Below are 54,615 nucleotides of genomic sequence, written 5' to 3' on the forward strand. Positions count from 1 at the left end.
TCCCCACGTGCGTCGCGCCCTTGCGGGCGTACCGGTTGATCCGCGCCCACCACGGGCGATGGCGCTTGTCCGGGGCCGCGGCGTAGGCGAGCAGCTTCTCCTTCGACTCCCAGTACTGGACGACCACGTAGGTGCGCGGCGAACCCGTGAGGAGGATGTGGTGCAGGAGGCCGAGAGAGCGGTCGCGATTCAGCTCCTTGATCATCATGGGCATCGCGATGAACACCGGCAGCCACCGGTGGACCGCCCAGAAGTGGTTGACGCGCATGCCGATGAGGAAGACCACCACCTCCCCCTGGGCGCCCGCTGTCATCCGTCCGGCATGCGTCTTCGTGCCCATGTCGCCCCCGATTCGGCTGTGTTGGAGAGTTCTGGGTTTTGGAGAGTGCCACTACCCAGACACCCATGCTTGGATAGTGGCACTGCCCAAGGGAGGGTGCAAGAGATGCGACTCGCAAAACTCAGCGAGCTGAGCGGGGTCTCCATCCCCACCATCAAGTACTACCTGCGGGAGCAACTCCTGCCCCCTGGGCGGCGCATCACGGCCACACAGGCCGAGTACGACGCCTCCCATCTGCGCCGGCTGCGTCTCGTACGGGCGCTGATCCAGGTCGGCCGGGTGCCGGTGGCGACCGCTCGCGAGGTGCTCGCGGCGGTGGACGACGACTCGCTGGGCCGCACGATCCGCCTGGGCGCGGCCCTGTGGGCACTGCCGCAGCCGCCGGAGGCGCCCGAGGACGACCCGGCGACGGTCGAGGCGACCTCGGCCGTCGACCGGCTCCTCGAGGAACTCGGCTGGGACACCGCGCGCGAGATCGGCAGCCTCTCCCCCTCGTACCGCACCCTCATCACGACGGTCGCCACGCTCAACCGTCTCGGCTACACCTGCGGCACGCCCGAACTCGCCCCGTACGCACGGCACATGGAGCGCGTCGCCGAGCACGACATCGACCGGCTCGACACCTTCTCCGAGGAGGTGGAGAAGGTCGAGATCGCGGTCGCGGCGGCGATTCTGTACGAGCCGGTCCTGCTCACGCTGCGCAGGCTGGCCCAGGAGGAGCAGTCGGCGCGCCGGTTCGGGCTGTGACGGTTACGCGGACTGCGGGGCCACGACGAGTGTGACCCCGCGCACGTGCACGCGCCGCCTCACGCCGACGGGTCGAACCCCGTAGCCATCCGGGCGTACGCGTGCAGCATGGCGATCACCTCGGTACGTGTGCGGCGCCCCGCGAGCACCTCCATCTGGAAGCCGTCCTCCATCGCGACGAATCCGGCGGCCAGCTGACCCGCGGGCTCGGCGAGCGTGAAGTGCCCCTGCGCCTCGCCGAGCACCAACGTGGCGTAGTACACGGCAATTTGACGCTCGGTCAGCGTGGCGTCGAGAGCGGCCGCGCGGGGGTCACGCAGGCTGCGCGGCCAGTACTCGAAGAGCAGCCGGGGCAGCAGGTCGTCGGGCCCGTCGGCGACGCCGTGCTCGACGCAGGCCCGCAGCCGGTCCCGGGCGTCCGGGAACTTCTCGGCGCTCTCCTCGCGCTCACGGCTGAAGCGCTCGATCGCCCGCTGGAACGTCTCGTACATCAGCTCGTCGAGATCGTCGTAGTAGTAGAGCACCGCGGCCGACGTGACCCCCGCCTCCTCGGCGACATCGCGCAGCCGCAGACCTTCGAGACCCCGGCTGTGCAGTGCGCGCAGCGTGGCCTGGTGCAATTGCGCCCGCCGCGCCTCCTGGTCCTTGCGCCGTCCCACGACCGCCTCCGTCCGAACAGGGTCCAACCCGATTCACTGATGCCGGGGTAAAGATACCGAACCCGCCCTTGACAGGCCTCATGGCCCGTTCGTTAAATCTCCGTTTAGCAAACGTCGCCGCCGACCAGAAGGCCGCCGTGAACCCTGATCCCGCTCAGACACTCGCCCCCACCACCACATCCCCACCGCCCTCCAAAGGCCTGCGGAGCGGATCCGTCGGGCTGCTCGCCTCCGTGGCGCTCGGCCTCTCCTCGGTCGCCCCCGCCTACAGCATCGCCGTGACCCTCGGCTTCGTGACGGTGGCCGTCGGCCACCTCGCGCCCGCCGCGCTGCTCCTCGGATTCGTGCCGATCCTGCTGACGGCGTTCGCCTTCCGCGAGCTCAACAAGGAGATGCCGGACTGCGGGACCACCTTCGTGTGGACGACGCGCGCCTTCGGCCCGTCGTCCGGCTGGCTCCTGGGCGGCTGGGTCACCCAGTTCGCCACGGTCACGGCCATGGCAGCGCTCTCCCAGGTGGGCGCCGGCTACCTCCTCGGGCTCCTCGGCCTCGACTCACTGGCCTCCGACGAGACCGCGGTCGCCGTCACCGCGGCGCTGTTGATCGGGGCCATCACCGTCATCGCGTACCGCGGCCTCCAGCTCGCCGCGGTCGTCCAGTACGTCCTGCTCGGGCTTCAGCTCGTCGCCCTCTTCGCCTTCGGCGCCGCCGCTCTCGCCCGGCACGGCGCGCTCACGCCGTCGCTCGGCTGGTTCGACCCGTTCGGCTTCGACAGCTTCGGCGCGTTCGCCAAGGCGGTCCTGCTCTGCCTCTACATCTACTGGGGCTGGGACGCGCTGCTCACCGTCAACGAGGAGACCCGCGACAGCGAGCGCACCCCCGGCAAGGCCGCACTCATCTCGACGCTCATCCTCCTGGTCACGTACCTGTTCACGGCGGTCGCCGCGATCAGCTTCGCCGGGACGGGCACTTCGGGCCTGGGGCTCGGCAACGCCGGCAACGCGGCCGACGTCCTGTCCGCCCTCGGACCGCCCGTCCTCGGCACAGCGCTCGCGAAGGGCGTCCAGCTCGCCGTCTGTGTCTCCGCGATCGCCGCGCTGCTCACCTGCGTCGTCGGCAGCTCGCGGGCCACGCTCTCGATGAGCGTCCACGGCGCGCTGCCCCGGGCGTTCGCCCGCATCCACCCGCGCCACCGCACGCCGTCCTTCGGCACCGTCTTCATGGGCACGGCTGCCGCGGTTCTCCTCGCGGCCCTGACCTGGCTCTCGCCCGCCTTCCTAGGCGACGCGATCCTCTCCATCGGCCTGCTCATTGCGCTCTATTACGGCGTGACGGGCCTTGCCTGCGCCTGGCTGTTCCGTGGCCGGCTGCGCCGCTCCTGGCGGGACGCGCTCCTCAAGGGGGTGCTGCCGCTCGCGGGCGGGCTGATGATGCTCGCCGCGTTCGTCCGCAGTGCGGTCGACATGACCGACCCCTCGTACGGCTCCACCTCACTGTTCGGCGTCGGCGGCGTACTCCTGCTGGGCCTCGGCTCCGTCCTGCTCGGCCTGGTCGTGATGCTGGCGCTGCGCCACCGCTTCCGCCCCTTCTTCCGCGACGGCCGCACCGCCGTCACCCGACTGACTGTCACCGAGGACTGATCCATGCGCACGCTCAGCATCGCCGCCGTACAGACCGCTCCCGTTCCCTTCGATCCCGAGGCCACGTGGGCGCTGTACGCCGACCGGGTCCGCGCGACCCGCGCCATGCTTCCGCACGTCCAGCTCGTCGTGGTTCCCGAGCTGATGCTGTCCGCGGAGGCGCCGCTCTTCGACGCCCGCGAGGACTGGATGGGTAAGGCCGCCGTCACCGTCCCAGGACCGCTCACCGACCGGATCTGCGACCTCGCCCGCGAGACGGGCCTGTGGCTGATACCCGGAAGCGTCTACGAGCGGGTCGCCGACGGCACCGTCTACAACACCGCCCTCGCGGTCTCCCCGCAGGGCGAGATCGCCGCCCGCTACCGCAAGGTCTTCCCCTGGCAGCCCTACGAAACGACGGCGCCCGGCAGCGAGTTCGTCGTCTTCGACATCCCGGACATCGGCAGGATCGGCCTCGCGATCTGTTACGACGGCTCGTTCCCGGAGACCGCGCGCCAGCTCGCCTGGCTGGGCGCCGAAGTGATCGTCCAGCCCACTCTCACCACCACGAGGGACCGCGACATGGAGATCGTCTGCGCCCGCGCCAACGCCTGGACGAACCAGGTGTACGTGGTGAACGTCAACGCCGCGGACCCCGCCGCCGTGGGCAGCAGCGTCATCGTCGATCCCGAGGGCACCGTCCGCCAGCAGGCGGGCCCCGGCCAGGAACTCCTCGCGGACGTCCTCGACCTGGACGCCGTCACCCGGGTCCGCGAGTTCGGCTCCTCGGGCCTCAACCGGCCCTGGGCCCAGCTGGAGCGGTACGGCTCCCGCGTGCAACTGCCGATGTACGGCGGCTCGTTCCAGCCGCGACCTCATCGGGGCTGAACGCCCCGTCCCGGGCGCGCCCTTCGCCCATCCAGCCGCCCAGGCCGACGACGGCCGCTGGAACCACCGCCACCTTGATCCAGCGCCGCGTCGCTCCTGTCCCCGTCACCGCCGAAACCGTGCGGCCCCGTGGCCTCACACGTCCCGTCGGCCCCTGCCCGGCCCGCCTGTTCGCCCCGCGACCGGGCCGAGCCGCCCCTCTCCCGGTCAGGCCGTAATCGTGCGGACCGGGCTCCCCGCCCGGAACGCCTCGATGTCCTCGACCGCGCCTTCGAAGTAACCCTCGTAGTTGCGGCGGGTGACATAGCCGAGGTGCGGCAGGCCGAGGAAGTTCGGGGCGGTGCGCAAGGGGTGGTCGGGCGGAAGCGGTTCCGTCTCGAAGACGTCGGCGCCCGCGCCCGCGATCCGGCCGTCTTGCAGGGCGCGCACCATCGCCTCCTGGTCGACGATCGCGGCGCGCGAGGTGTTGACCAGGTAGGCCGTGGGGCGCATGCGCTTGAGTTCGTCCGCGCCGATCAGGCCGCGTGTGCGGTCACTGAGCACGAGGTGGACGGAGACGAAGTCGCTGCTCTCCAGGAGCTCCTCCTTGGAGGGCGCGAGGCTGACACCGGCCGCCGCGGCGCGCTCTTCGGTGAGGTTCTCGCTCCACGCGGCCACCTCCATGCCGAAGGCCTGGCCGACGCGGGCGACCTTGGTCCCGATCTTCCCGAGCCCCAGGAGGCCGAGACGGCGTCCGTACAGGTCGGCGCCGAGTGTGCTCTGCCAGGGGCCCATGTCACGCAGGGCGGTGCTCTCGCGCACCACGCTCCGGGCGAGGCCGAGGATGATCGCCCACGTCAGTTCGACGGGCGGCTCGGAGTTGCTGGCGGTGCCGCACACCGTGACGCCGTGCCGAGCGGCTGCGGCCAGGTCGATGGACGCGTTGCGCATCCCCGAGGTGATCAGGAGACGCAGCTGCGGGAGGCGGGCGAAGAGGGGGTCCGTGAAGGGTGTGCGCTCCCTCATCGCGACCACGATCTCGCAGTCGCCGACCGCCGCGACGACGGCGTCCTCGGTCGGCAGGTGGCGTTGCAGGGAGCGGACTTCGACGTCCGTCCCGACTCTGGTCCAGTCCGCCATGGACAAGGCCACGCCTTGGTAGTCGTCGAGCACGGCGCAGCGCAGTCTGGTCAACGCAACTCCCCTGAAAGATCCGGTACCGGAAACACTAATGGCTCCTCGCGGTGGCCGTGCGACGACCACGGGCTCAGCGCACCCGTACACCTGCCGAGTCGACGCACGGACCATGCGAGTGTGGACTCAGTGCTGGACCACCCCCGGCTCACCTCTGAGGGCAATCCCTGAACCTGATGATGGAATACCGCATGGCGTCACGCACGAACGTACTCATCCATGTCCTGGTCGCCACCCTGCTGTTCCCGCTCGCCGTGGGGTGCTCGTCCGGCGGCGTGAAGAGCGAAGGCCCGGACTGGAGCCCGCCGCCCCGGCACGCGGGTTTCGACTACCAGATCGGTGGTGCCTATCCACCCGCGAAGGGCGACGGTGTCGTGAGCCGCGACCGGGCGGCTCGGCCCGCCCCCGGCCTGTACAACATCTGCTACGTCAACGCCTTCCAGGCCCAGCCCGGCGAACGGGACGAATGGCCCGCCGACTTGCTGCTGCGCGACCGGAACGGACGGGTCGTGATCGACCAGGACTGGGACGAGCCGCTGCTGGACATCGGCACGCCGAACAAGCGTGAGCGGGTGGCCGCCCGCGTCGGCCCGTGGATCGAAGGGTGCGCCGACCACGGCTTCGACGCGGTCGAGCCGGACAACTACGACAGCTACACGCGCTCGGAGGGTCTGCTGAGCGCCCGCGACGCAAAGGCGTTCCTGTCGTTGCTGGTGAGGCGCGCACACCGGGCCGGGCTCGCCGTAGGCCAGAAGAACACGGCCGAACTGGCCCCGGATGGCCACCAGGTGGGAGTCGATTTCGCCGTCGCCGAGGAATGCGGCGCCTACGACGAATGCGGTGTGTACGCCAAGGCCTTCGACGACCGGGTCGTGGTGATCGAGTACACCGACACCGGCCTGCGCAAGGCCTGTAGCGCATTCGGACAGCGGTTGGACATCGTGCGCAGGGACCACGACGTGACGATTCCCGGCAGCAACGGCTATGTGCGGCACACCTGTTGAGGGGTGTGCGGGTACGCGTCGGGCAGGACCCGCATGACGGGGAGCACGGTGTCACGCAGGGCCACCGCCGCGGCGTGCGTGCCGCGCTGCGGCCCGAGGTCGAGTGAGCGCAGGGACCAGCCGGAAGGGTGGACGGCTCCGTGGCGTGGACGGTCACCCACGTAGTCCGCGTCCAGTGCACGCCCCAGGCCGACGCCGACACCCTTGAGGTACGCCTCCTTGCGGGTCCACACCCGGCAGAAGGCCGCGGCGCGCGACCCGGCAGGGAGCGAGGCGAGATCGGCGCGTTCCGCCGGGTGCAGCTCCTTCAGCAGGTCGTCCACGGCCCCGGGGCCCGGCACCCGCTCGGCATCCACGCCGACCGGGCTTCCCGCCACGCACATCAGGACGAGCCCCTCGCAGTGCGAGAGGGAGAAGTGCAGCGGGGGGCGGGGGCCGGGCAGCACCGGGCGCCCGTGCGGGCCGCCGCACTGCGGACACGGCTCGCGGGTGAACCGGACACTCCCCGGCGAGGTCCCCAGACACGCACCGAGGAGCCGACGCAGGGAGATGTGTGCGGCCAGGTACAGGTCGCGGTCCGAGCTCCGTACGAAGGCGGCAGCCCGGGCGCGCTCGTCGGCGTCGAGAGCGGAGTCGTCCAGCAGGGGGTACGGCTCTCCACGGTCCGGGGTCCTGAGCAGCCACAGGGACGGGCGACCGTCCCAGGGACCCGGAGTCACCGGGACGGCGGGGTCGGGGGCGAGGTCCGGCTCGGAGACAAGGTCCGGCTCACGCGCGACGTCCGGTTCCGGGGTCACGCGGAGACCGCCCTCATCACGCCGCCCGCCGGCCCCGGCAGCCCGCCCGGCTCACTCCGCGGCACCCGCGCCCGTACGGCATTCCGGGTGGCCCCAGCCCTTCGGGTTCTTGGCGATGGGCTCACCGGCCGCGTAGGACCGGCCGCAGACGCAGCGGCCCGGGAACTTGGCGTTGAGCGTGCGCGACGAGGCCGTCTTCGAGCGGGCCGTGCCCGCCTTGGGCTTCCTCTTCGAGGGGCCGGGGACCGTGTCGGGTGACGGCGGGGGCTCCGGGGACCCGTAGTCGGTGCCCGCAGGTTCCTGGACGACGGCGGCCTGGCTCGCGGCCCGGTCGGCGAAGTCGTTCAGCCGGTCGCCGTCCACCTGGTGCGCGGGAACGTACCGGAACTCGACGGCGCGCCCTTCGAGCAGCGCGTCGATACGGGCGACGAGCTCCTGGTTGGCGACCGGCTTGCCCGCCGAGGTCTTCCAGCCGTTGCGCTTCCAGCCGGGCAGCCACGTCGTCACCGCCTTCATCGCGTACTGGGAGTCCATCCGGACCTCGAGCCGCTCGCCCGGGTCCGTGGCGGCGAGGAGGCGCTCCAGCGCGGTGAGCTCCGCGACGTTGTTCGTCGCCGTGCCCAGCGCGCCCGCCTCCCAGCGAACCGGGGTCTCCCCGCCGTCGGCGATGACCCAGGCCCAGCCGGCGGGCCCTGGATTTCCTTTCGACGCCCCGTCACACGCGGCGATTACGCGATCTGCCATGACACCGATCATGCCAGTGCCGGCGAGCGGCGGACGCCGCACCCCGTCGCCCGGCCCCGGCACGCACAAGGCCGCGCCCGCACCGGCGGTCAGGCCGGCGCCACCAGCCGCTCGGCAGCCGAGCGCGCGGAGGCGAGCACCGCGGACCGCTCCGCACCCCGCTGGCCGGTCACGATGCGCGTGCTCAACCCGTCGAGCAGGGCGAGGAGTTGGGAGGCGCGCTCGGCGGTGTCGAGGGGGGCGAACCGCCCCTGCTTGACCCCCCGGTCCAGAAGGGTCTCGAGGTCCTCCTGCCAGCCCCGGTCCAGCTCGTCCTGGGCCTGGCGCAGGGCCTCGTCGGTGGAGGTGCGGGCCCAGAGCTCGATCCACAGCGTCCAGCGCGGGTCGCGCGGGCCGCGCGGCAGGTACAGCTCGACGAACTGGTCGAGCTTGCGCTCGGCGGTGACGCGCCGGGACAGCAGCGCCCTGCGTTCGTCGGCGAGGCCGCTCTCGCTCCAGCGCAGGGCTTCGAGGAGGAGACGGTCCTTGCTGCCGAAGTAGTACAGGATGTGGCCGCCGCTGGTGCCGAGGCGCTTGCCGAGCGCCGACATCGTGAGCGAGGCCAGGCCGTCCTCGGCGATGGCCGTCATCGCCTCCTCGAGCATGCGTTCCTGGGCGACCTGCCCGTCGCGCCGTCGCGCAGTAGCCGCCACCGCCGCGCCTCCCTCTCCGTGGTCCCGACACCCATGACCCTATCCGGCGATTTCGCGAGGGGTCTTGACGTACGGGACGACGAGGCGCATCTTGAATGCCGTTCAAGTAGTTTGAATGATATTCAAGAACAACGTTCAAGGGCGGCGGGATGACACAGCAGCACACCGAGGAGGCGGGTCCCGCGGATGCCGGACCCGCGCAGGCCGGACCCGCGGTCGCCTTCACCGGTGACGAGGTCTTCCAGGTCGAGACCCACGGGATCGACCCCATCCCCGACGAGGAGCGGCACGGCGGCGCGAAGGACGTCTTCTGGCTCTGGTTCGGCTCGAACCTCACCTTCACGTACGTCATCAACGGCGCGCTCGCCGCGTCCTTCGGGCTCTCGTTCTGGCAGGCGACCGCGGCCGTCGTCATCGGAGGCCTGGCGTTCTTCGCGATCAGCGCCGCCGGACTGAGCGGGATCCGCACCGGCACCGCGACCCTGGTGATCTCCCGCGCGCCCTTCGGCGTCCGCGGGAACTGGCCCGCCGGCCTGCTCAACTGGATCGTCTCGATCGGCTACACGATCGTGAACACCGTGGTCGGCGTGCTCGCCCTCGAAGCGTTCTGCGCGGACCTCGGCTGGCACGGCTCTACCGCCCGCGCCTTCGCGCTGGCCGTCACGATGGTGCTCACCTTCGCCGTCGCCCTGTGGGGCCACGCCACCGTGCAGTTCGCCGAGCGCTGGATGGCGTACATCCTCGCCGTGGGCTTCGCCGCACTCCTCGTCTTCCTGATCCCCGGCGCCGACACCGGCGCGTCGACCGGCGGCGTCCCCGGCGCCTCGGGCTGGAGCCTCGCGTTCGTCGTGATGCTGGCGGGACCGTTCTCGTACGTCCCGATGCCCGCCGACTACACCCGCTACCTGCCGCGCACCACCTCGCTGCGGTCGATCACCTGGAGCGGCGCGCTCGGCGGACTCATCTCCTCGGTGGCTCTCGGTGTCGCGGGCGTCGCCGCCGCCACGCAGGCCGACATGTCGGACGCGGTGGCCGGTACCGAGGGGCTGCTGCCGGGCTGGTTCCAGCCGCTCTTCCTGGCCCTGGTGCTCGGCGGGTCGGTCACCAACTCGATCATCACGCTGTACTCGTCGAGCCTGAACCTCCAGGTCCTCGGCATCCCGTGGAGCCGGTCCAAGGCGATCCTCATCAGTGCGGGCGTCACCGTGGTCGGCTCGCTCTACGCCCTGTTCCTCACGGACTTCACCGACTCGCTGCTGTCGTTCCTGTCCCTGCTGATCATCGTGTTCGCGCCGTGGGGCGGCGTGTTCCTCGCCGACATGGTGATGCGCCGCTGCCGGTACGACGCCCCGGCCCTGCACGCCGGCCGCGACGGCGCCTACTGGTACCGGGGCGGCTACCACCCGGCCGGGGTCGCCGCGCTGCTCGCCGGCATCGTCTTCGCCTCGCTGACCTGCGAATCCGAGCTCTGGACCGGCCCGCTGGTCGCCCCGCTCGGCGGCGCCGACCTGACGCTGCTCGGCTCGGTCGTCTCCGCCCTCGTGTACTGGGCGCTCGCCCGGCGGTCCGTCGCCCCCGCCGCGTAGACCTTCTCCCGAACCACCGGTACCACCACAGGAGTTGCCCCTCATGTCCCACTCCCCCGCCCCCGCCGACCTCGTCCTGCGCGACGCACGCGTCCACACCGTCGACCCCGCGCTGCCCGAGGCGCAGGCGCTCGCCGTGCGCGACGGAAAGATCGTCTGGCTCGGGGCCGACGCGGACGCCGAGGCCTGGACGGGGCCCGGCACCGAGGTCATCGACGCCGGCGGGAAACTGGTCCTGCCCGGCTTCATCGACGCGCACAACCACGTACGGCTCGGCTCCGACGACGCCTGCGTCCAGCTGGCCGGCGCGGACACGCTCGACGAGATCCACGACCGGATCCGCACGTGGCGGGCGGCGCACCCCGGCGCCGCCTGGATCGAGGCGGAGGCGTTCGACTACTCCGCGATACCCGGCGGCCGGATGCCCACCGCCGCCGACCTCGACCCGGTGACCGGCGACACCCCCGCGTTCGTCCTCAGCTACGACGTGCACACCGCCTGGCTGAACACGGCCGCGCTGCGCCGCCTCGGCATCGACAAGAACCGTACGAGCCTGCCGTTCGGCGAGGCCGCGACCGACCCCGAGACCGGTGAACCCACCGGATTCGTCAAGGACTTCGCGGTGAAGGGCCTGTCCCGCGAGGGGCACCGCGCGCTCAAGGAGCTCGGCGTGCCGTGGGCCTCGGCCGACCGCCAGTACGGGCGCCTCGCCAAGTCCCTCGACGACGCGATCCGCTTCGGCATCACGACCGTCATCGAACCGCAGAACTCCATCGACGACCTCGCCCTGTTCGAGCGCGCCCGCTCCGAAGGCCGGCTCCGCTCGCGGATCGTGGCCGCGCTCTTCCACCCGCGCGGCACCACCGACGCCGACCTCGACGACTTCGCCGCCGCCGCGGCCCGCCACGCGGACGACCGGCTGCGCGTCGGACCGTTGAAGCTCTACATCGACGACGTCGTCGAGCCGCGCACCGCCGCGCTCCTGGAGCCGTACACGGGGTGCGGCCACCACCGCGGCGAGACCTTCTACCCGCCGGAGGAGTTCGCGGACCTCCTCGCCAAGCTCGACGCGCGCGGCTTCCAGTGCTTCGTCCACGCGACCGGTGACCGCGGCATCCGCACGGTCCTCGACTCCGTCGAGCACGCCCGTACGGTCAACGGTGAGCGGGACGCCCGCCATCAGGTCGTGCACGTCGAGTGCCTCGACCCGGCCGACACCGCGCGCTTCGCGGCGCTGGGCGTGGTCGCCTGCATGCAGCCCAGGCACTGCGCCCCCGAGGTCGCCGGGCCGGGCAAGGACTGGGCGGAGAACGTCGGCACGGACCGCTGGCACAAGGCCTGGCCGATGCGCAGCCTCCACGAGTCGGGCGCGGTCCTTGCCTTCTCCAGCGACTGGAACGTGGCCGAGATGGACCCCATGGTCGGCATCTACACCGCTGTCACGCGACGCCCGCTGGACGGCGGCGAGCCCTGGATGCCGGGCGAGACGGTGGACGTGGAGACCGCGGTGTACGGGTACACGATGGGTTCCGCGCACGCCAACTTCCTTGAGAACGAACGGGGTTCGCTGAGCGTGGGCAAGGCAGCGGACTTCGTGGTCCTGTCCCGCGACATCCTGAGCGCCGCACCCGAGGACATCCCCGGCACCGTGGCCGAAACGGTCGTCGTGGGCGGCAGGATCGAGCACAGCGCCTGAGAACCCGCGAACAAAACGGTCAATTGGGAGCGATAAAGTAGCGCGTCAGCCTTCGTCCGCCCGAGCCGCCTCAGGAGAACCGCGTGACCTCAGCGACCGCCCCGACAGAATCCACCGCAGCAGACGTCGCGCCCGAAGGGTCCGTCCCGGCGCAGGCCGGGCCCGCCGAGGCCGAGGCGAACATCTGGGTGCCGGGCGGGGAGAGCGTGCCGGGCGGTGAGAGCGCGCCGGACGAGGAGACGCCGGACGACGCCGCGCCGGTCTCGGACCTGGTCGCCGAGGACGCGCGGGCCTTCGGCGTCTACGCCCGGACCGGCGGCTGGGCGTTCGCCCTCATGGTGGCGCGCAGCGTGCGACCCGGCGGGCAGGCCGCGGGCGAGACGCCCAAGATCTCGGCCCGCCGGTTCAGCGAGCTGGCGGGCTGCTCGGCGGAGCGTGTCATGCGCTACTACAAGGCCTGGGACAAGGCGGCCGACGACGGTCTCGTGCCGCACTTCGAGGCGCTCGCCCCGGGCCAGGACATCGAACTCCCGGACTCCGACGCCTGGTTGACGTACTACGCGTCGCGCTCCATCGCCGTGTCCCCGCGCGGCCACGCGATCTCGGCGGCCGCCGAGGCCGAGGGCATCCGCCCGACCAAGGCCTTGGAGGTCGCCGAGAACCCGACCGCGCTGCGCGCCGCGATCCTCGCCGACCCCGGCACCGCCGAGGCGGCCAGGAAGGCCCTCATGGACCGTCTGGAAGAGGACCCCGCCCTGCGCACGGAGCTGGTCAGGGACATCGTGCGCACCGACGACCTGAAGAAGGCCGTGGCCGCCGAGGCGAAGGCCGGCGACCGGGTCGAGTACGTGCGTCAGATCGCGGAGAACGGCCAGGTCAAGACAGCGGCGGGACAGAAGATCGAGGCACCGCGCGAGCTGCGCGAGGAGGCCGAGCGCCACCTCTCCCTGATCGACGAGCTGGACGACGACGAAGAGGCCGGCGAGTGGGCGCGTGAGGCGTACGACAGCGTCCGCGAGCTCGTCACCAAGACCGTCGAGAGCGACCCCGACCTCCGGGTGAAGGAGCGCAGGGCGAAGTTCTACAACAGCCTGCAGAAGGCGACGAAGGTATTCGAGGAGCTCACCCTCGACGACGCCGAGGACGACGTCTACGAGGACGACATGCTCAAGCGCCTGGAGGACCTCCAGCAGGCCATCGCCTCGTGCATCTCGGCAATCCAGGCAAAGGTCCAGTAGAAAACAGCCCGACCGGAGCCCCACAGGCGATCGGCAGCGTACGAGACATGGCCAAGGACAGCGAAGTCCCACCAGGGGTCAGCCGCGTACGAGACGGGAGGGGACGCGGGGGCATGTGCGCGCGCAGCCACCAGCACCACGTACAGGCAATCAGCTCGCCGACATGCACCCGTAGAACAGTGAGCACGTACATGCCACCGCGGCCCCGCACCCGAAAACGCACCTGCCGATCCCGCACCGAGCCCGCGCCAGGGAGCGCGCATCAGCAGAACGAGCACCCCGAGCCCGCGCCGGGGAGCACACCTCAGCAGAACGACCACCCCGAGCCCGCACCGGAAAGAAACGCATTGCCGCCGCGCGCCCGCATGAACTAGGGTCTCGCCCCGTGACTGCCGGGTCGGCCTTGGGCCATCAACGAGTAGGGCACCCGGCCTCCGAGTGAGGCCGGGGCGGGCGCGAGGCCCGCCGTCTTCTTTTGCTTCCGCGATCCAGATTTCGTAAGTCCCGGAGACGAAAGAAGAGAATGCCCAACGATTTCAATCAGCACGTCATCGAAGAGTTCCGAGCTCATCGCGGCCGGCTCTCAGGCCCCTTCGAAGGTGGCCGGATCCTCCTCCTCACCACCACGGGAGCCCGTTCGGGCGCCGCACACACCACGCCGGTCGGCTACCTCCCCGACGGCGGCGAGCGCGTCCTCGTGATCGCCTCGGCGGGCGGCGCGCCCGGCAACCCGGACTGGTTCCACAATCTGCTGGCCACCCCGCGCGTCTCGGTCGAGGACGGCGTGTTCACCTACGAGGCGGAGGCCGAGGTCCTGACGGGAGCCGAGCGCGACGCCGCGTTCGCCCGGGCGGTCGAGCGCGATGCCGGCTGGGCGGAGTACCAGGCGAAGACCTCCCGCGTGATCCCCGTGGTCGCCCTGCGGGCCGTCGGGAGCGGCCCGCCGAAGGTGACGGGCGCGACGTCATGGGGCGACGGCCTCAAGGCCGTCCACGACGGGATCCGGCGTGAACTGGGCCTGATCCGCAAGGAGATGGCCGAGTCGGGCCCGGGAATCGGTCTGGGAGCCCAGCTCCGGGTCAACTGCCTCACCCTCTGCAAGGGACTGCACAATCATCACGCCGGAGAGGACGCCGCCCTGTTCCCGTTCATCGGCTCGCGCCACCCCGAGCTCGGCGCGGCCCTGGAGCTGATGCGCGAGGAGCACGAGCGGATCGCCGCGCTCCTCGCCCGTCTGCAGGAGACGGTCTCCAGCGACGCCGCCGACCCCGGCCTGGTGCTCCCCGAGGTGGAACGGCTCACGGACGAACTGGAGAGGCACCTGCTGCACGAGGAGGAAGAACTCATCCCGCTGCTGGACGCGGCGACGTAAGGCCGCCTCGCGGAAACCAGTCCCGGCCGCGCCCCACACCGGTCACGCACCGCTCACACACCGGTCACGCAGCCTCGGTGACCTTGGCCGCGAAGGCGTCCAGGTTGCCCATGGCGCGGGTGATCCGCTCATCGAGCGAGAGCGACTCCTCGTAGCGCCCGGCCCGCAGCTTGGGCTGCCGCTTGCCGCGCAGATAGAGCGAGCAGGCGAGGTCCGCGCAGAGATAGATGCCGACGGTGTTGCCCTCCCGCCCGCGCGCCCCGGCCAGGGGCGCCGCGAGGAGGGCGACGCCGGAGGAGGCGTGTCCGGTCAGGCACACCTGGCACATGCTGGACTTCACGGCGCTGGTCCGGCCCACCGAGGGAACCCGCAGGGTGATGCCGAGGGGCCCGTCGGGGCCGGGTCGCACCAGGTGGGCCAGCAGGGGAGCTCCCGGGTCGACCCAGCCGAGGAAGTCGAGGTCCTCCCAGGGGAGCTCGGCGAAGTCGAGGGGGAGCTTCATCCGGGCGGCCTCACCCTTCGTGCAGTTCACGAAGGACGCCCGGATCTGTTTCTCGTTCAGTGGTTCCACGTGCGGCGACGATACCCACCGCCGCGCGCACAAGCATCCGCATTTTCCCGCGGGCGCGGCCGGCACGGGTTCGGTCGACGGGGCGCGAACAAGCCGCGCCGCACCCGAGGACACCCCATCGGCTCCGGCCGTGCGGCACATGCCCCGTCTGCCCCGCCGGCCCGGCGGCACGCCCCGACCAGACAGAACACACCCCTGGCAGAATCGGAACAACAGGGTTCGGCCAGATGTCCCTGCCGGGCGGACTGGCCGATCTTCGAGTGGCCGACTGGATGCCCAAGGCATCTAATAAAGATCACCGAGGAAGACTCACCGCCTGCGAGGTCACCATGACCGTGACACCCCCCACGCCGGACACCGTCGCCTTCCCCCAGGACCGCACGTGTCCCTACCACCCGCCGGCCTCCTACGATCCGCTGCGCTCGGCGCGGCCCCTCTCCCGTGTCTCGCTCTTCGACGGGCGGACCGTGTGGGTGGTCACCGGCCAGTCGACCGCGCGCGACCTGCTCGTCGACCCGCGCCTGTCCACCGACCGGGAGAACCGCGCCTTCCCGATGCCCACGGAGCGGCTCGCCCTGTCCGGCAAACGCCGGGTCGCCCTCCTCGGAGTCGACGACCCCGAACACAACACCCAGCGCCGCCTGCTGATCCCGAGCTTCACCCTCAAGCGGATCACGGCGCTGCGGCCCCGCATCCAGGAGACGGTCGACCGGCTCCTCGACGCGATGGTCGAGCAGGGCCCGACGGCCGACCTGGTGAGCGCGTTCGCGCTGCCCGTGCCGTCCATGGTGATCTGCTCGCTGCTCGGCGTGCCCTACGCCGATCACGACTTCTTCGAGGAGCAGTCACGGCGGCTGCTGCGCGGGCCGAACGTGTCGGACATAGAGGCCGCGCGCGAGCAACTCGACACATACTTGGGCTCGTTGATCGACCGCAAGAGGCGCGAGCCGGGCGAAGGACTGCTCGACGAGCTCATCCACCGCGGGCCGGACGAGAAGGAGATCGACCGCGAGGAGCTGATCAGCCTCGCCACGATCCTGCTGATCGCGGGGCACGAGACGACGGCGAACATGATCTCGCTCGGCACGTTCACCCTGCTCCGGCATCCGGAACTCCTGGAGGAGCTGCGCTCCGCCGACTCACTGCTGCCGGCCGCGGTCGAGGAACTGCTGCGCTTCCTGTCCATCGCCGACGGCATCCTGCGCGTCGCCACTGAGGACATCGAGGTCGCCGGTGAGACCATCCGGGCGGACGACGGAGTCATCTTCTCCACGTCGCTCATCAACCGCGACGACGACAGCTTCACGGCCCCCGACTCCCTCGACTGGCACCGCCCCACGCGCCACCACCTCGCGTTCGGCTACGGAGTCCACCAGTGCCTGGGGCAGAACCTGGCCAGGGCCGAGATGGAGATCGCGCTGGGGTCGCTGTTCTCGAGGCTGCCCGGACTGCGCCTCGCGGCGCCCGCCGAGGAGATCCCGTTCAAGCCGGGAGACACGATCCAGGGCATGCTCGAACTCCCGGTCACGTGGTGACCGCCCGAGCCGCAAGAAAGGCGCAGACCGTGCGGATCCGGATCGACAAGGACAGCTGTGTGGGCGCGGGTATGTGCGCGCTGACGGCGCCGAACGTGTTCACGCAGGACGACGACGGTTTCAGCGAGGTGCTGGAGGGCCGCGAAGACGGCGCCGGTGACCCGCTGGTACGGGAGGCGGCCCGCGCCTGTCCGGTGCGGGCCATCACCGTCGCCGACGACTGAGGACGGGCCCTAGGCGGGCGGTACGACGGCCACCGGGCAGGGCGCGTGGTGCATCACGGCATGCGCGACGGACCCGATCCGGGATCCGACGGCCGAGCGTCGGGCGCGGCGGCCCACGACCACCAGCTGGGCCCCCGCGGCCGACGCGAGAAGGACCTGGCCGGCGCTGCCGATCTCGACGTGCTCCACCACCGGCACGTCGGGATACCGCGTGCGCAGCGATTCGAGCGCCTCGCCGAGCGCCTTCTTCTCGTACGGCTCCATGCCGCCGGCCTCGTCGAGCAGCTTCAGCGAGGCGGGGCTGTACGCGTACAGGGGTGGCAGTGTCCACGCACGGACGACCCTCAGCGTCGCGCCGCGGGCGGAGGCGGTGGCGAAGGCGAAGTCGAGGACCGCGCGGCTGTCCTCGGGCGCGCCCTCCTGGCCGACGACGATCTCGCGTCCCGCCGCCTCCGGTTCGGCGCGGTCGTCGGCCCTGACCAGGACGACGGGCCGCGCCGCCTCGGCGATGACCCGCTGCCCGACCGACCCGACCAGGAAGCCGACGAGCGCGCCGTGTCCGCGGGAGCCGAGGACGAGGAACTCGGCGTCGGCCGCGGCGCCGAGGAGCGCGGGAACGGCTTCATCGGACGGTGACTCGACCGACAGCGCCAGCTGGGGGTGGCGGCCGGCCACGGCGCGCCCGGCCTCGTCGGCCACGCTTCTGGCCCACTCGGCCTGCGCCTCGAGATCGGGCGCGGACGCCGCCACGTCCGGCAGCGGGGACCAGGCGTGCAGCAGGCGCAGCCCGTATCCACGGCGCACCGCTTCGCGCGCGGCCCACGCAGCCGCGGCCGAGCTCTCCGGCGATCCGTCCACTCCCGCGGCGATCCAGCGGTCCATGCTCCTGCCTCTCCGTCGCTGATCAGGTCCCGCCCAGTGTGCGTCAGCGAGGCGGACAACACGTCAGAACCGTCTAGGTGCCGCTGCGTGCGGCGCCGGTGGGTGCCGTGACGGCGTCGCCGAGGTACCGCGACCAGCCACCCGCGGGCGCCTCTCCGACCTCCAGTGAGCGGAGCCGGTCGAGCACGTTCGGGTCCTGGGCGTCCAGCCAGTCGACGAGCTGCCGGAAGGAGACGAGGCGTACGTCCTTCTTTCCGGCGATCTCCTTGAGCGCGGCCTCGACGGCGTCCATGTAGATCCCGCCGTTCCAGTCCTCGAAGTGGTTGCCGACGAAGAAGGGTGCCCGGTTCGTCTCGTACGCCCTCTTGAAGCCCACGAGGTACGACTCGGTGGCCTGCTGGCGCCAGGCCGCGTAGTTGTAGGACGGTGCTCGCGTGGAGTTCTTCGACTGGTTGGCCAGGATGTTGTAGTCCATCGAGAGCACCTCGAAGGTGTGGCCGGGGAACGGGATGGCCTGGAGCGGCAGGTCCCACAGGCCCTGCCGCTTCTCGGGCCAGCGCTGGACGCCGCCGGGGGACGAGGCGTCGTAGCGCCAGCCGAGCTCGCGAGCGATGGGCAGCAGGTTGTCCCGGCCGAGCAGGCAGGGCGTGCGGCCGCCGATGAGTTCCTTGTCGTAGTCGAACGGCAGGGGGTCGTGGTCGTGCCAACCCGTGTTCGTACGCCAGGTCTTGACGAACGAGCCGGCCTGCTCGATCTCGCTGTACCACTGGGCGGGCGTCCAGTTGGCCACGGAACCGGAGCCGGCGCAGAAGTGGCCGTTGAAGTGCGTGCCGATCTCGTGGCCGTCGAGCCACGCCTGCCGGGTGTACTTGAGCGTCTCCTTGAGGTGCGCGTCGGTGAGGTACCCGACGTCGGAGGCGCCCACGGGGTTGTTGGGCGGGTCGTAGAGCCGCTTCTTCGACTCGGGCAGGAGGTACAAGCCCGACAGGAAGAACGTCATGTGCGCGCCGTGGGTCTCGGCCAGTTCGAGAAAGCGCGGGAAGAGGCCCTTGCCGACCTCGCCCGCACCGTCCCAGGAAAAGATCACGAACTGCGGTGGCGTCTGGCCGGGTTCGAGGGGGACGGGCGACTCGGGCTGGTTCGGCTGCTCGCCGGTGTACGCCGTCGAGCCGTCACCGATCAGCCGTGGAGCGGCCTTCCTGCCTGAGTGGGGGGCCCGGTCGGGACGGCGGCCGGGGCCCGCGGGCGGGCGAGCCGTGTCGTTGCCCATCCCGCATCCGGCGAGGCCCGCGGCAGCGGCGCCCAGGCCGATCCCGAGTCCCAGACCCACGGCTCCTCTGCGGCTGATCTCACTCATCGGCATCCCAACCCGCGTCCGCGAGGGACACGTTGCGCAGCCCCCTGACTACACACGCACCGTAAGTCGGATAAGCACACAATTAGTTCATTTAGGTCGGCGCGGCGGGCAAAGCGCCGTCCAAAGGGTCAGCTCTGGCCGGGGTCGCCGACGATCTTCCCCGGGTTGAACAGGTCCAGCGGGTCAAGGGTGTTCTTCACCGCGCGCTGCACCGCGCAGACCTCGGGACCGAGTTCCCGCCGCATGCCGCCCCGCTTGAGCAGGCCGACGCCGTGCTCACCGGTGACGGTGCCGCCCGCGGCGACCGCGGCACCGAGCAGTTCCTCGAACGCGGCCTGCGCCGCGCGGCGCGCCTCGGCGTCCCCGGGCGGGGTGATCAGGAGCGGGTGGAGGTTGCCGTCCCCGGCGTGCGCGATGGTCGCGATCCGCACCCCGTGCCGCTGCCCGATCTCCTCGACGGTGGCGAGCATGGCGGGCACGGCCGAGCGCGGTACGCAGATGTCCTCGGTGAGCACGGGTCCGAGGCGTTCGAGGGCCGGGTAGGCGAGCCTGCGGACGTCGAACAGGGCTTCGGCCTCGACGGCGTCGGTGGACTGTTCGGCCCAGAGTGCTCCGGCGTCCGCGAACGCCTCGGCGACTGCGGCCGCCTCGGCCGCCCCCGCGTCGCCCGGCGCGTCGATCCGCGCGAGGAGCAGGGCGGCGGCGCCGGGTTCGATCCCGAGGTGCTTCCAGTCCTCGACGGCCTGCATGCAGTGCCGGTCGAGGAGTTCCAGGGCGGCGGGCTGCAGGCCGCGCCGGGTGGTGAGCGCGACGGCGGCGCCCGCCGCGACCAGGCTGTCGAAGGCGCCGACGACGGTGCGGGGTTCAGCGGTGGGCGCGGGACGAAGGCGCAGCGTGATCTCGGTGATCACTCCGAAGGTGCCCTCCGAGCCGACGAACAGGCCGGTCAGGTCGTAGCCGCTGACACCCTTCGTGGTGCGCCGGCCGAACCGGACGCGAGTGCCGTACTCGCCCGCGGGCCCGCCCATCACGGCTTCGAGGCCGAGGACGTAGTCACGGGTGACGCCGTACTTGAGGCAGCACAGGCCGCCGGCGTTGGTGGAGACATTGCCGCCGATGGTCGACCAGGGTGCGCTGGCGGGGTCCGGCGGGTACCAGAGGCCGTGCTCGGCGACGGCCGCCTTGAGGTCGTTGTTGACGACGCCTGGCTGTACGACGGCGAGCAGGTTCTCGGTGTCGATCTCCAGGATGCGGTTCATCCGCGAGAGGTCGAGGACCAGGCAGCCGTCGGTGGCGTTGGCGCCGCCCGAGAGCCCGGTGCCGGCGCCGCGGGTCACGACGGGTACGGACAGCGCGGCGCAGGCGCGCACCACCTGCTGTACTTCGCCGGCGTCCGTCACCCGGACCGCCGCGAGCGCTCGGCCCACCGGCGCCCATTCCGCGTCGTCGTGACTGAGCCCGGACAGTACGTCGCCGTCCTCGATCAGCGTGAGGCCGGGCAGCGCCTTGGCCAGGTCGTTCAGGAGCTCGCGGCCGGGTGCCGTATCGATGTCGCCGTCTCCTCGCGCGAGAACCGTTCGATTACGGTCGCAGTCTAAAGACGGCCTTGATCCACTTCCCGACCGGTACCCGCTCCACGATGACCTCGGCGGCGAGCGCGTGGACGATCTCGAGACCGTGCCCGCCGATGCGCCCGGGGTCCGTGACGAAGAGACGGGGCACGGCGACGCTGCTGTCGTAGACGGTGACGGCCACCTCGTCCTTCGATCCCTCGAGATCGAGAACGTACGGTCCGTGGCTGTGGCGGTCGGCGTTGGTGACGAGCTCGCTGACCAGGAGCAGCAGATCGCCGCGGGACCTGGCGTCGATCAGGGCGCACCACTCCGACCGCAGCTGCTCGAGGAACACCTCGGCGAAGGCGCGCGCGTCGGCGATGCAGCCCGGCTCTCCGGTGTACTGCGTCGCCCGGCGCAGCGGCTCGACGGGGTCGGCAGCACCGGTCGGCATCAAGGCTCCGTCCAGGTACTCGGTCATGCGGTTCTCTCAATGGGATCGGTCGGCACAGTAACTCCCCTGCAGACCTCCTGATACCCAGTGGCGCGTGCGGCAGTCATAACCGGCCGGAACGGGCGGCTCGGCACGCCGTCCGTTCCGGTCCCGCGGTGCGCGAGGTCAGCAGCTCATTTTCCACGTGTGGGAGTCGCCGCTGTCATTGCCCCAGCTGTTGGAGGCGATCTCCTGGCCCGGGCCGAGGCAGACGGTACCGAGACCGACGAGGCCCGGGTTCTCGTAGACCTGTACGTGGTCCTTGATGCCGGGGCCCGAAATGCCATGGTTCGCCCAGGAGGAGTCCTGGTCCTGGATGGGGTCCTCCCAGTCGTGGTCGTCGCCCGACCAGTTGGTGCGCTGACCGCCGAAGTCCGCGTCCGTCCAGGCGCAGAACTGGCCGCTGGGGCACGAGGCGCCGAAGGCGGCGGACGAGGTGGCGACGGTGCCGCCGAGGGCGAGGGCCGCGGCCGCGAGGAGCGCGGCGGAGTTCTTGATGATCACTGTGTCTCTTTCTGTTGCTACGAGGTCCGTGGCCGCTTCTGTTGCTACGGGGTCCGTGGCCGCTCGGTGAGGAGGTGGGTCGCGCGGGTCAGGGCGTGCGCCCGCAGGCGCTGCCAGTCGGCGACTTCGGTGCGGTGTCGGGCCCGGACCGAGGCGAGGCTGGTCTTGCGGTACGCCGCTTCGGGCTTGAGGTTGTTGACGACGGTCGAGACCTGGAACCAGCGGCGCTGGTCGCCGTAGAGGGCGCGCTGCGCCGAGGCCAGGCAGCCGTCGGTGTGGGCGCGCACGGAGTATCCGGTCGGCAGTCTCAGGGAGAGTTCCGTGTGTCCGGCGCCGAAGAGGGCGTCGGCCAGGTGTTCCTCCTGGGCCTTCGTGCCGGGCCGTCTGCCGGGGCGCGGCGGGGTGAGTCCCCGCGCGGTGAGGCAGCGGTCGGTCAGGAGCTGGGTGGCGGCCTTGACGGTGTCGTCCGGGGAGAGCGCGGGCCCGGGATCCTTGGCCGCACAGCCGGTGACGAGCAGTCCGGCCAGGGACAGTGGGCCGAGCGCGGTGAGCGCCAGGAGCGGCCGTACCCAGGGGCGCGGTCGGTGGGTCATCGGCGGATCAGCCCGCTTCGCATCCCATCTTGTTGTCGCTGACGCCGTCGAACTTGGTGGCCCACGCCTCCCAGTTCTCGTCGTAGTCGTCCTTGCGGATCTCGCGGTAGAGGCAGCTGTTCCCCGGTCCGTAGCTGATCGCGTAGACCGTGCCGTCGACGCGGGAGTCGAAGGAGTAGGCGTGGCGCTGGGTGCCGTTCTCCGCCTCGGCATAGCCGGGTGGCGCGTAGCACCAGGCCTGGCCGTGCTGGCCCGCCTCGGTCCAGAAGCAGACCTGTCCGGGGCCTGCGGCGCGTACGGAACCGGTCGGCGCGGTCGCGACGGCGGTCGGTGCGGCGAGGGTCAGCGCGGCGGCGACGCCGGTGAGAGCGGTGGTGAGCAAGGTGGTGCTGCGGCGCATTCGAGCGACTCCGAAAGTGTGGTGACGACGCTGTGCATGACCACAGTCCCCCGGCATTTACGCAGGTAAGCGCGGCGCCACCCGTACCGGCTACTAGTCATATCGGCGCCGCGCCGATCATGCGTGCGGCACGAGCGCGGCCCTGGACGCGCGCGTGCGCTGCATCCGCAGGGCATCGATCGACTCGGCGAGGAACTCGTATTCCGTGGTGTCGTCGCGAGTGATCAGCCGGACGAGTTTTCCGCCGGCGAGTTCCTCGGCCACTTGTTCCTGCCGCTCGATATCACCGCACCAGTCGCGCAGCGCTCCGGGGACATCGGGGACGGTGTCGGCGACCGGGGCAATGGCGCGTTCGGGGAAATGCGGATTGCCGGGGCGCGGATCGAGTCGTTCGGCAATCCAGGAGGCACGGTCGCGCAGCCACCACATCGCGAGCGGCAGAGTGGGCGCGCGATACGTGCCGAGCGGTACGCCGACGCGCTGACCGCCGCAGATTCCGTACGCGGTGACATGGCACAGGAATTCCTCGTGCACGCTCTCCCCCGTCGCTCGTTCGCCGCCCTGCGGGCCTCACTTTCATTCCGTGCGATGTGCGTGGTCCGTGCGGGTGCGCCGGTTCGGGACCGGCGAAATGATCTATTGGCCGGGCACCATTCAACTTCCTCAGAAGACGAGTATCGACACTTCCGACGCGCTGTCACCACGCCTTTCTGGCCAGTCTCCTGGCATATTCCGGGCCCCGAATGGCCGGAATGGAACGGGTGCGCGGGTGTGAAATCGCCGCCATCGAGGAAGCAGCACGTCATGCACTCCAAGGACGTTCTCACCGACGCGTTCGGACGGATCCACGAAACGGTTCACTCGGCGGTGGAAGATCTTTCCGCCGAGGAACTCAACACCCGGCTCAATGACGACTCGAACTCGATCGCGTGGCTGATCTGGCACCTGTCACGCGTGCAGGACGATCACATTTCCGACGCCTTCCAGACCGATCAGGTCTGGCTCGCCGACGGCTGGGTCGACCGCCTCGATCTCGCCCTGCCACCCTCCGACACGGGGTACGGCCACAGCGACAAACAGGTCGCCAAAGTGCACGTCCCGTCGGCCGACCTGCTGCTCGGCTACTTCGACGCGGTGCACGAGCGCACCCTCGCCCACGTGGCAGAACTGAGCGACGCGGATCTGGACCAGGTGATCGACGACACCTGGTCGCCGCCGGTCACGCTCGGCGTGCGCCTGGTGAGCGTCATCTCGGACGATCTCCAGCACGCCGGGCAGGCCGCCTATGTGCGCGGGATTCTCGAACGCCTCTGAAACCCGGTGCGCACCCCGTGTGAATCGGGCACACCCAGTCCCTGTGTTCGCACGCTTCCAGCCATCGGAACGACGCAGTCCACTACGAGAGGAACCCGCACAGGATTGACGGCTCCTGCGCGGAGGGGCCGCCGGCCACTCCCTACCCACGCCCAGGCCGGCGGCCCCGTATCTGCGCTCCCCGGAGTCAGCTCTCCAGTCGCTCCTCGATCCGGATCGTGACGCGCTCCCCCGCCTCCTCCAACGGGCGTCCGTCGACCGGCGCACACCCCGGCAACGGTTGAGGTCTTGACAACTCGATTGGTCTGGACCAGCTTTGGGCCCTACAGCGGTGGCCACCGTTCACTCCCGCCCCCTTCACTCCCCACCGGAGGCAGTAAGTGGACCGTGCACGCAGATCGATCAAGGGTGCCCTGGCCGTCACCGCGGCCGCGGCGCTCGGCGTCACCGCTCTGGCGACCACGGCGCAGGCCGCCGACATCAACGTCGCCAAGAACGCCGGGTTCGAATCGGATCTGAGCAACTGGACGTGCTCCGCCGGCACCGGTTCCGTGGTCGGCGCCCCCGTGCACGGCGGCGCCAAGGCGCTCAAAGGCACACCGACCGCACAGGACACCGCCCAGTGTTCCCAGGCCGTCGCGGTCAAGCCCAACTCGACGTACACGCTGAGCTCCTGGGTCCAGGGCAGTTACGTGTACCTGGGCGCGAGCGGCACGGGCACCACCGATGTGTCGACGTGGACACCGGGGTCCTCCGGCTGGCAGCAGCTGAGTACCACCTTCACGACCGGCGCGAACACGACGTCCGTGACGGTCTACACGCACGGCTGGTACGCGCAGAGCGCGTACTACGCCGACGATGTGAGCGTGCTCGGTCCCGATGGCGGGGGTGGCGGTGGCGATCCCGTCGTCATTCCGGCAGTCCCCGCCGGACTCGCGGCCGGCACCGCGACCTCCTCCTCGGTCGACCTCTCCTGGAACCCGGTCTCCGGCGCCACCGGCTACAACGTGTACCGCGACGGCTCCAAGATCGCCTCCGTCAGCGGCGCGTCCGCCACCGCCACCGGGCTCGCCGCCGACACCTCGTACAGCTTCCAGGTCAGCGCGACCAACTCGGCCGGTGAGTCCGCGAAGTCGACGGCCGTCACCGCCAGGACCGCGACCTCCGGCGGCGGTGGCGGCGGCACCGTGCCCAAGCACGCGGTGACCGGCTACTGGCAGAACTTCGACAACGGCGCCACCGTGCAGAAGCTGCGTGACGTTCCCTCGCAGTACGACATCATCGCGGTGTCCTTCGCCGACGCGACCAGCACGCCCGGGCAGATCTCGTTCACCCTCGACCCGGCCGTCGGATACACGTCAGCCGCCGACTTCAAGGCCGACATCGCCGCGAAGCAGGCCGCGGGCAAGTCCGTGATCCTCTCGGTCGGCGGCGAGAAGGGCAGCGTGTCCGTGAACAGCGACGCGTCGGCCACCGCGTTCGCCGACAGCGCCTACTCCCTGATGCAGCAGTACGGATTCGACGGCGTCGACATCGACCTCGAGAACGGCCTCAACTCCACCTATATGTCGAAGGCCCTGCACCAGCTCTCCGCGAAGGCCGGCGCGAAGCTGGTCCTCACGATGGCGCCGCAGACCATCGACATGCAGTCCACCTCAGGTGAGTACTTCAAGACGGCGCTGAACGTGAAGGACATCCTCACCGTCGTCAACATGCAGTACTACAACAGCGGTTCGATGCTCGGCTGCGACGGCAAGGTCTACAGCCAGGGCTCGGTCGACTTCCTGACCGCGCTCGCCTGCATCCAGCTGGAGGGCGGCCTCGACCCGTCCCAGGTCGGCCTCGGCGTTCCCGCGTCGACGCGTGGAGCAGGCAGTGGCTACGTGGACCCGTCGGTCGTCAACAACGCGCTCGACTGCCTGACGCGCGGCACCGGCTGCGGCTCCTTCAAGCCCGCGAGGACGTATCCGGGCCTGCGGGGCGCGATGACCTGGTCCACGAACTGGGACGCGACGGCGGGCAACGCCTGGTCGAACTCCGTCGGCCCCAAGGTGCATTCACTCCCGTAAGACCCTGCGGCGCTTACGGCGGCACTCAGTTCAGCAGCTGCCACAGATGGGCGCAGGCGGCGTCCTCCGTGGGATGCCGCGCGATCACCTCGTGGGTGCCGCGCTCGTACGCCCCGGTCTCCCAGCCCCCGCCGGGGTCCTCGCGCAGATAGAGGAAGTCGGTGGGGGTGGGGGACGGTTCGTGGACGCCCTCGATCCAGTAGTGGGTCGGGGGCACGGCTGCCTGCCGCAGGGCGCGCTCCAGCGCGTGCCGGTCCACGAGCCGTCCTCCTGTCTCGATCGCGCCTACGCGGGCTCGAGGTAGTCGTGTTCCAGGAGCCACTTCACGTCGAGGCGCCGGCCCTCACCGGGGTTGAGGAACACCTGGTCGAGTTTGATCTGCCGGCCGCCGCCGGGCTGCTCGAACCAGGGAGCGATCGGGCCCTGCCACACGAAGAACGGCTTGGCGACCTCGTAGACGTGATAGTCGCACGCGTAGGCGGGCTCACGGGTGTTGAGGTTCTGCGGGGGCAGCGCGCGCTTCTCGTAGGCGTCCCCGGCGGGGGCCAGATAGGAGCCGTACTCCGACCCGAAGCGGTCGAGGGTCTGCCCGGGCCGCAGCTCGGTGGGGCGGCGGTCGACCTGGCCGTTGGTCTCGGTGAATCCGTCGTTCGGCGGGTACTTCCAGCTCCCGGAGTCCGCCGGCCCCTCCCAGTACTTCTTCAGGAACGCCTTCGGGCTCAGGGAGCCCGTGCGGTGGTAGGCCTTCAGGAGCGGGCCGACCGGGGCCTGCCGCGTCGTGGGCAGGTACTTCGGGCCGAGCCGGGCGTCACCCTGGAACTCGCCCGTGCAGGGCTCGTGCGCGGCGGCCACGGGCTCCGCTGCCGCTGCGGACGGCGGCGCGGTGAGCGCCACCACCGCTCCCAGGGCGGCCAGGACCAGACGTAGGGACTTCACGCGGTCGTCTCCTCGATGCTTCGACGGATCGTCAGGTACGCATGCGCACAGTGATCATGCGGACACTCAGGGAGACTACGGCGATCTTCGGCTGCGGCGGCGACATCCGGCCACCGCGCCGTTCACCCCCCTTCGAAGACGAGCCGGCCTGCCACGAAGACGCGTCAGCCCGCCATGAAGACGAGCGTGCCGTCCGGGAGCCGGGCCTCGATCCGGGCGCCGTGTTCCACGGTCCGGCTGACGGTGCAGTACTTCTCGTGGGTCAGGCGCACGCCGCGTGCGAACGCGTCGGCGGCACGCTCGTCGCCCTCGGGCAGCTCCACTTCGTAGCTGACGCGCACCGCTCCGACGCGGCCGTCGTCCTCGGGCCGCGACACGGACTCCACGACGATGCGCAGTCCGTCGTGTTCGACGGTGCGGGCCGTGCGGTCGGTGACGAGGCCGCCGCAGCCGCCGAGTGCGGCGAGGAGCAGCTCGACCGGGGTGAACGACGGCTGCACGTCGGGGTCTTCGGCGGCTCCGATGCGGACCTCGGCGCCGCGGTCGTTGCGTGCGGTCCAGTCGCGGAAGCCGTTGCGGACGGTCTCGATGCGGTAGTCGGCCATGTCGGGTGGTTCTCCCTCGCTGCGGTCGCCCGGTCCTGCTCCTCCCCGGCACCGTACGGGCGAGGGGGCGCGGGGCGGCGCAGGCCGGACCGTCGGGCGGGCACGAACGCCCGCTCGGTCGCGTCAGGCAGTGGGGAGGCGTCCGCCGCACCGTGCGCAGTAGGCCGCCGTCGCATCGTCGGAGACCCGGTCGCAGGCGGGGCAGATCCGACTGAGCAGGCAGGCCGGTTCGCCGACCTCGCGGGCCGGGGTCCGCGCGATGGTCAGGCCGGGGCGTCTGCGGTGGGCGGTGAGGTACGCGAGACCGTCGGGGCCGGCCGTCACGGAGCGCCGTTCGCCGCGCGCTATGAACACGAGGGCGCCTGGCGCGAGTTGCTCCTCCTGGTCGGCGTACCGGAGCGATCCGTCACCTTCGAGGACGACGAGCAGGACGTCGAGGTCCGGCTCGACGTGCTCGGCCACGACGGTGCCGGGCCGCAGCCGGACGAGGTTCGCGTCGAGCTGCCGCGCCGCGCCGTCGAGCTTCCAGAGGGCGCCCGCCCGTGACGCGTCCGCCGTACGCAGCACGTCCGCAAGCAGCACTCGGGCCGACGGCATGGCTCTCCTCATTCAGCGGTGGATACGTCGTGCACTCCGCAGCCTACGGCGTGCCCGGGGGCACCTTCAGCAACTGTCAACTACCGGTTGACACTCTCACGCTGTCAACCTACGGTTGTCACATGACGGAATCTGCGGAGCCAGTAGGCATGACCACACCCGTTCGCCTCGACGACCTGATCGACGCCATCAAGAAGGTCCACACCGACGCACTCGACCAGCTCTCCGACGCCGTGATCGCCGCGGATCATCTCGGCGACGTCGCGGACCATCTGATCGGCCACTTCGTGGACCAGGCGCGCCGCTCCGGGGCGTCCTGGACCGACATCGGCAGGAGCATGGGCGTCACGCGACAGGCCGCCCAGAAGCGGTTCGTGCCGAAGGCCTCGAGCGAGGCGGGCGAACTCGATCCCAGCGCGGGTTTCGGCCGCTACACCCCGCGGGCGCGCAATGTCGTGATGTCCGCGCAGAACGAGGCCCAGGCCGCCGGCAACGACGAGATCCGGCCCGAACACCTCGTGCTCGGCCTGCTCACGGAGCCCGAGGGTCTCGCCGCGCAGGCCATCCGGGCCCAGGGCGTGCTCCTGGACACCGTGCGGCAGAACGCGACGGCCACGCTGCCGCCGGCCGTCTCCGACGTGCCCGGCCTCGTCAAGTTCGACGCGAACGCGAAGAAAGCCCTGGAACTGACCTTCCGCGAGGCGCTGCGCCTGGGCCACAACTACATCGGTACGGAGCACATCCTGCTGGCCCTCCTGGAGCAGGAGAACGGCACGGGCACCCTCGCCGAGTCCGGTATCGACAAGGCCGCCTCCGAGGCCCACATCGCAAGGACGCTGGCCGCGATCGTCAAGGAGAGGTCGAAGGGGGAGTCCTGACGGCCCGTCGACCGCCCGGTGTCCCGGAGCGTATGTGGCGCTCCGGGACACCCGTGCGGTCATGCGTCGCCCGGGGCCCGGATGGGAGACTGCCCCCATGACTGAGCGCGCAGGAACCCAGGCCAGGCCGGAGGATCTCGTCGACGTCGGCGAACTCGTCGACGCGTACTTCACCAAGGTCCCCGATATGGACCGCCCCGAGCAGCGCGTCGTCTTCGGCACGAGCGGGCACCGGGGCTCCAGCCTGGACGGCGCGTTCAACGAACGGCACATCGCGGCGATCACGCAGGCCATCGTCGAGTACCGCACGGCCGAAGGCATCACGGGCCCGCTGTTCATCGGGCCCGACACCCACGCCCTCTCGCGCCCGGCGCTGGACACGGCCCTCGGCGTCCTCGCGGCGAACGGCGTACGTGTCTTCGCCGACGTCCACGACAGCTATGTGCCGACCCCGGCGCTCAGCCACGCCATTCTGCGCTGGAACAGCACCACGACCGACGAGCTCGGGCAGGCGGACGGCATCGTCATCACGCCGAGCCACAACCCGCCGCGCGACGGCGGCTTCAAGTACAACCCGCCGCACGGCGGCCCCGCAGACTCCACGGCGACGTCCTGGATCGCGCGCCGCGCCAACGAGCTGCTCGCCGACGGCAATCGTGGCGTGCGCACCACGAAGGACGTGGCTCCGGAGACGTACGACTTCCGTGAGCGGTACGTCGAGGAGCTGAGCACCGTCATCGACACCGACGCCATCCGGGCGTCGGGGCTGCGCATCGGCGCGGACCCGCTGGGCGGGGCGAGTGTGCACTACTGGGCGCGGATCGCCGAGGTGTACGGGCTCGACCTGACGGTGGTCAATCCCGAGGTGGATCCGGCCTGGCGGTTCATGACGCTCGACTGGGACGGCAAGATCCGGATGGATCCCTCGTCGGCCCCCGCGATGGCGTCCGTCCTCGCGAAGCGGCACGACTACGACCTGCTGACGGGGAACGACGCGGACGCCGACCGGCACGGCATCGTCACGCCCGACGCCGGTCTCATGAACCCGAACCACTATCTCGCCGTCGCGATCCACTACTTGGCCACGCACCGCACCGGCTGGCGGTCCGATGCCGCGATCGGCAAGACGCTGGTGTCGAGCGCCGTCATCGACCGGATCGTCGCGTCGCTCGGTCGCGAGCTGCTCGAAGTCCCGGTCGGGTTCAAGTGGTTCGTGCCGGGGCTCGTCGACGGGTCGGTCGCCTTCGGCGGCGAGGAGAGCGCGGGCGCGAGCTTCGTGCGCAAGGACGGCGGCGTCTGGACGACCGACAAGGACGGCATTCTTCTCGCGCTGCTCGCGGCCGAGATCACCGCGGTGACCGGCAAGACCCCGTCGCAGTACTACGCCGGACTCGCCGCGGAGCACGGGTCGTCCTCGTACGCGCGCGTGGACGCGAAGGCGACCAAGCGGCAGAAGGTACGTCTCGCCGAGCTCAGCGGCGACGCGATCACCGCGGACACCCTCGCGGGCGAGCCCATCACCGGGAGGCTCAGCCACGCGCCGGGCAACGGCGCCGCGATCGGCGGCGTGAAGGTCACCACGGAGAACGCCTGGTTCGCCGCACGGCCGAGCGGCACGGAGGACGTGTACAAGATCTACGCCGAATCCTTCCGCGGCCCCGACCACCTGGCCCAGGTGCAGACGGAGGCGCAGTCGATCGTGGACGCGGCGCTCGCGGAGGACTGACGGAACGTGGGCGGCAGTGCGCGGTGCTTCTGCCCGAGCACTGCTGCCCACGTCATCCGGTGTACGACTACTCCGCGGCCGTCGCCTCCGCCAGGCCCGGCACCTCGGCGACGCTGTCCAGCACGTAGGTGTGCGGGTGCAGTTCGAGCTCCGTGCGCGGGAGCCGGCCGGTGAGGACGCCGACGACGACGCCCGCGCCCGCGTGGTGCCCCGCCTGCAGGTCGACCGCGGTGTCACCCGCGACGAGCACCTTGCGGACGTCCACGACGCCGGTCTTCTCCATCGCCCGGTGGATCATGTACGGGGCGGGGCGGCCGCGGACGACCTCGTCGGCGGTGACGACCGCGTCGAGGTTGCCGCCCTCGCCCGTGGACCAGCCGAGCGACGCGAGCAGCGGCAGGGCGACGTCGTCGCTGAATCCGGTGGTCAGGGCGACCTTGATACCCCGGGCGCGCAGTTCTGCGAGGGCCTTGTCGGCCTGGGCTATGGGCTGCGGCGGGACCTCCGCGTAGCGCTGCTTCAGGAACAGGCGGAAGACCGCGTACTGCCGCTCGACGAGCTCCGCGTCGGGGGTGCCGCCGCCGAGGCGGACCAGGGCGTCGATGGCCTCGCGCTTGTCGGTGCCCATCCAGGTCTGGAGGTCCTGCGCGTCGACGCTCACGCCGGTCGCTTCGACGGCGTGGCGCAGCGCCTCGTACACCGCGCCGTGTTCCTCGATCGTGGTGCCTGCCATGTCGAAGACGGCGAGTTCAATCACTGGGGTTCTCCTCGTCAGTGCGGTACCGGCCGACGACGGTGCGTCCCTCGGCGGTGTTCTCGATGGTGAAGTTGGCGAGTGCGGGCAGATAGCGGTCGTCGGCGTCCTCCAGGGGTACGCCGTCCCGCGAGAACGCCAGCCGCCTTACGCGCAGCAGCGGTTCGCGCGGCTCGATGCCGAGGAGCGACGCGTCCTGCGTGTCGGCGGCGATGGCGTCGATCGTGTGGCGGGCGTGGTGCAGGTCGACATCGCGCGCGCACAGCGCCTCGTAGATCGAGCCCGCGTCGGGGTCCATGTCGAACAGGTGCCGGCCGACGTGGAGGACGAACGTGGAGCGCTCGACCATGACCGGCACCCCGTCCAGGTGACGCAGCCGGACCAGGTCGACCACGGGTTCGCCCTCGTCGAGGCCGAGCCGTGCGGCGGCCTCCGGGGAGGCCCGGCGGCGGGCGACCTCGACGGTCAGCTGTCCCGGTTCGCGGCCGATGGATCTGGCCCACTGCGTGAACGACATGAGCGACGCGAAAGGCTGCGACGGAGCTGCTCTGCGGGCGACGGGCGGCTTGCCCCGGCCGCCGACGAGATGCCCGTCGGACCGCAGTATCGACAAGGCCTGCCTGACCGGCCCGCGGGACGTCCCGAACTCTTCGCAGAGCTGGGATTCGCTCGGTACCGGCTCGCCCTCCGGCCACTCACCGGACTCGATACGCCGCAGGAACTCGGCGCCGAGCTTCTCGTGGAGCGGCACACCCTTACTTGTCTTCACAAGATGACTATGACAGCTCGACCTGCCTCCCCTCAAGGCCCGCACGTGGCCAGTGCGGGGCCTTCGAGTGACGCTTCAGGGCCGTTCGCCCCCGCCCCGGGGCACGGAAGGTAAACAGACGGAAAACTTGTACACACAAGTCTTGCCCCATCCGCCCGAGGCCTCGCACGCTGCAATCCATGAGCATCACGACAGCGTCCCCCTCCACCCCTTCGCCCGCCGCCGAGCTGCCCAGCGGCCGCAGCGACCTGGTCATCGTCGGCGCCGGGGTCGTCGGCCTCGCCCACGCCTTCGAAGCCGTCCGGCGCGGGCTGACCGTCACGGTCATCGAGCGGGACTGGCAGCCCGTAGGGGCTTCGGTACGCAACTTCGGGCACTGCTGCATCACGGCACAGCGCGGCGACCTGCTGGAACTCGCCTACCGCTCGCGGGCCGGATGGCTGGAGGCCGCGAAGAGCTCGGGCCTGTGGGCCAAGGAGGCCGGCGCGCTCGTGGTGGCGAGGTCGCAGGCGGAACTGGCGGTCCTGGAGGAGCTGCGCGAGGAGCGCGGAGCGGACACCGTCCGGCTGCGGACCCGCCAGGAGGTCTCGGGCGAACTCGGCCGGGGCGCCGACGCCGGCGACATCGTGGGCGGCGCCTTCCTCCCCGACGACCTGCGCGTCAACCCCCGCGAGGCCGCACCGGACCTGGCGGCATGGCTGTCCATACAGCCCAACGTCACCGTGGTGTGGGGCACGAACGTGAACGGCGTCGAGGAGGGCACCGTCCACACCGGCCGCGGCCCGGTCCACGGCGACCGGATCCTCGTCTGCGTGGGGCACGACCTGGACCGCCTGTACCCCACGGCGGCGGAGGAGCACGGCATCGAGCGCTGCCGCCTCACCATGGCGCGCGTCGCGGCGCCCGACGCCTTCCGCACGGACGCGGCGATCCTGACCGCCACGTCCATGCTGCGCTACGACGCCTTCACGGCCATGCCGTCGGGGCCGAGGCTGCGTGAGGAGGTCATCGGCCACAGCCCGGAGCTGCTCGACGTCGTCGCGAACGTCATGTTCACCCGGCTGCCCGACGGCACCGTCCTGGTCGGTGACTCCCACGCCTACGGGCGGACCGCGATCCCCTTCGAGGACGAGCCGACGGCACAGCTGCTGCTCGACTCGGCGGCCAAGGTCCTCGGCACGGGCGGTCTCCAGGTGAGGGAGCGCTGGCAGGGCGTCTACGCGAGCAGCGGCAGCGGCCCCCTCCTGGTCCGCGACATGGCACCCGGCGTACGGGCCATCTCGGTCACCTCGGGCATCGGCATGACGCTCTCCTTCGGCCTCGCCGCAGCCACGTTCGACGAGTCCCTGGCCGCGACGGCCTGACCGACCACCCGGCACAGAGGGCGGCCCGCGCCGCGAGCACGTCTCGCGGCGCGGGGCCCGGCACCACGCAGCACTGCGGCACGTCACCCCCCGCACTCATCGCTCACCAGGCACCGAGGAAGAGGAGACCACCATGCCCGACGGCACCCGGCCAGGGCTCGCGCCCGACCCGCTCCGGTCCCCCGCCGCCGACCCCGGATCCGTCCGGCGGTCGCGGCGCTGGCGGTGGCAGATCTTCACCGTCACCTGGATCGCGTACGCGGGCTTCTACTTCGTCCGGCAGGCGTTCTCGGTCGCCAAGCTCGGCATTCTGGACGACCCCGCGGTCAACCACACGCTCACGTCCCACACGCTCGGTGTGATCGACGCCGTGTATCTCGCGGCGTACGCGGTGGGGCAGTTCGCATGGGGCTCGTGGGCGGACCGGTTCGGGCCGCGGGTCGTCCTGATCGGCGGGATGGCGGGCGCGGTGGTCGCCTCGGCGGTCATCGGCCTGAGCAGCTCGCTCGTGGTGTTCGGCGTCGCGATGGCCGTGCAGGGGCTCGCGCAGTCGACGGGCTGGGCCCCGCTGTGCAAGAACGTGACCAGTTTCGTGCCGGTGAAGGAGCGGGGCCGGATCCTCGGCCTGTGGTGCACGAACTACGCGTTCGGCGGCCTCGCGGCGCCGCCGTTCCTCGGCTGGTGGGCGTACTCGGTCTTCGACAGCTGGCACGCTGCGTTCCTGGCGGGGTCCGCGACACTGGCCGTCGTCCTGGTGCTGTTCGTCGTCTTCCAGCGCAACGAGCCCGCCGACGTGGGTCTCCCCCGGCCCGACGCCCCGGAGACGACGGCCGAGGCGGCCGCCGCGCCCGAGCCGGCCGAGGCGCCGCCCGCCTCGCGCGAGATCTACCGCGAGATCCTGCGCAACCGCATGGTGCTGACGCTCAGCGCCGCGTACTTCCTGCTCAAGCCCGCCCGGTACGCGCTCCTGCTGTGGGGCCCGGTGATCGTCAGTGAACGGCTGCCCGAGGTGGGCAAGCTGGAGGCCACGCTGATCCCGGTGGCGTTCGGTGTGGCCGGCGTGCTGGCGCCGATGACGGTCGGCTGGATCTCCGACCGCCTGTTCTCGTCCCGGCGCGTCCCGCCGTGCGTCCTCTCGCTCGGTCTGCTGACGGTGATGCTCGCGGCGTTCGTGCCGCTCACCGCGACCGGCAGCACCTGGACGATGGTCGCCGTCCTGGCCGTGATCGGCTTCGGTCTCTACGCCGCGGACGCCCTGATCGCGGGCGTCGCGGCCGTCGACTCGGGAGGCCTGGCCGGGGCGGGCACCGCGACCGGTTTCGTCAACGGCTGCGGCTCCGTCGGCGCGATCCTCGGCGGCCTGCTCCCGGGGTTCCTCCCGACCACCGTGCTCTTCTACGGCTTCGCGGCCGCGGCGGCGCTCGCGGGAGCGGTCATGCTGCCGCACTGGAACCGGACGGCCGTGACGGCCTGAGGACCGCGGGGTCCGGCCCGGGGTTGATCAAGACTTTGCCCTTGGCCGGATCCCGCCCGCCCGGCCCGCCCGCATTCCGGCCATGACCGGCGCGCCGCCGCGATTTGCGATGGGGACCGTTCCACCCTGTCAAGCAAAGAGCGGCCGAAACCGTCGGGTCACCGGCCTCCACCGCGTTACCGGCGCGTTGACCGTACGCAGCGCCATGTCACACGCTCGACATATAGGTGCTGGATACAACTGGTTCGGCGCCAGAACGGCATGCAGGAGGAACGTATGTGTGGCATCACCGGCTGGGTCTCCTTCGATCGCGACCTGCGCGCTTCGGCCGACACATTGGATGCGATGACGCAGACGATGGAGTGCCGCGGCCCGGACGACCGCGGCACGTGGGCCGAGGGGCCCGCGGCGCTCGGCCACCGCAGGCTCGCGATCATCGACCTGCCGGGCGGGCGTCAGCCGATGACCGCCGAGACGCCGGGCGGCACCGTCGCACTCGTGTACTCCGGCGAGACGTACAACTACACGGAACTCCGCCGCGAACTGACCGGACAGGGCCACAGGTTCACCACCGACTCCGACACCGAGGTCGTGCTGCGCGGCTACCTGGAGTGGGGCGAGGCGCTGGCCGAGCGCCTCAACGGCATGTACGCGTTCGCCGTGTGGGACGGCCGCGAGAACAAGCTCGTGATGATCAGGGACCGCATGGGCATCAAGCCGCTTTATTTCTACGAGACTCCGGACGGCGTCCTGTTCGGGTCCGAGCCCAAGGCGATCCTCGCCAATCCGCTCGCGAAGCCGCGCGTGACCTTGGACGGCCTGCGGGAGCTGTTCACCTTCGTGAAGACGCCGGGCCACGCGGTCTGGGACGGGATGCACGAGGTGGAACCGGGCACCGTCGCGACCGTCGACCGGAGCGGACTGCGGCAGCGGGCGTACTGGAGGCTGGAGACCCGCCCGCACACCGACGACCGCGAGACGACGATCGCGACCGTGCGCTCGCTCCTCGACGACATCGTGCGCCGCCAGCTCGTCTCCGACGTGCCGCGCTGCACGCTGCTGTCCGGCGGCCTCGACTCGTCCGCCATGACGGCGATCGCGGCGCGGCAGCTCGGTGAACACGGCGAGACCGTACGCAGCTTCGCCGTGGACTTCGTGGGCCAGACGGAGAACTTCGTCGCCGACGAGATGCGCGGCACACCCGACACTCCGTACGTGCACGATGTGGCGAAGGCCTCCGGCACCGACCACCGCGACATCGTCCTCGACTCGAACGAGCTGGCCGACCCCGAGGTGCGCGCCCGGGTGATCCGGGCCCGTGACATCCCCGCTGGCTTCGGGGACATGGACGCGTCGCTCTATCTGCTGTTCCGGGCGATCAGGGAGCACTCGACGGTCGCCCTGTCGGGCGAGTCCGCCGACGAGGTGTTCGGCGGCTACCTCCAGTTCTTCGACGAGGAGGCGCGCACTGCCGACACGTTCCCCTGGCTGGTGCGCATGTCCCAGCACTTCGGCGACGACTCCGACGTACTGCGCGCCGACCTGGCCGCCGCCCTCGACCTGGACGGATACGTCCGCAACAGCTACACGGGCGCCGTGCGCGGCATCCGACGCCTGGACGGCGAGAGCGACTTCGAGTACCGGATGCGCCGGATGTCGTATCTGCACCTGACCCGTTTTGTGCGGGTCCTGCTCGACCGCAAGGACCGCGCGAGCATGGCCGTCGGCCTGGAAGTGCGCGTCCCGTTCTGCGACCACCGGCTCGTCGAGTACGTGTACAACACGCCCTGGTCGCTGAAGTCGTTCGACGGCCGGGAGAAGAGCCTGCTGCGCGAGGCGACCGCGGACGTGCTGCCGAAGTCGGTGTACGACCGGGTGAAGAGCCCGTATCCGTCGACGCAGGACCCGAAGTACGCCGTGGCACTCCAGAACCAGGCGAAGGATCTGCTCGCCCGGCCCTCGCACCGGGTGTTCGACCTGGTCGACCGGGAGCGGGTGGCGCGGGCCGCGCACCGTGACGCACCGCAGACCGAGCAGGCGTCGCGGCGCGGGCTCGAACGCACGCTGGACCTCGCGCTCTGGCTCGACATGTACAGCCCTGAACTGGTTCTTTCCTGAGCCCGGTCCCGCCCCGGCGGCAGCGTGCGGCGTCGGCCGGACGCTGCCGCCGGGTGCGGATCCGTCTCCGCGGAGTCCTCAGCCCGCGTAGACGTCCTCCACGTAGCGTCCGTCCGCGACCAGACCGGCGAGCCAGCGCTCGGCCGCGTCGTCGTCGGCTCCCGGTGTGCGGTCCCGGAAAAGGGCGCGGAACGCGTCGCGCACACCGGGCGCCATCCGGGCCCCGTCGCCGCAGACGTAGACGCGCGCCCCGGCCCCGAGCAGCGCCCACAGTTCGTCTGCCTCGGCGGCCACCCGGTGCTGGACGAAGGCGTGGCCCGCCTCGGGCGCCTCGCTGAAGACGGGGCGCAGGGAGACGGCGCCCGCGGCCTCGGCGGCGCGCAGTTCGTCGGCGTGCAGGAAGTCACCTCGGGGGTGGTCGCAGCCGAAGTAGCACAGGGCGGGCGCGAGCGGGGTGCCGGCGGCCAGCAGCGCGCCGCGGTCGGCGATGGCGCCGCGGAACGGGGCGAGGCCCGTCCCCGCGGCGATCATGACGACCGGGGACTGCGCGTCGTTCGGGACGCGGAAGACCTCGCGGCACGGCTGGACGCGCGCGAGCACCGTGTCACCGGGCCGCAGCCCGGCCAGGTACGCCGATCCGGTGCCGCGGAACCGGCCGCGCCCCGAGCGGGCCGGGACGTCGAGGACGGACACCATGAGGTCGGCGTGCGTGGGGCTCTGCTCGGCGCTCGACGAGATCGAGTAGTGCCGGGGCTTCAGCGGCGGGAGCAGGTCGAGGAATTGGGGCCAGGTCAGCGCGCCGCGCAGGGCGGAGTGGTCCTCCACGAGTTCGACGAGCGTGCACGGGTCGTCGGCGAGGGCCGCGAGGGCCGCCTTCTCGGGAGGGCAGGGGTTCGCCTCGGCGAGCAGCGCCACCTGGGCCGGGGTGGGTACCTGCCCCAACTCGACGTGGAATGTGAGGAGTTCACGGACGGTCAGCGGGCGGTCGAGCGCGAGCCCGTCGCGGCGCGGGCGGCGGGTCCTGATGTCGAGGACCGTGTCCAGGCCGACACCGAAGGCGGCGGCCGTCCGCTCGACGAGCGCGGGATCCTGGGCGGGCAGCACCGCGAGATGGTCCCCCGTGCGGTACGTGACGCCGTCGGGCAGCGCGAGGCGCACGAAGCGCTTGGTGCGCGGATGGTCGGGCGCGGTGAGGGAGCTTGCCTCGGTGACGGTGAACGGGACGAGCCCGTGCCGGGCGGCCGCGGCGTCGAGCGGCCCGCCGCCGATCTCCCGGATCTCGTACGCGCCCTCGGGCTCCGCGGCATCGGCCGGAGCCGCGTCGGGGTCCCCGTACTGCGTGAGGAGCGCGGCGCGCAGCCCGGTCGTGAACGTGCGGACGGTGGCATTGAGGTCGCCGGAGGCGTCGGCCGCGGCGCGCTCGCACAGGCGGGTGCCGCCGAGCGCGTCGAGCCGTTCGTCGATGCGGGTCGGTACGTGCTGGTAGGTGGCGGCCCAGTTACGGTCGCCCACGCCGAGGACCGCGTAGGTGACGTCGTCCGCGGCGCCGCCTTGCGCACCGTCGAGCCAGGCGGCGAACTCGGCCGCGTCATCGGTGGGCCGGCCGTTGTAGGAGGCCGCGACCACGACGACGGGGCGGTCGGTGGGCAGCGCTCCCGCGTGGGTGTCGAGCGGTGCGACGGCCGTGTCGCAGCCCAGCGCGGCGACGTCGTCGGCGAGCTGCTCGGCGAGGCCGCGGCAGGTCCCGTAATTGCTGCCGTGCAGGAACAGGACCCCGGTGCCGGGCCGCACCCGTGCGGGCAGCGTGTCCGGCGCTGGCGTCCGCTCCTCGACGGGCGCGTGGCCGGGCAGGGCCGGGTGGTTCCGGTCGGCGGACGTGCGCGGGACGAGCGTGAGGGTGAAGCCCTCGGGCTTGAGCGTCAGCGTCTCCTTGACCGTGAGCTCGTAGTCGGCGTGGTCGACGAGCCGGTAGCGGTGCACCAGGAGAGCGAGCAGCATCGTCGCCTCGTGGAGCGCGAACTGCCGCCCGATGCAAGCGCGTTCACCGGTTCCGAACGGCTTGAAGGCGTGCGGCGAGCGCGCGGCCTCCGCCTCGGGCGTGAACCGGGAGGGGTCGAACAGCTCGGGGTTGTCGCCCCACACGGGCTGCCGGTGCAGCATCGGCGCGAGGACGGTGACCGCCTGCCCGGCGCGCAGCGGGATGCGTCCGCCGAGGAGCGTGTCCTCGCGCGCGTGGCGGCTGAACGCGGCCGCGGTCGGCCACAGCCGCAGCGCCTCGTTCAGTACCTGCCGCGTGTACGTGAGCCGGCCGACCTCGTCGAAGGCGGGCTCGGGGTCGGCCGCGTCCCCGAACAGGGCGTCGGCCTCACGGCGTACGAGGTCGAGCACGGCGGGGTGCTTGGCGAGGTAGTACAAGGCGAACGACATCGCGCCGGAGGTGGTCTCGTGGCCCGCGATGAGGAAGGTGATGACCTGGTTGCGGATGTTCGCCGTGTCGAGCGCGCTGCCGTCGGGGTGGCGGGCGGTGAGCATCAGGCCGAGCAGGTCGTCGCCTTCGGGCGCGTCGGTGCGCGCCGCGATGACGTCGTCGACCACCTGCGCCAGATAGTCCGCGTCGGCCTTGAACGCGGCGTCGGCGGCCGAGTGGTCGGCTCCGGGCGTGCGGGCGAGCCGCTTCATCGACCATTCGAGGCAGCGGACCATGGCCTCCACGAAGGGGTGCGGCTCGGAGCCCTCGAAGGACCCGAAGTCGTAGCCGAAGCCCGCGAGTCCGATGGTGTCGAGGGTCATCCGCGTCATGTCGCCCGGCACGTCCACGGGGCTGCCCGAGCGCGCGGCGCGGTCCCAGGACTCGATGAGGCGGCGGGACACCTGGTACATCACGGGGTGGTAGGTCCGCATGGAGCCCAGGGCGAACGCGGGCATGAGGATGTCGTGGGCGCGGGCCCAGTTCGGTTCGTCGTTGTACGCGGTGAAGAGGCCGTCGGCCGTGAAGTTGCGGACGTTCTCCAGGGCAGGGCCGACGTGCTTGGCGAAGCGGGTCTCGTCGGCGAGTTCGGTGACGAGGTCGAGGTCGCTGACAAAGAGGGCGTCGCGGCCGTGCAGCCTGCGCACGAGTGCGGGGCCGTGGCGGCGCGTCAGCTCCATGGCCTGCTGGAGCGGCGCGGGTCCCGGACCCGTGGCGGAGATGTCGATGAGCGGAAGGCCGTCGGTGGGGGCCGGCGGGAGCAGCGCGGAGTCGGGCATGGGGGCGGCAACTGCCTTTCGCGGTACGGAGTTCGGTGCCTGTCCAGCTTGGTCCCGCGGCCCCGCCGGGCCGGGCCTGCGCACTACATGATTGTGTAGTGACCTGCGGCGATCCGTGCTTGCGCCCGCGGGGCGGACGTGCCATGGGTCCGGACGCGACAGGGCGCCGGACCAGACACGGGTCCGGACGTGACGGTCGGGGCACCGGACGTGACGGGAAAGGGGTGCGCGATGGACGGCGTGCTGTGGCGCAATCGCGCGATGCTGCTCTTCGACCGGATCCCGATGCCCGTCGCGGTGTGCGGACCGCGCGGGTCGATCATGCTGGCGAACGCGGCGATGGCCGCGGAGTGCGACACCACTCCCGGCCGCCTGAAGGGCCGGGACATCCTGCACCTGTTCCGCCCGCGGGACGAGTCGCAGCTCCACCGGATCGCCGAGGCGCTCCGGCTGCGGCGGCGCTCCCGCTACCAGGTCTCGGTCACCTGGGAGACGCCGGACGGGGCGCTGCGGGAGGGCGAGCTGACGGTGGATCCGGTCAGCGACACCGCCGAGCGGACGCCGGATCTGCTCGTCATGCTGCGGGTCGTCGGCGAACGCCCGGCCGCGCTGCCGGACCGGCCGCGGGCGACGGCGGGCGCGGCCGAGTCACGTGTCCTGGAGCTGCTCGCGGCCGGCGCGACCACGGCACAGGCGGCCCGCGAAACGGGCCTGACCACGGACGGCGTCAACTACCACCTGCGGCGCCTGACCCGCCGGTGGGGCGCGACGAACCGTACGGAACTGGTCGCGCGCGCCTACGCGTCGGGCGTGCTGATGCCAGGGGTGTGGCCGCCGCGGGCCGCGGCACCGGACGGCTGACCGGGGTCGGCTGACGGCTGGCGGCTTTCCGTTGAGGACGGGGCTATGCCTCGTCCATGCCCGGGACCGGCGCCCCCGAAGGCAGTCCGGCCTCGACGTAGGCGTCGTAGTGGGTCTTCCACGGGGCGAGCGTCCCCGCGTGCGGGCCGTCGAAGCTCTCGCCGCGGTCGGCCGCGTCCAGGGCGGTGAGGCAGACCTCCCAGCCCGCGGCGTTGCGGGCCGCGGTGTCGGCGGCCTCCAGGACATTGGTCAGGGTGAAGCGGGTGCGGCCGGCGTCGAGCGCCTCCAGGTCGAAGCGGAGTTCGTCGCCGCCCCAGCTGAAGGAGAGGTGGCGCGGGGCGTCCACGGCGAGGACGCGGCCGGTCGACTCCGGCATGTTCGGATCACCGTGGAAACGGATCACGCCGCCCGCGCGCAGCTCGATCTCGACCTGGGAGGGGAACCAATGTGCGAGCTCGGCGGGATCGGTGACGTATCGCCAGACCCGCTCGATCGCGTGGTCGTACGTGCGGGTGAAGCGGACGGCGGGGCGGCCGTCGTCGAGCGGGGCGTAGCTGCCGGTCGGTCCGGGGTGCGGGGTGGTCATGGCCTTCAGTCCTTCGCTGGTTCGTCGTCCTCGGGGGCGTGGGCGTCGAGGCGGCGCCCGAGTGCGTCGAGGCGGTCGTTCCACAGGCGCCGGTATGGCGCGAGCCAGGCGTCGAGCTCGGCGACCGGTCCTGGCTGGAGCCGGTAGACGCGTCGCTGGGCTTCCTGCTCGACGTCGACCATGCCCGCCTCGCGCAGTACCCGCAGGTGCTTCGAGGTGCTGGGCTGGCTCAGGCCGCACGCCTCGACGATCTCACCGACGGGCCGCGGACGCTCGAGCAGCAGCGCGACGATGGCGCGGCGGTGCGGGTCGGCGAGCGCGGTCCAGACGGCGGGTGCGGGCATGACTCCAATATGCCCTATCGGTTATATGCCGGTCAAGGAATGTAAGACGCTGCCGCGGTCATACGGCTGCGCCCGACGGCCGCCTCGGCCGCGGCGGGTCCCGGATAGTGTTCGAAGGTTGAAGCAGCACAGCTCGCGCCACCCGGACCCGGAGCCGCCATGTCCCAGCCGTCACTGTCGTCCCGCCCGTCCCGTCCGTACGTCCTGCTGTCCGCCGCCGTCTCGCTCGACGGCTGCCTGGACGACGCGGGGACCGAGCGCCTGCTCCTGTCCAACGCCGAGGACTTCGACCGGGTCGACGCGGTGCGCGCGTCGTGCGACGCGATCCTCGTGGGGGCGGGCACGCTGCGGGCCGACCGGCCGCGGCTCCTGGTCAGGTCGGCGCAGCGGCGCGCCGACCGGGTGGCCGGCGGGATGCCCGCGTATCCGCTGAAGGTGGCGGTGACCGCGTCGGGCGAACTGGACGCGGCAGACCCGTTCTGGACGACGGGCGGCGACAAGGTCGTGTACACCACCGACGCCGGGGCGCTCCTGGCACGGGAGCGGCTCGGCGCGCTCGCCGAGGTGATCGCCCTCGGGGCCACCGTCGACTGGGCGAGGCTGCTCGACGACCTGGCCTCGGCGCACGGTGTGCGGCGCCTGATGGTGGAGGGGGGCGCCCGGGTCCACACCCAGCTGCTCCAGAGCGGTCTGGCCGACGAGGTGCAGCTGGCGGTGGCGCCGCTCGTCGTGGGCGAACCGGACGCCCCCCGGCTCTTCGGCCCCGGCGCGTACCCGGGCGGCAGCCGGCACCGGATGCGGCTCCTGGAGACCCGCCCGGTCGGCGACGTGGTCCTGATGCGGTACGCGCCCTGCGCGCCCGGCACCGACGACTCCCCCACCGCGGCCGACCGGCACTGGCTCGCCCTCGCCTGTGCCCTCGCCGCCGACTGCCCGCCCTCGGAAACGGCGTTCAGCGTCGGCGCGGTGATCGTCGCGGGTGACGGCACGGAGCTGGCGCGCGGGCACTCACGCGAGGGCGGCGACCCGGTCGTGCACGCCGAGGAGGCGGCGCTCGCCAAGATCGACCCGGCGGACCCCCGGCTGGGGAGCGCCACCGTCTACAGCAGCCTCGAACCGTGCGCCCGGCGCGCGTCACGGCCCAAGCCCTGCGCCCGGCTCATCCTCGACGCGGGCGCGCGGCGCGTGGTGACGGCCTGGCGCGAGCCCGACACCTTCGTGGTGCGCGCCGACGGCATCGGGATCCTGGAGGGCGCGGGCGTGACCGTGGCGGAGATCCAGGACCTCGCTGAGGCGGCGATTCGTCCCAATAGGCACCTCATTCACGCCCCGAGTACACATAAGGAATGAATAAGCGCAGAATGAGGAGTGCGTGGCAGTCCGCCGCGCTACGCGGTCAGACTTCGCAAACCTAAGGAGTCGATTCTCATGGCCGACGTTCACCACAGGCCTGACCTCGCCAGTCACCCTGATGTCTCGGAAATGCGGGACCGGTACGCACGCGTACTCGGTGGCCGCGATGTCGCGCTCATGGACGCACCGGTCTTCCTGATCGGTCTCTACTGCGCCATCTCTCCCTGGGTGGTCCACTACAGCGCCAACCAGCCCCAGCTCGCGACCCATAACCTGATCATGGGCATCGCGATCGGAGTCCTGGCCGTCGGGTTCGCCGTCACCCCGACCCGTATGTACGGCCTCAGCTGGGCCATGTGCGCCATGGGCGCCTGGATGATCATCGCGCCATGGATCGTGGGCTCCAGCCCCGACGTGGGAGTCATCCTCAACAACGTGATCATCGGTGGTCTCATCGTCCTGCTCGGGCTCCTGTGCGCGGGCCTGTCGATGAAGAGCAGCCGGGCGACGTAGCAGGCAACGCCGCCCCACAAGAGTCGGCAGATCCAACGGAATAGGGAGTCAGTGACGGCCCGGGAGCGCTCACACCGCTCCCGGGCCGTCGCCGCGCCAGGGTGACGAAGGCGATGCCCGCGCAGACAGCGGCGAGCAGCGCCGCCCCGGTGGCTCCCGGAGCGGACGCCGTGCCGAGGATCCAGTTGCGCGACGTCCCGTGCGCGTCAACTCCGCGTACCGTCTCCGTGGTTCGGGATCCAGGGTTTCTCGTGGATACTCTCGCTTCCCCTGAGTCGTCGTCACCGGTCCGTCGAACGGGCTGTTCGTATAGGGATGCGCATAGGGATTCACATAGGGAAGGGACCGCTGATGACCGAATCCGATTCCGGGCCCCCGTCCGAGTCGGGCGCCGGGGTCCCCTGGGAAGCAGGCGCCCCCGGCGTTCTGCTCCTGCCGTCCGGACGGACGATTCGCGGGCGCGGTCTGCGCCGCCCGCTCCCGCCCGGCCCCTCGCCCTCTTACGCGGTGCATCTCCTCGGCCGTCGGCCGCCCGGCGTCCCGTGGGAGTCGCGCTGGCTGCGGTGGCCCGACTTCTGGCTGCCGAGCAGCCGCGACGAGGCATGGGAGGTGTTCGCGGACGCGTGGGAGCGGGCCGCCGGGGAGCGGGTCGAGTTCGCGTGCGGCGGTGGCCGCGGCCGGACCGGGACGGCACTGGCCTGCCTGGCCGTCCTGGACGGCGTACCGGCCGACCGCGCAGTGGAGTTCGTGCGCCGGAACTACGACGCGCACGCGGTGGAGACGCCCTGGCAGAAGCGGTACGTGCGGCACTTCGCCGGCTGACCCCGCCCGCGAGAGACGGCGGGGCACCGCGAGCGCCGGGCCGCGGAAAATGAGTTGCGCGGGCCTGCCGGTAGCCCCGCATCATGGTCGGGCCACGCCCCCGACAGCCCTGGAGCACGGAATGCGTCATTCCTTCGAAGCAGTTCAGCGCCCTGACCGGACGAACTCTTTCGAGGACTCGACCTTCCATGCCTTCCCAGCCCACGCGGCACACCCTGAACATCGGCATTCTCGCCCACGTCGACGCCGGTAAGACCAGCCTCACCGAGCGCCTCCTCTTCGACACCGGCGCGATCGCCCGCCTCGGCAGCGTCGACGCGGGCGACACCCGCACCGACACCGGCGAGATCGAGCGGCAGCGCGGCATCACGATCCGCTCGGCCGTCGCCGCGTTCACCGTCGGCGACGTCCAGATCAACCTGATCGACACCCCTGGGCACTCCGACTTCATCGCCGAGGTCGAGCGCGCCCTCGAAGTCCTCGACGGCGCCGTGCTCCTGCTGTCCGCCGTGGAGGGCGTCCAGGCCCAGACGCGGGTCCTCCTCAAGACCCTGCGCCGACTGCGGCTGCCCACCCTCGTCTTCGTCAACAAGATCGACCGGGCGGGCGCGCGGGACGAGGCGCTGCTCGACGAGGTCCGCCGCCGTCTGACCCCGCACGTCGTCCCGCTCGCGAAGGTCCACGACGCGGGCGGCCCGCAGGCCCGGACTGTCCCGCGAAGCCTCGACGACCCGGCTGTACGGGCCCCTGTGGCGGAAGCGCTCGCCGAGGTCGACGACTCGGTGCTCGCAGGTCTGGTCGACGGCCCCGAACCGACCGCCGCCGAACTGCGCCGGGTCCTCGCGGCACGCACCGCGGACGGCTCCGTGCACCCCGTCCTGTTCGGCTCGGCCCTCGGCGGCCAGGGCGTCGCCCAACTCATCGAGGAGATCCCCCGGTTGATTCCTCCCCGTCCCGCCGCACGGACCCCCGGGGCCGCACCGCGTGGCACCGTCTTCGCCGTCCGACGCGGCCCGGCCGGCGAACGTTTGGCCTATCTCCGCCTGTACGAGGGAGAAGTGACAGAGCGTCAGCGTGTGACGTTCCTCCGGGATGCGTCCGACGGCTCTGTCACCGAGATCCCCGGACGCGCCACCGGCCTCGACGTGGCCGGGCGACCAAGCCACACGCTCACGGCCGGGAACATCGGTGAGCTGCGGGGCGTGCCGGACGTCCAGGTCGGCGACCGGCTCGGCCCGCGCGACGGCCTCGACCGGGCGCCGGGCTTCGCGCCGCCCACGCTGGAGACCCTCGTACACGCCGTGCGGCCCGGCCGCTCGGCGGCGCTTCGGACCGCGCTCCTCGACATCGCGGGGCAGGACCCGCTCATCGTCGCGCAGGCCGCGCCCGACGGGAGCACGGCCGTGCTGCTCTACGGCGAGGTGCAGAAGGAGGTCCTGGCCGCGACCCTCGTCCAGGACTACGGCATCGAGGCCGTCTTCGAGCCGAGCCGCATCCGCTGCGTCGAGCGCCCCGCAGGCACCGCCGAGGTGTACGAGGACATCACGAACAACCGCGAGACGGGATTCTGCGCGACCGTCGGGCTGCGCGTGGAGCCGGGACCCCGGGGCTCCGGGCGGGTCTTCGCGTACGAGACGGAGCTGGGCGCGCTGCCCCGCGCCTTCCACCAGGCCATCGAGGACACGGTCCACGCGACGCTCGGCGAGGGGCCGCGCGGTTGGCCCGTGACGGACTGCCGGGTCACGCTCGTCCGCTCCGGGTTCTCGTCACCGGTCACTGTCGCCGGGGACTTCCGGGGGCTGACCCGGCTCGTACTGCGGCGCGCGCTGGACCGGGCAGGGACGACGGTGCACGAGCCTGTGCACGCGTTCGAGGCGGAGATCCCGCTGGAAGCGCTCGCCGCCGTGACGGCCCGGCTCTCCGCAGCGGAGGCCGAGTTCGGCAGCACGACGGGCGGCACCACGTCGTGGGTGGTCACGGGCACGCTCCCGGCCCGCAAGGTGCGGGAGGCCGAGCTCGCTCTGCCGGGTCTGACGCGCGGGGAGGGCGTGTGGTGGTCCCGGGTGTCCGGCGACCGGCTCGTCCGTACGCCGGAGCATGCGGCGTAGGCAACAGACACTCCCCTGCGTGGCTCCGCCTCCCCGGGCTCGCGTGTCGCGGCGCACGCGGGGCTGAGCCACGCTGGAGGGAAGCGGTACGCGACGCGGGAGCCGGAGGTGGCGAAGGGCATGGCCATGGAACCCGTCGAGGCGCTGGAACGGGTCGCCTTTCTCCTGGAGCGCACGCTGGCGCCCCCGTATCGCGCCGGAGCCTTCCGTACCGCCGCCCAGGTACTCGGCGCGCTGCCCGAGGGGGAAGTGGCCGAGCGCGCCGCGGCCGGGACGCTCGAATCGCTGAAGGGGGTCGGGCCCAAGACGGCGCAGGTGGTGCGGGAGGCTCTGGCAGGCGAGGTGCCGGCTTATCTGGAGCGGCTGGAGAGCGAGGGCGCGGCGGCGCCGCTCGCCGAGGGCGGTGAGCGGCTGCGCGCCCTGCTGCGCGGCGACTGCCATCTGCACTCCGACTGGTCTGACGGCGGCAGCCCCATCGAGGAGATGGGCCGAGCGGCGATCGCCCTCGGCCACGAGTGGGCGGTGCTGACCGACCACTCTCCGCGCCTGACGGTGGCACGCGGCCTGTCGCCGGAGCGGTTACGTGAACAGCTTGACGCAGTGGCGGAGTTGAACGAGCGCTGGGCGCCCTTCCGGCTGCTCACCGGCATCGAGTGCGACATCCTCGCCGACGGGACCCTCGACCAGGAACCCGAACTCCTCGACCGGCTCGACCTGGTCGTCGTGTCGGTCCACTCCAAGCTGCGCATGGACGCGCCCGCGATGACGCGCCGGATGGTGGCCGCCGTGACGAACCCGCTCGCCGATGTGCTCGGACACTGCACGGGACGGCTCGTGACGGGGCGGAACAAGGCCGGACGGGGCCGCCCCGAGTCGCAGTTCGACGCGGAGGCCGTGTTCGCGGCGTGCGCGGAGTCCGGCACCGCGGTCGAGATCAACAGCCGTCCCGAACGCCTCGACCCACCGCGCCGGCTCCTGCGCGAGGCTGTGGCGGCGGGCACGCTGTTCTCCGTCGACACGGACGCGCACGCACCGGGCCAGCTCGACTGGCAGCACCTCGGCTGCGCCCGCGCCGAGGAGTGCGAGGTACCGGCCGACCGCGTGGTGAACACCTGGCCGGCCGACGAACTCCTCGAGTGGACACGCACGCGCCGGGTTCCGAGCCGGGCGGGGTAGGTACGGGACGCGGAGTGCCGCGCACGCTTGCTACGCCTCCCCCGCCGCGCCCAGCTTCGAGCCGATGACCACGGTGGCGTACAGGTCGTCGTCCGTCACGACCCGGGCCGACAGACCGCTGCGGATGACCGCCGCGACGGCCTCGGCGGCCTGCTGTTCGCTGGTCTCCACGAAGAGGTGCCCGCCCGGGGCGAGCCACTGAGGCGCCCCGGCCGCGACGCGGCGCATGATGTCGAGCCCGTCGGCGCCTCCGTCGAGCGCCATGCGCCGCTCGTGGTCGCGGGCCTCGGGCGGGAGCAGGGCGACGTCGCCGGTGGGAACGTACGGGCCGTTGGCGGCCAGGATGTCGACGCGGCCCCTGAGCCCTGGGGGCAGGGGCGCGTACAGGTCGCCCTCGTGGACCTCGCCGCCGAACGGCGACACGTTCCGGTGGGCGCAGCGCACGGCCGCCGGGTCCAGATCGGCGGCGTGGAGTTCGGCGGGGTCGGCGTGGGTGGCGAGTGCCGCGGCCACCGCCCCGCTTCCGCAGCACAGATCGAGGACGACGGCCCCGGCGGGCGCGAGGGCGGCCGCCTGGCGGGCGAGGAACTCGGTGCGGCGCCGCGGGACGAAGACACCGGGTTCGAGCGTGATGCGCAGACCGCAGAACTCGGCCCAGCCGACGACGTGTTCGAGGGGCAGGCCCTCCACGCGGCGCTCGACCATCGCGGCGAGTTCCTCCGGCGTACGAGCCGTCAGGAGAAGGATGTCCGCCTCTTCCTCGGCGAAGACACAGCCCGCTGCGCGCAGCCTGGCGACGGCGGCGGGGTGGTCGTGGTGTGACGGGGGTGACGGGTGAACCGACATGTATGAAGCGTGACCTTTCGGGATGCCGATGGGGCTCCCGATGACCTGCGGCCACCTACGTCCGGCGGACCGCGGGGGTCTGCGAAGGGAGCACCCGACCTGACACAGCGGTAATGGGGCTCACCTCCTCGGCCGAAGCGCTGCTGGGAGCGGTAACACTACCGCAGCCGTCGCCCTGGCCCGGCCGGGAGTTGGGGCCGGGGCGAGTGGCTCGCGGGCCGCCGGACGGGCCCGTTCGCCGCGCATCGCGGGGCCGGACATGGTCACACCCTGTGACCGGTCACTACCCTTCACCCATTTGAACATTTCGGGCATATCGTGGATTAGGCGCACCAACGTGCTCACGCACACCGTCGCCGGCTTCCGTATCCCGAGCCGGCCTCCGCACATCGAACTGGACGACTCGGAAGACAGGGGGTCGCCATGCTGGCGGAACTGCTCACGGCCGTCGCCGCGGCCGCCTCGTTCGGCGCTGTCTACGCCGCCGCGGCGGCGCGTGTGGTCAAGCAGTACGAGCGAGGCGTGGTCTTCCGCCTGGGCCGGCTGCACGGCGCGGTGCGTGGGCCGGGGTTCACCACCGTCGTCCCCGGTATCGACCGCCTGCACAAGGTCAACATGCAGATAGTGACCATGCCGGTGCCCGCCCAGGACGGCATCACCCGCGACAACGTCACCGTCCGGGTCGACGCCGTCATCTACTTCAAGGTCGTCGACGCCGCCAGCGCGATCGTGCAGGTCGAGGACTACCGGTTCGCCGTCTCCCAGATGGCCCAGACCTCGCTGCGCTCGATCATCGGCAAGAGCGACCTGGACGACCTGCTCTCCAACCGCGAAAAGCTCAACCAGGGCCTTGAGCTGATGATCGACAGCCCGGCCATCGGCTGGGGTGTACAGATCGACCGCGTCGAGATCAAGGACGTATCGCTGCCCGAGACCATGAAACGGTCCATGGCGCGGCAGGCCGAGGCCGACCGTGAGCGGCGCGCCCGCGTCATCAACGCGGACGCCGAACTCCAGGCCTCCAAGAAGCTCGCCGAGGCCGCCGCGCAGATGTCCGAACAGCCCGCGGCGCTCCAACTCCGGCTCCTGCAGACCGTGGTGGCCGTCGCCGCCGAGAAGAACTCGACCCTCGTACTGCCCTTCCCGGTGGAGCTGCTGCGCTTCCTGGAACGGGCCCAGAACGCTCCCGCACCGCCCGCCGTGGAGCAGGGCGACCACGAGAAGCCGGCGAGCGCCGAGGAATGACGGCTCCAAGGTGGCGCGTTCGTACCGGCATGGACACAGCTGACGCGGCACGGCGGTTCGTCGAGACCTGGGAGCGGGGATGGGCGCGGCACGACGTCCCGGCGCTCCTCGCGCTCTACACGGAGGACTGCGTGCACCGTTCGATGCCGTTCAGGGCGCCGCACCGGGGCCGGGCGGCGCTCGCCGGCTATCTGCGCTGGTCGTTCGAGGGTGAGCGCCCGCTCGACGTGCGGTTCGGGCCTCCGGTGGTCGGGCCCGGCGGACTGGCCGTGGCCGAGTTCCGGGTGGTGGCCGAGGAGGGCGGCGAGGTCTCGACGCTGGCGGGCTGCGTGTTCGTACGGTTTCGCGGTGACGGGCTCGCAGTTGAGACACGGGACTACTGGCACCAGACCAGTGGTCGGCAGGAATCCGAGGGGGCCGCCTTGTTCCTCGGAGCCGAGCGCCACAGAACGCTCTGAGGGGTGGGGTGCCGGCCCATCCAACCCGGGACATCTGATGTCCGATGCCTTGGTAGCGTAGAAACGGCCCGGGCGGCGGGTCCCGGTTCATCCAGAGGTGGGGAGACCGCTCATGCCCGGTACCAGGCCGGTCCGGCCGCTGCTCCGGCAGGAAGTCGCCGACGGCATCAAGCGGTACATCCTCGAGAACAGGCTGCACCCCGGCGATCCGCTGCCCACGGAGACGGAGCTGTGCGAGGCGCTCGGCGCGAGCCGGTCCAGCGTCCGCGAGGCGGTCAAGATCCTGCACGCGCTCGACATCGTCGAGGTCAGGCACGGCCACGGCACGTACGTGGGACACCTGAGTCTGTCCGCCCTGGTCGAGAGCCTGACGTTCCGCGGGCTGCTGAGCCCCGACGACGACATGCAGGTGCTCGCCGACCTCGTCGACGTGCGTGAGCTGTTCGAGCGCGGCATGGCCGAGCGGATCGTCGCGTCGCTCAGCGGCGAGCAACTCGACGCGCTGGAACGCCTGGTGACCCGGATGAGCGACGCCGGCGTCGGTGGCGACGGCCGGAGCCTCATCGAGGCCGACCGCGCGTTCCACGCCCTGCTCGTCGCGCCGCTCGGCAATGACCTGATGGGCCAGCTGTCGATGGCCTTCTGGGATGTGTACGCCATTGTGGCCCCGCAGATCGACGGCTTCACGCACACCGAGCAGGCGGAGACCGTCGCCGCGCACCACAGCATCGTGACGGCGGCCCGCGCGGGCGACCCGGTGGCGTTCGTCCAGGCCATCGGTGAGCACTACGCGCCGGTCCGTCGGCGCATCTCCGAGGCCCGCACGCGCTCCTGACAGCCCTCTGCGGCGCCTCTTGGGTCCCGCGACGAAACAGGACACCTGACGTCCGCTGCCCTCCTTTCTGTCCGGACATCTGACATCGGATGCGCTCGCAGAACCTCCGCAGGGGTGACGCTTGCGTGACCACACCCTCCCTTGCGGCGACCGGGTGACCGTCGCGGGAATGTGGCCTCTACCCCTTGACCACCCCCGCCGGGTGCGACTTAAGGTGGCACAGGACGTAGGACGTCTTATGTCTGACGCCCTATCCCCTCTGAACCGAAGAGAACCCGGAGCACCGCCATGCCCCTGACCGCACCCCTGCGCGGAGTCGTCCCGCCCGTCTGCACCCCCCTCGACGAGGCGGGCCAGGTGGACACCGCCTCCCTCGCCCGTCTCGTCGAGCACCTCGTCGCGGGCGGCGTGCACGGACTGTTCGCCCTCGGCTCGACCAGCGAGGTCGCCTATCTGACCGACGAGCAGCGTGCCGTCACCCTGCGGACCGTCGTGGAGGCGGCGGCGGGCCGGGTCCCCGTGCTCGCCGGTGTCATCGACACGACGACCGCGCGTGTCATCGCCCACGCGCGCGTGGCCGCCGCGCTCGGCGCCGACGCCCTGGTGGCCACCGCGCCCTTCTACACGCGCACCCACCCCAAGGAGATCGCGGGCCACTTCCGCACCCTGCGCGCGAGCGTGGACCTGCCGCTGTTCGCGTACGACATCCCGGTCGCCGTCCACAGCAAGCTCTCCGCGTCACTGGTGCGGGAGCTCGCCGAGGACGGCACGCTCGCCGGCCTGAAGGACAGCAGCGGCGACGAGGGCGGGATGCGCCGGCTGCTGGTCGAGCTCGGCGGGCGCGAGGGCCGCGCGGACGGTCCCGCCTCGCACTTCGCCGTACTCACCGGATCCGAACTCACCGTGGACGCCGCCCTGTTGGCGGGCGTGGACGGCGTCGTGCCCGGCATCGGCAACGTCGATCCCGCCGGATACGTGCGCCTCTACGACGCCGCGCTGGCCGGTGACTGGGCGCTCGCCGCCAAGGAACAGGAGCGTCTCGTCGCGCTGTTCGGCATGGTCGACGTCGGCCCCGAGGCCGACATGGGGCGCAGCTCGTCCGCGCTCGGCTCGTTCAAGGCGGCGCTGCGGCTGCTCGGGGTCATCGAGTGCGGCAACACGGCGTTCCCGCAGATCCAGCTCGGCGAGGAGTCCGTCGCCGAGGTCGCACGGCACCTGCGTGCTGCCGGGCTCGCGCCGGTCCGATGACGGTCACGGGTCCCGCGACCGGCCTCGACGTCGGCGGCGCGAAGATCGCCGCCGCGCTCGTGGCCCTGGACGGCACGGTCCTGGCCCGGCACACCCGGCCCACGCCCGCCGCCGACGGACCCGACGCCGTGCTCGACGCGAGGAGCCTGCCGTGCGCGCCATCGTGACGGGCGCGGCCGCCGCGGGCCGGGTCCTGGGCGGTCTCGCGAACGCGCTCGGGCCGGACCGGGTCGTCGTCGGCGGCGGAGTGCCCTCACCGGCCCGGACGGCACCGTCGACCACCTCGCCGAAGCGGTGCCGGAAACCGCGTTGTCACCGTCCGACGGGCAGGTCCCCGCGGTGTCCCGCTGACACACCGGCCCCGCCACGGTCACCGTCTGTCCAGGGGCTGAGCTTCTCCGGATTGCGTACCGCCCAGATGTGAGTGATCCGGTCACCGGCGACGCGGGACGCGAACACGGTGACCGTGACGCCGTCCTGCTGGGCGACCAGGCCGGGCCGGCCGTTGACCGTACGCACCAGCAGTGTCTGGTCGGTGGTGAGGCGGGCGACGTTGAGACAGGCGTGGGCGACCCGTTCGCGACCCGTGACCGGCCGCCGCAGGGCCCCGACCAGGCCTCCGCCGGCGGCGATCACGGTGGCGTCGGGTCGAGCAGGCCCACGAGGGCGCTCACGTCCTTCGCCGCCCAGGCCCGCTTGAACTCCCGGACGATGCCGGCCTGCGCGGTCGTCGGCCCGGCCGGAGCCCGGGAAGCGCGGATGCGGCGGCGGGCCGAGGAGGCCAGCTGGCGGCAGGCCGCCGGTGTGCGGCCGACGATCTCGGCCACCTCGGCGAACGCGTAGCGGAAGACGTCGTGAAGGATGAAGGCGACGCGTTCGGCCGGCGTCATGGATTCCAGTACGACGAGGAAGGCCATGTCGACCGACTCGTCGAGGGTGATCCGGTCCGCCGGGTCCGCCGCGACGCCGTCGGTCCACTCCCGGCGTTCGGGCAGCGGCTCCGGGATCCACTCGCCCACGCAGCGCTCCCTGCGCGCACGGGCGGAACCGAGCAGATTGAGGCAGATGCGGCCGGCGACCGTGGTCAGCCAGGCGCCGGGGGCTTCGATGGCGTCGCGTTGCGGCCGGTCCATGGCATACCAGCGGACGAACGTCTCCTGCGCGACGTCCTCGGCGTCGGCCGGCGAGCCGAGGAGCCGGTACGCCAGATCGATCAGCCGGCGCCGCTCGCTCGTGATCGCGTCCAGGCCCGGATCGGGCCGGTGACCGTGTGCCGTCTCGGATCGGTCGGCCATGGTGTCGCGCACTCCCTTGCCTCGGCCTCGTACATGCCCTCCGTCTCTTTGACGGGACAGCCCTCCGGAATGTGACGTCGTTCCCGTCGCCTCACATTCCGGAGGGCTGCGTGGTCGTAACAGGCATACGGAACGGAGGAAGCCGATGACCGACTTTCAGGCGATTGCCGACCGCGTGGAGATCGAGGCGCTGCGCGGCGAGTTCACCGACGCGGCGATGATGCGCGACCGCGCCCGCCTCGCGTCCCTGTTCACACAGGACGGCGTGCTGCGGATGCCCGACGTCCCCATCGAGATGACCGGCCGGGAGGAGATCCGCACCGGGGGCGAGCGGCTCCAGGCCCAGTGGGACTTCTTCGTGCAGAACACGCATCCGGGCGTGATCCGGATCGACGGCGACACCGCGAC

The 54,615-nt window shown here is 71.5% G+C and carries 55 protein-coding genes and 1 pseudogene (2 of these 56 cut by a window edge); 30 read left to right on the top strand and 26 right to left on the bottom strand.

The genetic code is table 11. The annotated features are described in order from the left end of the window. Positions 1-340: the 5' portion of a DUF4188 domain-containing protein gene (locus tag ACWIGU_RS15610; RefSeq protein ID WP_454401122.1), read on the bottom strand. Its footprint begins 140 nt before the window's first position; 340 of the gene's 480 nt are visible here — the first part of the coding sequence; it begins with the start codon at positions 338-340; its stop codon lies off the left edge, out of view. Between the two features lie 105 nt (positions 341-445). On the opposite strand from ACWIGU_RS15610, the gene ACWIGU_RS15615 reads away from it, so the two are divergent. Further along, positions 446-1,087 carry a MerR family transcriptional regulator gene (locus tag ACWIGU_RS15615; RefSeq protein WP_454401124.1) on the top strand — a complete coding sequence of 214 codons (642 nt, stop codon included), beginning with the start codon at positions 446-448 and terminating at the stop codon, positions 1,085-1,087. 59 nt (positions 1,088-1,146) lie between these two features. On the opposite strand, the gene ACWIGU_RS15620 is transcribed toward ACWIGU_RS15615, so the two are convergent. Next, positions 1,147-1,746: a TetR/AcrR family transcriptional regulator gene (locus ACWIGU_RS15620; protein ID WP_454401126.1), complete on the bottom strand. Its 600-nt coding sequence runs from the start codon at positions 1,744-1,746 to the stop codon at positions 1,147-1,149. Between the two features lie 137 nt (positions 1,747-1,883). Here ACWIGU_RS15620 and ACWIGU_RS15625 point away from each other — a divergent pair, with 137 nt between their 5' ends. Together ACWIGU_RS15625 and ACWIGU_RS15630 are read left to right on the top strand one after the other, a co-directional pair. Continuing rightward, complete coding sequence (locus tag ACWIGU_RS15625; protein WP_454401127.1) at positions 1,884-3,386, top strand: APC family permease; 1,503 nt, start codon at positions 1,884-1,886, stop codon at positions 3,384-3,386. 3 nt (positions 3,387-3,389) lie between these two features. Continuing rightward, positions 3,390-4,253, top strand: a complete 864-nt coding sequence (locus ACWIGU_RS15630) for a carbon-nitrogen hydrolase family protein (RefSeq protein ID WP_454401129.1) — start codon at positions 3,390-3,392, stop codon at positions 4,251-4,253. Positions 4,254-4,460: 207 nt separating this feature from the next. On the opposite strand, the gene ACWIGU_RS15635 is transcribed toward ACWIGU_RS15630, so the two are convergent. Further along, complete coding sequence (locus ACWIGU_RS15635; protein ID WP_454401597.1) at positions 4,461-5,372, bottom strand: D-2-hydroxyacid dehydrogenase family protein; 912 nt, start codon at positions 5,370-5,372, stop codon at positions 4,461-4,463. 245 nt (positions 5,373-5,617) lie between these two features. On the opposite strand from ACWIGU_RS15635, the gene ACWIGU_RS15640 reads away from it, so the two are divergent. Continuing rightward, positions 5,618-6,430: an endo alpha-1,4 polygalactosaminidase gene (locus ACWIGU_RS15640; protein ID WP_454401131.1), complete on the top strand. Its 813-nt coding sequence runs from the start codon at positions 5,618-5,620 to the stop codon at positions 6,428-6,430. Here the strand turns inward: ACWIGU_RS15640 and ACWIGU_RS15645 are convergent. The 3 genes from ACWIGU_RS15645 to ACWIGU_RS15655 all read right to left on the bottom strand — a co-directional run bounded on the left by ACWIGU_RS15645 (position 6,409) and on the right by ACWIGU_RS15655 (position 8,663). Continuing rightward, the gene (locus ACWIGU_RS15645) at positions 6,409-7,227 is read right to left on the bottom strand and encodes a 4'-phosphopantetheinyl transferase family protein (protein ID WP_454401133.1); all 819 of its coding nucleotides are present in this window, start codon (positions 7,225-7,227) and stop codon (positions 6,409-6,411) included. The two genes, ACWIGU_RS15640 and ACWIGU_RS15645, sit on opposite strands and share 22 nt — an antisense overlap. A 51-nt stretch (positions 7,228-7,278) precedes the next feature. Next, the gene (locus ACWIGU_RS15650; protein ID WP_454401135.1) at positions 7,279-7,983 is read right to left on the bottom strand and encodes a ribonuclease H family protein; all 705 of its coding nucleotides are present in this window, start codon (positions 7,981-7,983) and stop codon (positions 7,279-7,281) included. A gap of 77 nt (positions 7,984-8,060) precedes the next feature. Beyond that, positions 8,061-8,663, bottom strand: coding sequence for a TetR/AcrR family transcriptional regulator (locus ACWIGU_RS15655; protein WP_454401137.1), 603 nt, complete (start codon positions 8,661-8,663; stop codon positions 8,061-8,063). A gap of 149 nt (positions 8,664-8,812) precedes the next feature. Here ACWIGU_RS15655 and ACWIGU_RS15660 point away from each other — a divergent pair, with 149 nt between their 5' ends. The 4 genes from ACWIGU_RS15660 (at position 8,813) to ACWIGU_RS15675 (ending at position 14,555) form a co-directional block, all read left to right on the top strand. Further along, on the top strand, positions 8,813-10,249 hold the full coding sequence (locus tag ACWIGU_RS15660) for a purine-cytosine permease family protein (RefSeq protein ID WP_454401139.1): 1,437 nt from the start codon (positions 8,813-8,815) through the stop codon (positions 10,247-10,249). A gap of 43 nt (positions 10,250-10,292) precedes the next feature. Further along, complete coding sequence (locus ACWIGU_RS15665) at positions 10,293-11,945, top strand: amidohydrolase (RefSeq protein WP_454401140.1); 1,653 nt, start codon at positions 10,293-10,295, stop codon at positions 11,943-11,945. A gap of 206 nt (positions 11,946-12,151) precedes the next feature. Beyond that, on the top strand, positions 12,152-13,183 hold the full coding sequence (locus tag ACWIGU_RS15670; protein WP_454401599.1) for a hypothetical protein: 1,032 nt from the start codon (positions 12,152-12,154) through the stop codon (positions 13,181-13,183). 523 nt (positions 13,184-13,706) lie between these two features. Continuing rightward, positions 13,707-14,555 (top strand): nitroreductase/quinone reductase family protein, encoded by an 849-nt coding sequence (locus ACWIGU_RS15675; protein ID WP_454401142.1) that lies wholly within the window; start codon positions 13,707-13,709, stop codon positions 14,553-14,555. A gap of 64 nt (positions 14,556-14,619) precedes the next feature. Here ACWIGU_RS15675 and ACWIGU_RS15680 read toward each other — a convergent pair whose 3' ends face one another. Continuing rightward, on the bottom strand, positions 14,620-15,126 hold the full coding sequence (locus ACWIGU_RS15680) for an FBP domain-containing protein (protein WP_454401144.1): 507 nt from the start codon (positions 15,124-15,126) through the stop codon (positions 14,620-14,622). A 329-nt stretch (positions 15,127-15,455) separates the two neighbouring features. Here ACWIGU_RS15680 and ACWIGU_RS15685 point away from each other — a divergent pair, with 329 nt between their 5' ends. Together ACWIGU_RS15685 and ACWIGU_RS15690 are read left to right on the top strand one after the other, a co-directional pair. After that, positions 15,456-16,661 (top strand): cytochrome P450, encoded by a 1,206-nt coding sequence (locus ACWIGU_RS15685; RefSeq protein ID WP_454401146.1) that lies wholly within the window; start codon positions 15,456-15,458, stop codon positions 16,659-16,661. 29 nt (positions 16,662-16,690) lie between these two features. Beyond that, positions 16,691-16,885: a ferredoxin gene (locus tag ACWIGU_RS15690; RefSeq protein ID WP_356278193.1), complete on the top strand. Its 195-nt coding sequence runs from the start codon at positions 16,691-16,693 to the stop codon at positions 16,883-16,885. A 9-nt stretch (positions 16,886-16,894) separates the two neighbouring features. Here the strand turns inward: ACWIGU_RS15690 and ACWIGU_RS15695 are convergent, their stop codons facing one another. The 3 genes from ACWIGU_RS15695 to ACWIGU_RS15705 all read right to left on the bottom strand — a co-directional run bounded on the left by ACWIGU_RS15695 (position 16,895) and on the right by ACWIGU_RS15705 (position 20,638). After that, positions 16,895-17,767, bottom strand: coding sequence for a universal stress protein (locus ACWIGU_RS15695; protein ID WP_454401147.1), 873 nt, complete (start codon positions 17,765-17,767; stop codon positions 16,895-16,897). Positions 17,768-17,840: 73 nt separating this feature from the next. Continuing rightward, positions 17,841-19,124, bottom strand: coding sequence for a hypothetical protein (locus ACWIGU_RS15700; RefSeq protein WP_454401149.1), 1,284 nt, complete (start codon positions 19,122-19,124; stop codon positions 17,841-17,843). A gap of 128 nt (positions 19,125-19,252) precedes the next feature. Next, complete coding sequence (locus ACWIGU_RS15705; protein WP_454401601.1) at positions 19,253-20,638, bottom strand: FAD-binding oxidoreductase; 1,386 nt, start codon at positions 20,636-20,638, stop codon at positions 19,253-19,255. On the opposite strand from ACWIGU_RS15705, the gene ACWIGU_RS15710 reads away from it, so the two are divergent. Continuing rightward, entirely contained in the window at positions 20,573-20,722 is a 150-nt protein-coding gene (locus tag ACWIGU_RS15710) for a hypothetical protein (protein WP_454401151.1), read from the top strand. The two genes, ACWIGU_RS15705 and ACWIGU_RS15710, sit on opposite strands and share 66 nt — an antisense overlap. Here the strand turns inward: ACWIGU_RS15710 and ACWIGU_RS15715 are convergent. The 5 genes from ACWIGU_RS15715 to ACWIGU_RS15735 form a co-directional block, all read right to left on the bottom strand. After that, the gene (locus ACWIGU_RS15715) at positions 20,706-21,158 is read right to left on the bottom strand and encodes an ATP-binding protein (protein ID WP_454401153.1); all 453 of its coding nucleotides are present in this window, start codon (positions 21,156-21,158) and stop codon (positions 20,706-20,708) included. The genes ACWIGU_RS15710 and ACWIGU_RS15715 overlap by 17 nt on opposite strands. 138 nt (positions 21,159-21,296) lie before the next feature. Then, on the bottom strand, positions 21,297-21,674 hold the full coding sequence (locus tag ACWIGU_RS15720; protein WP_454401155.1) for a peptidase inhibitor family I36 protein: 378 nt from the start codon (positions 21,672-21,674) through the stop codon (positions 21,297-21,299). A gap of 44 nt (positions 21,675-21,718) precedes the next feature. Next, the gene (locus tag ACWIGU_RS15725; RefSeq protein ID WP_454401157.1) at positions 21,719-22,267 is read right to left on the bottom strand and encodes a hypothetical protein; all 549 of its coding nucleotides are present in this window, start codon (positions 22,265-22,267) and stop codon (positions 21,719-21,721) included. Positions 22,268-22,274: 7 nt separating this feature from the next. Beyond that, complete coding sequence (locus ACWIGU_RS15730) at positions 22,275-22,667, bottom strand: hypothetical protein (protein WP_454401159.1); 393 nt, start codon at positions 22,665-22,667, stop codon at positions 22,275-22,277. A 117-nt stretch (positions 22,668-22,784) separates the two neighbouring features. Next, on the bottom strand, positions 22,785-23,201 hold the full coding sequence (locus tag ACWIGU_RS15735; protein WP_454401161.1) for a hypothetical protein: 417 nt from the start codon (positions 23,199-23,201) through the stop codon (positions 22,785-22,787). A 270-nt stretch (positions 23,202-23,471) separates the two neighbouring features. Here ACWIGU_RS15735 and ACWIGU_RS15740 point away from each other — a divergent pair, with 270 nt between their 5' ends. Both ACWIGU_RS15740 and ACWIGU_RS15745 read left to right on the top strand, forming a co-directional pair. Then, positions 23,472-23,981, top strand: coding sequence for a mycothiol transferase (locus ACWIGU_RS15740; protein WP_454401163.1), 510 nt, complete (start codon positions 23,472-23,474; stop codon positions 23,979-23,981). Between the two features lie 380 nt (positions 23,982-24,361). Further along, positions 24,362-26,050: a chitinase gene (locus ACWIGU_RS15745; RefSeq protein WP_454401165.1), complete on the top strand. Its 1,689-nt coding sequence runs from the start codon at positions 24,362-24,364 to the stop codon at positions 26,048-26,050. Between the two features lie 25 nt (positions 26,051-26,075). Here the strand turns inward: ACWIGU_RS15745 and ACWIGU_RS15750 are convergent, their stop codons facing one another. From ACWIGU_RS15750 to ACWIGU_RS15765, 4 genes are all read right to left on the bottom strand, one after another. Then, a complete protein-coding gene (locus ACWIGU_RS15750) occupies positions 26,076-26,309 on the bottom strand; it encodes a hypothetical protein (RefSeq protein WP_454401167.1) in 234 nt (77 codons plus the stop codon). A gap of 26 nt (positions 26,310-26,335) precedes the next feature. Continuing rightward, positions 26,336-26,986, bottom strand: coding sequence for a TNT domain-containing protein (locus tag ACWIGU_RS15755; RefSeq protein WP_454401169.1), 651 nt, complete (start codon positions 26,984-26,986; stop codon positions 26,336-26,338). A 164-nt stretch (positions 26,987-27,150) separates the two neighbouring features. Beyond that, the gene (locus tag ACWIGU_RS15760; RefSeq protein ID WP_454401171.1) at positions 27,151-27,591 is read right to left on the bottom strand and encodes an OsmC family protein; all 441 of its coding nucleotides are present in this window, start codon (positions 27,589-27,591) and stop codon (positions 27,151-27,153) included. 123 nt (positions 27,592-27,714) lie between these two features. Then, a complete protein-coding gene (locus ACWIGU_RS15765; RefSeq protein WP_454401173.1) occupies positions 27,715-28,188 on the bottom strand; it encodes a cupin domain-containing protein in 474 nt (157 codons plus the stop codon). A 149-nt stretch (positions 28,189-28,337) separates the two neighbouring features. Here ACWIGU_RS15765 and ACWIGU_RS15770 point away from each other — a divergent pair, with 149 nt between their 5' ends. Then, complete coding sequence (locus tag ACWIGU_RS15770) at positions 28,338-29,066, top strand: Clp protease N-terminal domain-containing protein (RefSeq protein ID WP_454401175.1); 729 nt, start codon at positions 28,338-28,340, stop codon at positions 29,064-29,066. A 97-nt stretch (positions 29,067-29,163) separates the two neighbouring features. Next, a complete protein-coding gene (pgm, locus tag ACWIGU_RS15775) occupies positions 29,164-30,792 on the top strand; it encodes a phosphoglucomutase (alpha-D-glucose-1,6-bisphosphate-dependent) (protein ID WP_454401177.1) in 1,629 nt (542 codons plus the stop codon). A gap of 67 nt (positions 30,793-30,859) precedes the next feature. Here the strand turns inward: pgm and ACWIGU_RS15780 are convergent, their stop codons facing one another. Both ACWIGU_RS15780 and ACWIGU_RS15785 read right to left on the bottom strand, forming a co-directional pair. Next, positions 30,860-31,549 carry a phosphonatase-like hydrolase gene (locus ACWIGU_RS15780; protein WP_454401179.1) on the bottom strand — a complete coding sequence of 230 codons (690 nt, stop codon included), beginning with the start codon at positions 31,547-31,549 and terminating at the stop codon, positions 30,860-30,862. Continuing rightward, on the bottom strand, positions 31,542-32,315 hold the full coding sequence (locus ACWIGU_RS15785; RefSeq protein WP_356278236.1) for a GntR family transcriptional regulator: 774 nt from the start codon (positions 32,313-32,315) through the stop codon (positions 31,542-31,544). The genes ACWIGU_RS15780 and ACWIGU_RS15785 overlap by 8 nt, the downstream gene beginning before the upstream one ends. Positions 32,316-32,494: 179 nt before the next feature. Between ACWIGU_RS15785 and ACWIGU_RS15790 the strand changes: the two genes are divergently transcribed. From ACWIGU_RS15790 to asnB, 3 genes are all read left to right on the top strand, one after another. Then, a complete protein-coding gene (locus tag ACWIGU_RS15790) occupies positions 32,495-33,679 on the top strand; it encodes a TIGR03364 family FAD-dependent oxidoreductase (protein WP_454401182.1) in 1,185 nt (394 codons plus the stop codon). Positions 33,680-33,812: 133 nt separating this feature from the next. Beyond that, on the top strand, positions 33,813-35,153 hold the full coding sequence (locus ACWIGU_RS15795) for an MFS transporter (protein ID WP_454401184.1): 1,341 nt from the start codon (positions 33,813-33,815) through the stop codon (positions 35,151-35,153). 276 nt (positions 35,154-35,429) lie between these two features. Continuing rightward, entirely contained in the window at positions 35,430-37,271 is a 1,842-nt protein-coding gene (gene asnB, locus ACWIGU_RS15800) for an asparagine synthase (glutamine-hydrolyzing) (RefSeq protein ID WP_454401186.1), read from the top strand. 78 nt (positions 37,272-37,349) lie between these two features. On the opposite strand, the gene ACWIGU_RS15805 is transcribed toward asnB, so the two are convergent. Next, positions 37,350-40,517: a bifunctional cytochrome P450/NADPH--P450 reductase gene (locus ACWIGU_RS15805; protein ID WP_454401188.1), complete on the bottom strand. Its 3,168-nt coding sequence runs from the start codon at positions 40,515-40,517 to the stop codon at positions 37,350-37,352. A gap of 231 nt (positions 40,518-40,748) precedes the next feature. Between ACWIGU_RS15805 and ACWIGU_RS15810 the strand changes: the two genes are divergently transcribed. Then, positions 40,749-41,378, top strand: coding sequence for a LuxR C-terminal-related transcriptional regulator (locus tag ACWIGU_RS15810; RefSeq protein WP_454401190.1), 630 nt, complete (start codon positions 40,749-40,751; stop codon positions 41,376-41,378). Between the two features lie 43 nt (positions 41,379-41,421). On the opposite strand, the gene ACWIGU_RS15815 is transcribed toward ACWIGU_RS15810, so the two are convergent. Then, positions 41,422-41,964: an SRPBCC family protein gene (locus ACWIGU_RS15815; protein WP_454401192.1), complete on the bottom strand. Its 543-nt coding sequence runs from the start codon at positions 41,962-41,964 to the stop codon at positions 41,422-41,424. A 5-nt stretch (positions 41,965-41,969) separates the two neighbouring features. Next, positions 41,970-42,308 (bottom strand): ArsR/SmtB family transcription factor, encoded by a 339-nt coding sequence (locus tag ACWIGU_RS15820; protein WP_454401193.1) that lies wholly within the window; start codon positions 42,306-42,308, stop codon positions 41,970-41,972. A 159-nt stretch (positions 42,309-42,467) separates the two neighbouring features. Between ACWIGU_RS15820 and ACWIGU_RS15825 the strand changes: the two genes are divergently transcribed. From ACWIGU_RS15825 to ACWIGU_RS15845, 5 genes are all read left to right on the top strand, one after another. Next, the gene (locus ACWIGU_RS15825; RefSeq protein ID WP_454401195.1) at positions 42,468-43,658 is read left to right on the top strand and encodes a dihydrofolate reductase family protein; all 1,191 of its coding nucleotides are present in this window, start codon (positions 42,468-42,470) and stop codon (positions 43,656-43,658) included. A gap of 78 nt (positions 43,659-43,736) precedes the next feature. After that, the gene (locus ACWIGU_RS15830; RefSeq protein ID WP_454401197.1) at positions 43,737-44,174 is read left to right on the top strand and encodes an SPW repeat protein; all 438 of its coding nucleotides are present in this window, start codon (positions 43,737-43,739) and stop codon (positions 44,172-44,174) included. Positions 44,175-44,525: 351 nt separating this feature from the next. Next, a complete protein-coding gene (locus ACWIGU_RS15835) occupies positions 44,526-44,996 on the top strand; it encodes a protein-tyrosine phosphatase family protein (protein WP_454401199.1) in 471 nt (156 codons plus the stop codon). 188 nt (positions 44,997-45,184) lie between these two features. After that, positions 45,185-47,104 (top strand): tetracycline resistance ribosomal protection protein Otr(A), encoded by a 1,920-nt coding sequence (gene otr(A), locus ACWIGU_RS15840; RefSeq protein WP_454401201.1) that lies wholly within the window; start codon positions 45,185-45,187, stop codon positions 47,102-47,104. A 126-nt stretch (positions 47,105-47,230) separates the two neighbouring features. Beyond that, positions 47,231-48,280 carry a PHP domain-containing protein gene (locus ACWIGU_RS15845; RefSeq protein ID WP_454401603.1) on the top strand — a complete coding sequence of 350 codons (1,050 nt, stop codon included), beginning with the start codon at positions 47,231-47,233 and terminating at the stop codon, positions 48,278-48,280. A gap of 30 nt (positions 48,281-48,310) precedes the next feature. On the opposite strand, the gene ACWIGU_RS15850 is transcribed toward ACWIGU_RS15845, so the two are convergent. Then, the gene (locus tag ACWIGU_RS15850) at positions 48,311-49,126 is read right to left on the bottom strand and encodes a putative protein N(5)-glutamine methyltransferase (protein WP_454401203.1); all 816 of its coding nucleotides are present in this window, start codon (positions 49,124-49,126) and stop codon (positions 48,311-48,313) included. 423 nt (positions 49,127-49,549) lie between these two features. On the opposite strand from ACWIGU_RS15850, the gene ACWIGU_RS15855 reads away from it, so the two are divergent. The 5 genes from ACWIGU_RS15855 (at position 49,550) to ACWIGU_RS15875 (ending at position 53,079) form a co-directional block, all read left to right on the top strand. Continuing rightward, on the top strand, positions 49,550-50,371 hold the full coding sequence (locus ACWIGU_RS15855) for a slipin family protein (RefSeq protein WP_454401205.1): 822 nt from the start codon (positions 49,550-49,552) through the stop codon (positions 50,369-50,371). Positions 50,372-50,400: 29 nt separating this feature from the next. Then, positions 50,401-50,829: a nuclear transport factor 2 family protein gene (locus ACWIGU_RS15860; RefSeq protein WP_454401207.1), complete on the top strand. Its 429-nt coding sequence runs from the start codon at positions 50,401-50,403 to the stop codon at positions 50,827-50,829. Between the two features lie 112 nt (positions 50,830-50,941). Beyond that, on the top strand, positions 50,942-51,664 hold the full coding sequence (locus tag ACWIGU_RS15865) for a FadR/GntR family transcriptional regulator (RefSeq protein WP_454401209.1): 723 nt from the start codon (positions 50,942-50,944) through the stop codon (positions 51,662-51,664). A 288-nt stretch (positions 51,665-51,952) separates the two neighbouring features. Further along, positions 51,953-52,912 carry a dihydrodipicolinate synthase family protein gene (locus ACWIGU_RS15870; protein ID WP_454401211.1) on the top strand — a complete coding sequence of 320 codons (960 nt, stop codon included), beginning with the start codon at positions 51,953-51,955 and terminating at the stop codon, positions 52,910-52,912. Then, the gene (locus ACWIGU_RS15875; protein WP_454401213.1) at positions 52,909-53,079 is read left to right on the top strand and encodes an ROK family protein; all 171 of its coding nucleotides are present in this window, start codon (positions 52,909-52,911) and stop codon (positions 53,077-53,079) included. The genes ACWIGU_RS15870 and ACWIGU_RS15875 overlap by 4 nt, the downstream gene beginning before the upstream one ends. 145 nt (positions 53,080-53,224) lie before the next feature. Here the strand turns inward: ACWIGU_RS15875 and sigJ are convergent. Beyond that, positions 53,225-54,207 (bottom strand): annotated as a pseudogene (sigJ, locus tag ACWIGU_RS15880) (RNA polymerase sigma factor SigJ). Between the two features lie 145 nt (positions 54,208-54,352). On the opposite strand from sigJ, the gene ACWIGU_RS15885 reads away from it, so the two are divergent. After that, a protein-coding gene (locus ACWIGU_RS15885) for a nuclear transport factor 2 family protein (RefSeq protein ID WP_454401215.1) crosses the window boundary here: on the top strand, positions 54,353-54,615 show its 5' portion. Its footprint extends 205 nt past the window's final position; the window shows 263 of its 468 coding nt (coding positions 1-263); the start codon lies at positions 54,353-54,355; the stop codon falls past the right edge of the window.

The organism is Streptomyces sp. NPDC055400 (assembly GCF_053644375.1).

What these genes read in the sequence shown, in the direction of transcription:
- ACWIGU_RS15675 (WP_454401142.1), top strand. Translation starts at nt 13,707, where the DNA reads ATGCCCAACGATTTCAATCAGCACGTCATCGAAGAGTTCCGAGCTCAT.
- ACWIGU_RS15810 (WP_454401190.1), top strand. Translation starts at nt 40,749, where the DNA reads ATGGACGGCGTGCTGTGGCGCAATCGCGCGATGCTGCTCTTCGACCGG.
- ACWIGU_RS15820 (WP_454401193.1), bottom strand. Translation starts at nt 42,308, where the DNA reads ATGCCCGCACCCGCCGTCTGGACCGCGCTCGCCGACCCGCACCGCCGC.
- ACWIGU_RS15725 (WP_454401157.1), bottom strand. Translation starts at nt 22,267, where the DNA reads ATGACCCACCGACCGCGCCCCTGGGTACGGCCGCTCCTGGCGCTCACC.
- ACWIGU_RS15770 (WP_454401175.1), top strand. Translation starts at nt 28,338, where the DNA reads ATGACCACACCCGTTCGCCTCGACGACCTGATCGACGCCATCAAGAAG.
- ACWIGU_RS15700 (WP_454401149.1), bottom strand. Translation starts at nt 19,124, where the DNA reads ATGAGTGAGATCAGCCGCAGAGGAGCCGTGGGTCTGGGACTCGGGATC.
- ACWIGU_RS15695 (WP_454401147.1), bottom strand. Translation starts at nt 17,767, where the DNA reads ATGGACCGCTGGATCGCCGCGGGAGTGGACGGATCGCCGGAGAGCTCG.
- ACWIGU_RS15875 (WP_454401213.1), top strand. Translation starts at nt 52,909, where the DNA reads ATGACGGTCACGGGTCCCGCGACCGGCCTCGACGTCGGCGGCGCGAAG.
- ACWIGU_RS15795 (WP_454401184.1), top strand. Translation starts at nt 33,813, where the DNA reads ATGCCCGACGGCACCCGGCCAGGGCTCGCGCCCGACCCGCTCCGGTCC.
- ACWIGU_RS15730 (WP_454401159.1), bottom strand. Translation starts at nt 22,667, where the DNA reads ATGCGCCGCAGCACCACCTTGCTCACCACCGCTCTCACCGGCGTCGCC.
- ACWIGU_RS15635 (WP_454401597.1), bottom strand. Translation starts at nt 5,372, where the DNA reads ATGGCGGACTGGACCAGAGTCGGGACGGACGTCGAAGTCCGCTCCCTG.
- ACWIGU_RS15860 (WP_454401207.1), top strand. Translation starts at nt 50,401, where the DNA reads ATGGACACAGCTGACGCGGCACGGCGGTTCGTCGAGACCTGGGAGCGG.
- ACWIGU_RS15760 (WP_454401171.1), bottom strand. Translation starts at nt 27,591, where the DNA reads ATGGCCGACTACCGCATCGAGACCGTCCGCAACGGCTTCCGCGACTGG.
- ACWIGU_RS15815 (WP_454401192.1), bottom strand. Translation starts at nt 41,964, where the DNA reads ATGACCACCCCGCACCCCGGACCGACCGGCAGCTACGCCCCGCTCGAC.
- ACWIGU_RS15650 (WP_454401135.1), bottom strand. Translation starts at nt 7,983, where the DNA reads ATGATCGGTGTCATGGCAGATCGCGTAATCGCCGCGTGTGACGGGGCG.
- ACWIGU_RS15835 (WP_454401199.1), top strand. Translation starts at nt 44,526, where the DNA reads ATGACCGAATCCGATTCCGGGCCCCCGTCCGAGTCGGGCGCCGGGGTC.
- ACWIGU_RS15665 (WP_454401140.1), top strand. Translation starts at nt 10,293, where the DNA reads ATGTCCCACTCCCCCGCCCCCGCCGACCTCGTCCTGCGCGACGCACGC.
- ACWIGU_RS15870 (WP_454401211.1), top strand. Translation starts at nt 51,953, where the DNA reads ATGCCCCTGACCGCACCCCTGCGCGGAGTCGTCCCGCCCGTCTGCACC.
- ACWIGU_RS15615 (WP_454401124.1), top strand. Translation starts at nt 446, where the DNA reads ATGCGACTCGCAAAACTCAGCGAGCTGAGCGGGGTCTCCATCCCCACC.
- ACWIGU_RS15740 (WP_454401163.1), top strand. Translation starts at nt 23,472, where the DNA reads ATGCACTCCAAGGACGTTCTCACCGACGCGTTCGGACGGATCCACGAA.
- ACWIGU_RS15825 (WP_454401195.1), top strand. Translation starts at nt 42,468, where the DNA reads ATGTCCCAGCCGTCACTGTCGTCCCGCCCGTCCCGTCCGTACGTCCTG.
- ACWIGU_RS15845 (WP_454401603.1), top strand. Translation starts at nt 47,231, where the DNA reads ATGGAACCCGTCGAGGCGCTGGAACGGGTCGCCTTTCTCCTGGAGCGC.
- ACWIGU_RS15630 (WP_454401129.1), top strand. Translation starts at nt 3,390, where the DNA reads ATGCGCACGCTCAGCATCGCCGCCGTACAGACCGCTCCCGTTCCCTTC.
- ACWIGU_RS15865 (WP_454401209.1), top strand. Translation starts at nt 50,942, where the DNA reads ATGCCCGGTACCAGGCCGGTCCGGCCGCTGCTCCGGCAGGAAGTCGCC.
- ACWIGU_RS15850 (WP_454401203.1), bottom strand. Translation starts at nt 49,126, where the DNA reads ATGTCGGTTCACCCGTCACCCCCGTCACACCACGACCACCCCGCCGCC.
- pgm (WP_454401177.1), top strand. Translation starts at nt 29,164, where the DNA reads ATGACTGAGCGCGCAGGAACCCAGGCCAGGCCGGAGGATCTCGTCGAC.
- asnB (WP_454401186.1), top strand. Translation starts at nt 35,430, where the DNA reads ATGTGTGGCATCACCGGCTGGGTCTCCTTCGATCGCGACCTGCGCGCT.
- ACWIGU_RS15685 (WP_454401146.1), top strand. Translation starts at nt 15,456, where the DNA reads ATGACCGTGACACCCCCCACGCCGGACACCGTCGCCTTCCCCCAGGAC.
- ACWIGU_RS15715 (WP_454401153.1), bottom strand. Translation starts at nt 21,158, where the DNA reads ATGACCGAGTACCTGGACGGAGCCTTGATGCCGACCGGTGCTGCCGAC.
- ACWIGU_RS15765 (WP_454401173.1), bottom strand. Translation starts at nt 28,188, where the DNA reads ATGCCGTCGGCCCGAGTGCTGCTTGCGGACGTGCTGCGTACGGCGGAC.
- ACWIGU_RS15830 (WP_454401197.1), top strand. Translation starts at nt 43,737, where the DNA reads ATGGCCGACGTTCACCACAGGCCTGACCTCGCCAGTCACCCTGATGTC.
- ACWIGU_RS15790 (WP_454401182.1), top strand. Translation starts at nt 32,495, where the DNA reads ATGAGCATCACGACAGCGTCCCCCTCCACCCCTTCGCCCGCCGCCGAG.
- ACWIGU_RS15640 (WP_454401131.1), top strand. Translation starts at nt 5,618, where the DNA reads ATGGCGTCACGCACGAACGTACTCATCCATGTCCTGGTCGCCACCCTG.
- ACWIGU_RS15660 (WP_454401139.1), top strand. Translation starts at nt 8,813, where the DNA reads ATGACACAGCAGCACACCGAGGAGGCGGGTCCCGCGGATGCCGGACCC.
- ACWIGU_RS15855 (WP_454401205.1), top strand. Translation starts at nt 49,550, where the DNA reads ATGCTGGCGGAACTGCTCACGGCCGTCGCCGCGGCCGCCTCGTTCGGC.
- ACWIGU_RS15805 (WP_454401188.1), bottom strand. Translation starts at nt 40,517, where the DNA reads ATGCCCGACTCCGCGCTGCTCCCGCCGGCCCCCACCGACGGCCTTCCG.